The organism is Dyella sp. NPDC103356 (assembly GCF_055584465.1).
Genome location: NZ_JBVJLZ010000001.1, coordinates 240708 through 294688, shown reverse-complemented (window position 1 = coordinate 294688; position 53981 = coordinate 240708). Strand labels below are relative to the sequence as shown.

The following is a 53981-nucleotide window of genomic DNA, read 5'->3' as shown; positions in this document are numbered from 1 at the left end:
TCTTGCATCACTGGGTGCGGCCGATGCCATCGTGCTGGGTGCCGACACGGAAGTCGTGCTCGACAACGACGTATTCGGCAAGCCCGTCGATGCCGACGATGCCAAGGCAATGCTGCATCGGTTATCGGGGCGCACGCATGAAGTGATCTCGGCGCTGTGGGCGGTTGGCAGAGGCCAGGAACACAGCGAGGTTTGCGTTTCCAAGGTGCGTTTTGCTGCGTTGTCGGAAGCACAGATCGATGCCTATGTCACAACCGGCGAGCCGTTCGGCAAGGCGGGTGCCTATGCTATCCAGGGACGCGGCGGTGCACTGATCGAGCACCTGGACGGCAGTTACTCCGGCGTGATGGGTTTGCCGGTATTCGAGACGGCACGTTTGCTGCGTGGCCTGAAGTTGATTCCTTAGAAGCCTCGCAGGGGAAGCACAAAAAACTCTCCTATCCGTCGTCCCGGCGTAGGCCGGGACCCAGTGCCTTATACGCTTCAACGTGCTCAAGACGCTGGGCCCCGGCTTTCGCCGGGGCGACGATGAAAACCGAGGTTCTTGGAGATTCCTTCAACCGGCACTGTGCATGGCGAAAAACCAAGCCAGCGTGGTAACCAGGTTGTTCATGCCATGGGCGATAACGGCGGGCCACAACGAATTGGATTTCAGCCGCAGCCACGCGAAGGCGGCGCCGAGCATGGCCAGATTGGGCAGGCCGTACCAGAGAAATTTCAGATCCGGCAGATGCACCAGGGCGAACACCAGCGACGTGCAGGCCACCGCCCAGCCGACGTTCAACCGCTTCAGCCATGCCGAGAGCAATACACCGCGAAATAGCAGTTCCTCGATCAACGGTGCGATGGCGATGGCGACGATCATCAGGACGAATTTTGCGGCGAGCGAGGCGTTCGCTCCGAGCTGCTTGATGTCCTGCGGTACGTGATGCCCCTGGGCCAGAAACTGCGTGAGTACGCCACCGATGATCGGCAGGGCGATGCCCGCCGCCACGGCGATCGCATAGAACGAGGTGTCACGGGGAGTCGCCAGGCCGAAACCCGGCACGGCGGCGCGTCGCCACAGTTGCGGCCAACGGTGGCGTACCAGCCACCACATGATCGCGGTGGCGCCGCCAAGGGCGCCGGCAACCAGCAGTACGTTGATGTTCGGGCGAGCCATCAACGCCTTGATCGTCCGCATGATTTCAGCGGCTGGCTGGGCGTGATCGACCAGGAGAACCCCCAGTCCGATCATGGCGGCAATTACCGCGCCCACGAAGGCCTGCAGCAGGAAATAAAGCACGAGCATGCCCACCGCGGCCCAGCCGTTCGGCGATTCGGGTACGGGCGTGGCCGAATACGGCATGGGTGGCGGCTCGGCCGGGTGTGCGACGAGCGCGATATCCGTATCCATGCGGGAGGGGGCCTTGATTGAGGGCAGGTAGTTCATGCTGCCTGCTGGCGTGGGGTTTGTCAGCAGCGGGCGTCATACGGTTCCCGGTATAGTGTCCTGCCATTCAAGCCTGCTACCCGGGAGGACCCCAGGCGCATTGCGCCGACCCATGTTTGCTTTCGACTGGATGGCCGACCCTACGGCCTGGGCTGGTCTCCTCACCCTGGTGGTGCTGGAGATTGTGCTCGGTATCGACAATCTCGTTTTCATCGCGATCCTCGCGGACAAGCTGCATGCCTCGCAGCGCGACCGGGCGCGGCTGCTGGGTCTTTCCCTCGCGCTGATAATGCGCCTGGCCTTGCTGGGCGCGATGTCCTGGCTGGTCAAGCTGACCACGCCGATTTTTACCTGGAACAACTTCTCGCTTTCCTGGCGCGACATCATTTTGTTGCTGGGTGGTGTGTTCCTGTTGTTCAAGGCCACGCTCGAACTGCACGAACGGCTCGAAGCCGAGGACGAGCACGGCAGCGGCAACCGCGCACAAGCCAAGTTCTGGTTGGTGGTGACGCAGATCGTCGTACTCGACGCGGTGTTCTCGCTCGACTCGGTGATCACCGCCGTGGGCATGGTCGACCATCTGTCGGTGATGATGATCGCGGTAGTGGTGGCGATGATCCTGATGATCAGCGCGAGCAAGCCGTTGACCAGTTTCGTCAACGCGCGGCCCACCGTGGTCATCCTGTGCCTGTCTTTCCTGCTGATGATCGGCTTTAGTCTGGTCGCCGAAGGCCTGGGATTCCATATTCCCAAGGGTTATCTGTACGCCGCGATCGGTTTCTCGATCATGATCGAGGCGTTCAACCAGACCATGCGACGTAACCGTCGCCGCAGCCTTTTCAGCAGCGCACGCAATCTGCGCGATCGCACGGCGCAGGCGGTACTGCGTTTGCTCGGCGCGGGCGGCGAGGACGAGCACGATGTGCCCAAGGCGCAGGCGTCGTCGAACGACGGCAGCGTGGCGGTCTTCGGCAAGGACGAGCTGGCGATGGTGCAGGGCGTGCTCGACCTGGCGCATCGTCCGGTGCGTTCGATCATGACGCCGCGCCCGGAAATCAGCTGGATCGATCCGCGCGAAAGCACCGAAGCGCTACGCGCCGAAATCGCCGTCATCAATCATCACTGGTTACCGGTGGCCGGCGATGATCTCGATCAGTTGATCGGCGTGGCATCGTCGAGCGACCTGCTGGCCAGCCTGTTCGATCATGGTCGCATCGACGTGGAAAGCGTCGTGCGCAAGCCGCTGACGGTGCTCGAATCGCTGAGCGTGCTGCGCCTGATCGACGAATTTCGGCGCTCGCCGTTACAGGTAGCGCTGGTGGTCGATGAATACGGCAGCGTGCTCGGGCTGGTCACTCCGGCGGACGTGCTGGAAGTGATTGCCGGCGAGTTTCCCGACGACGAAAGCGGCGATCCGTCCGCGATACAGGAAGCGGACGGCAGCTGGCTGGTGGATGCCAGTCTCGATCTTCGACGCATCGAGCATTTGCTTGGCGTGCGACTGAGCGGTGACGATAGTTTCGCGACCCTGGCCGGCTATGTATTGCAGCGGCTGGGTCGTTTGCCGAACGCCGGAGACCGGTTCGAAAGCGAAGGCTTGCAGTTTGAGGTCATCACGATGGATGGCGCGCGTATCGATCGGTTGCGGGTGACGCCTGCGGCCTGAATAAAGGCGCCCCCTCACCCCAGCCCTCTCCCGCGGCGAAGCCAGGGGAGAGGGCTGGGGTGAGGGGGCTTTTGCCGACTCAACCAACCACCATCGCCCGCACAATCCCAAACGCCGACAACACAACCAGCGCCACCCAGGCAAACAACGAAAGCCCGAAGGCCGTTCCACGTTTGGCCGGGTCTTTCAGATACGCCGGGATGTACCACGCGCGACCGATCAGCCAAAGAAAACCGAAGCCACCCGCTAGCGCCGGGAAGCCATACATCGACGCCAGCCACAGCACCGGCAGAAACATCACGCTCGCTTCGAGCGTATTCATCTGGATGCGCCAGGCGCGCTCGAAGCCCGGATGGCCGCTGATGGCCGGCGCTTTCACGCCATAGCGCTTGCGTGCATTGCCCACCACCCACAAGGTGGCAAATTGCAGCAACACATTGAGCAAAGTGACCAGGGCGGGCAGGTGCTGCAGCATGGGTGTCTCGGGCTGGAGGAGTGGCTCACTATAGCCGCCGTCGTGCCCGTCCCGAAAAAGTGCCCGTCGACCGCAAGATATCGCTTGGCGTGATCCGATCCGGGCGGTATCGTCCCTGCCGCGGTATCGACGATCGTGCATTCAGCCGAGGTGCGTATGGATTGGCAGAAAGGTGAGCGCAGCCAGAATGTCGAAGTCGACAGCGGCGGCGGTGGTGGCGGTCCGCGTTTTGGTGGCGGCCGCGGCATGGGCATCGGCGGGATCATTATCCTGGCGATCCTGGGTCTGGTGTTCTTCAAGGACCCGACTGCCTTGCTCAGCCAGGTCGATGGTGGTGGCCAGCAGCAGGTCAGTGCGCCCAGCAACGGGCAGCCGTATGCGCCCGATCCACGGCAAAAAGACTTTGTCAGCGCCGTGCTCGGTTCTACCGAGAAAACCTGGGGTGCCATCTTTGCCGAACACGGCAAGACCTATACCGATCCCAAGCTCGTCCTGTTCCAGGGCGGAATCAACACAGCCTGCGGCGCGGCATCCAGTGCGGTGGGGCCGTTCTATTGCCCGGGCGACCAGCAGGTCTACCTCGACCTCGGATTCTTCACCGAACTGGAAACGCGCTTTCATACCGTGGGCGATTTCGCCCGTGCCTATGTGATCGCGCATGAAGTCGGCCACCATGTGCAGAACCTGATTGGCGTGTTTGCGCAGGTCGACCAGGCGCGTCGTCGCGGTGCGCGTATGGAAGGGGCTGACGGCCTGTCCGTGCGTCAGGAGCTGCAGGCGGACTGCTTTGCCGGCGTGTGGGCCAACCGTACCCAGCAGCGCCTGCAGTGGTTGCAGGACGGCGACGTGGAGTCGGCGCTCAATGCAGCCAGCCAGATCGGCGACGACAACCTGCAGAAGCAGGCACAGGGCCGGGTGGTGCCGGACTCGTTTACCCACGGCACCTCGGCGCAGCGTGTGAAGTGGTTTACCGCCGGCTTCAAGAGCGGCGACATGAGCGCCTGCAACACCTTCAACGGGCCGGTCTAAGGGTCTATCGCGTCCGGGCTGCTGCAACGGCAGCCCGGAAGGCCCTAGAATGATTGCGCTGCGTGCCTGGGGGTGCGCTTCCCAAGAACCTCATGGATCATCCGTGTCTGCGGTGCGGGGCCTGCTGCGCGTTTTTTCGCGTGGCCTTTCATTGGTCGGAAGCCGAGGCCTTCACGGGCGGTGTCGTGCCGTCGGACCTGACCGAAAAGCTCGACCCGCATCGTGTTGCCATGCGCGGCACCAATGCGGCGAAACCGCGCTGCGTGGCGTTGTGCGGCGAGGTGGGCGTTGCCGCGCATTGCGGCATCTACGAGCAGCGCCCGTCGGTATGTCGGGAAGTGATGCCTGCGTGGGAATTCGGCGTCGCCAGCCCGCAATGCGACAAGGCGCGCCTGGCCCATGGGCTGGTGCCACTGCAGCCGACCGATTGGCCCGATCCGATCGAGTCGCAGCCGCTACCGCAACTGGCCTGAGTCAGCGCATCGTTTCCTCATTCTGAAACGCCAGCACGAACTGCTTCAATTCTCCCGGGTTGACGTCCGACACCACCAGGAAACGCATGCCGTGGTCGCTCCAGCGGATCACGGTATAGCCGTTCTGCTGCGTGGTCTGCTGCACCGACTCGGTCTCCGCCGGCCACTGGTACAGATTGATCACGTGCAGGCGACGGCGATAGACCAGGGCGGCCACGCTGTGGCCGTCGATGGCGTCCAGACGCCCGCCCGCAAGCGGGAAGCCTTCGCTGGCCAGTTCTTTCACGCGCGGCGAGAAATCCAGCTTGCCTTCGAACCAGGGTTTCACCGTGTGCTGGTCGGTGGAAACCACGTCCATAAGATGCGCTGCCTGGAGCGAACGCAGGTGTCCGGAGATCGCTTCGTTGACGAGCAGATCCGGCGATGCCGGTCCATGGACCTCGCCAACCCACAGTGTCCCGGCCAACAAAAAGGCGGCCGCGAGGCCGGCAGCCATCGACCATGTCGGCAAGGCACGACGCGCCCTGGGCGTAACCGGCTTTACCGTGGTCCATTGCTGGCGCAGGGCATCGGGCGCCTTCCGATACAGCCCCGGCTGCGCCAAGGCCTTGCGCAGTCGGGTGTGATCGCTGTAACTCGCGGCGCACACGGAGCAGGTTTTCAGATGGCCGACCATCGATGCGCTTTGCGCCGCATCCAGTTCGTCGTCCAGGTAAGCGTGCAATAGCAGTCGGGCGTCCTCACACATCATGACGGCGCGCCTCCTTGGAATGGTGGATCAATTCGGATTTCAGCCGTTCGCGCGCGCGGGCCAGGCGGGACATCACGGTGCCGATCTTCTGACCGGTGACGCTGGCGATTTCTTTGTAGGAGCATTCTTCCAATTCGCGTAACACGATCACTTCGCGCAAGGGGTGCGGCAGCCGCTGCAGGGCCGATTGCAATGACCCGACATCCACGGCGAGCAGCGCGAGCGCTTCGGGCGAAGGTCGGTCGTCGGCAATCGGGTGGGCCTCTTCGTCGATGCTGTCGTGCAGCCGGTCCGAGGCGTGTTTGGTATGCAAGGTGTAGAACGTATTGCGCACGATCGCCAGCAGCCAGACGCGCGCATCGCCGCCGCGAAAACTGTCGAAGTAACGCAGCGCCCGCAGCAGTGCTTCTTGCACCGTGTCCTGTGCGTCCGCGTCGTCGTGGGCCAGCCAGCGCGCAAGGTTGTAGGCCGCGTCCAGAAAGGGCAGCACGATGGCTTCGAAGCGCGCGTTGGTCACGGCGTCGGTGGTGGCTCTCAGGGCTTGCTGATCGGCTGGCATAAGAGGGTTTACCTCCCCTGGCGCGACTTTATTCCCTATGCGTTCGAGGCGGAATAGGCGTGGGTTGGATGCAGTAGTGCTCCAAAGGAAGGGATCGCCGGGTGCCGGCGGTGCGCTTCCGCGCTGGCCGTCCGGCCATGCGCCCATCGCGGAGCAGACGAGATGCACGATATCCATGACGAAACCCATGGCAGACGCCAATTCCTCAAATGCATGGCCTGGGCCGGCGCCGGCACCGTGTGGCTAATGAAGGGGGGCGTATTACAGGCCAAGCCCTTTGGCGACGGCGCTGCCGACGCGGCGAAGGATGCGACCTTCAGCTTTGTGCAGATCAGCGATTCGCATATCGGTTTCCACAAGGAGCCGAACATGGATGTGGCCGCAACGCTGCGCGCGTCGCTCAGTCAGATCAACGCGCAGAAGCAGCGCCCGGATTTCATCCTGCATACCGGCGATCTCACGCATCTGTCCAAGCCTGAAGAGTTTGAATTTCTATCGGACCTGATGCGCGAGGCGCACGTCGGCAAGACGTTCTACGTACCGGGCGAGCACGATGTGATCGGTGATAACGGCGCGGAGTTTTTCCGGCGTTTCGGCGAGCGCCAGCAGGCTGGCGGCTGGTACAGCTTCGATCATCATGGCGTGCATTTCGTCGGCCTGATCAATGTGCTGAACCTCAAGGCCGGCGGGCTCGGCTCACTGGGAGCGGATCAGCTGGCCTGGTTGAAACGCGATCTCGCATCGCTTTCGGCCGAGACGCCCATCGTGGTGTTTGCGCATATGCCGCTATGGCCGCTCTATCCGGATTGGGGCTGGGGTACGGATGACAGCGCCGAGGCGGTGAGCTATCTGCGTCGGTTCGGCTCGGTCAGCGTGCTCAACGGCCACATCCATCAGATTCAACAAAAGGTGGAAGGTACGATCACGTTCTACACCGCGCGTTCGACCGCGTATCCGCAGCCCGCTCCTGGCGTTGGACCAGGCCCCGGCCCGTTGAAGGAGGTACCGCCTGGCAAGTTGCACAGCTATCTGGGCGTGCGCGACGTGCGCCATGTCCAGGGCCGGCACGCGCTTGCGGTGACCGAGGAGGTGCTGGCATGAGCGGTGCGTTGAAACGGATCGTGCTGGGTGTGGCGGTCATGCTGTCGATGCCGCATGCCGTGCAGGCGGCGGGCGCCGCGGCCGCCCACACCACCCAGGTCGATATTCGCAACTTTGGCTTTTCGCCCAAGAGCGTGACCGTTCCGGTCGGCACGCGCATCGTCTGGACCAACCATGACGAAGAACCGCATGTCGTCACCAGCGCCGGTACGGGCTTCGTTTCATCCAAGGCGCTCGATACCAGCGACAGTTACGCTGTCACGTTTTCCAAGCCCGGTACCTACGCCTATTACTGCTCGATCCACCCGATGATGGTCGGCACCATCATCGTGCAGTAAATCAGGCGGCGCGATCGAAGCGGTAGATATCCATCGCCAGGAAGCCCAGGTCGATGCCGGCGTCGATGCGTTGCGCTGCAGCGCCGTCGCCGCCGGCACCCAGTGCCACGAACAATGGCAACAAGTGCTCGTCGGTGGGATGGGCGCGTTCGGCGAACGGTGCCTGCCGGCGATAGTCGAGCAGGGCGTCGACGTCGTTCGCGGCCAGCCGCTGTTCGAGCCATTCAATGAAAGGCCGCACATACGGCGCTTCGTTCGTATCGCTGTAGCCCGCACGGAAGTCATACAGGTTGTGCGTGATGCTGCCCGATCCGATCAGCAGCACGCCTTGCTCGCGCAGAGGCGCCAGTGCACGACCTACGGCGAGCTGATGCGATGGCCCGAGTTCGGGCTGGATCGATAACGGCACCACCGGGATATCGGCTTGCGGATAGAGCAGGTGCAGGGGCGACCACACGCCATGGTCGAGACCGTGGTGTGGATCGACCAACGCAGGCAGACCGTTGTCCTTCAACAAGTCCTGGATCTGCGTCGCCAATTCGGGCGAACCCGGGGCCGGGTAGCGCATCTCGTAGAGTTCGCGCGGGAAGCCGCCGAAGTCATGCACGGTTTCCGGCGCCTGCGCGCCACCGACGACCGGTTGCCGGGCGAGGAAATGCGCGCTGGCGACCACGATGGCCTTGGGACGCGGCAAGGCGCGCGCAAGTTCGCTCAGCCGTACACCGCTGCGACCGGGGTGCAGCGCCGTCATCGGCGAACCATGGGAGATATAGAGACTGGGGAGGCTGGTCATGCGCTAAAGATAGAGCTTGCGCACAGCGTTTCCAGCCCCGCTGCCGCGAACGGATTGTCGCCGGACCGGAACGATCCGGCGACAGCCGTGGCGTTACTTGAACTTGCGCGGAGGCTTGTTGCCCGAAGGCTTGCCGCCTGGCGGACGGGGCTTGCCCTTGAAGCCACCGCCGCCCGGACGGAAACCGCCCTTGCGTGGTGCCGGTGCGTCGCCGCCACTGGCGTCCTGGCCGTCCCACTCATGGATACGCAGCTGCTGCTGGCTCACCCATACCTTTTGCAGGTGCTGGAAGACCTCCGGCGGCATGCCATCTGGTAGGTCGATCAGGCTGAACTCGCTGCGGATGCTCAGGCGGCCGATGAACTGGCTTTCCAGGCCGGCCTCATTGGCGATGGCGCCGATGATATTGCCCGGCTTGACGCCATGCTCGTGGCCCACTTCGACGCGATAGGTCTTCATGCCCTGCTCGGTGACGTGCGCGCGCAGCGGACGAGTGCCGAATTCGCGCGGCGCCTCGCGCTCGCGGCGCGGCCGTTCCTCGCCTTCGGGACGGGGGCGGCGCTCGCCGCGATCGTTACGGTCACCGCGATCGTTACGATCGTTGCGCTCACGCGGCGCGAAGTCGCGCGCCGGTGCTTCGCGCTTCGGCGGCGGCGTGAGCAACAGCGGCTGGTCGCCCTGGGCAATGCGTGCAAGCGCGGCGGCGATCTCGACCGCCGGGATGTTGTGTTCCTGCTCGTACTGCTCGATCAACTGCTGGAACAGGCCCAGTTCGCCGATCGCCAGCGTGTCGGTAATACGCTGCTTGAAGCGGCTGATGCGCTGGTCGTTGACTGCTTCGACCGTCGGCAGCTTCATTTCTTCGATCGGCTGGCGGGTGGCGCGCTCGATCGAGCGCAGCATGCCTTTCTCGCGCGGCGTCACGAACAGGATCGCTTCGCCGCTGCGGCCGGCGCGCCCGGTGCGGCCGATGCGATGCACATAGCTTTCCGTGTCGTACGGAATGTCGTAGTTCATCACATGGCTGATGCGCTCGACGTCCAGGCCGCGTGCGGCCACGTCGGTCGCGACGAGGATATCGAGCTTGCCGTCCTTGAGCTGCTGGATCACGCGTTCGCGCTGGGGCTGCGCGATATCGCCGTTGATCGCCGCGGCAGCGAGACCGCGCGCCTGCAGCTTTTCGGCGAGCTCTTCGGTGGCCTGCTTGGTGCGCGCGAAGATGATCATCGCGTCGAACGGCTCGGCCTCGAGGATGCGCGTCATCGCATCGAGCTTGTGCATGCCGCTGACGAACCAGTAACGCTGGCGAATATTGGCCGCGGTCGTGGTCGACGACTTGATGTTCACTTCGACCGGGTTCTTCAGGTGATGCTGGGCAATCTTGCGGATCGGCGCCGGCATGGTGGCCGAGAACAGCGCGACCTGACGCTCGGGCGGCGTGGCCTGCAGCACTTTCTCGACATCGTCGATAAAGCCCATGCGCAGCATTTCGTCGGCTTCGTCGAGCACCAGGTACCGCAGCTCGGACAGATCCAGCGTGCCGCGTTCAAGGTGGTCGATCACGCGGCCGGGGGTGCCGACCACGATGTTCACGCCGCGCTTGAGCGCATGCAGCTGCGGGCCGTAGCCCTGGCCACCGTAGATCGGCAGCACCTGGAAACCGGGGAAGTGGGCGGCGTAGCGCTGAAACGCTTCAGCCACCTGGATGGCCAATTCACGGGTCGGCGCCAGCACCAGCGACTGCGGCTTGCCCGGCTTCATGTCGATGCGGGAAAGGATCGGCAGTGCGAAAGCGGCCGTCTTGCCGGTACCGGTCTGAGCGGTGCCGAGCACGTCGCGGCCCTCGAGCAAGGGCGGAATGGTGGCAGCCTGAATCGGCGAGGGCGATTCATAGCCGACATCGGCTAAGGCCCGCAAAAGCTCAGGGTGCAGCCCAAGCGCAGCAAATCCGGCGGGGGCCGGAGTGGAATCGGAAGACGGGGAGGACATGGAAACCTCGATAGGGCACGCGCGAGGGCATGCAAGAGAATGGCGACTATTGTAGCAGCCCGGCCTGACCGCTGCTTTAAGCCTGTGCTGAACAGGTCCGCGCAGGCGTCACCGGCGCTATCATCGTCGCTCTTTGGCGGACAGGACGATCGGGCCATGACAGCCTCCATCGAAACGATCTCCGAGCAGCGTTGCTTCGGCGGTACGCAGGGATTTTACCGGCATGAGTCTTCCTGTTGTGGAGGCAGTATGCGGTTTGCGGTGTTTCAGCCGCCCCAGGCTGCACAGGAGCCCTGTGGCGTGCTGTATTACCTGGCGGGCCTGACCTGTACCGAGGAGACCGCGACGATCAAGGCCGGCGCCCAGCGCGTGGCCGCCGAGCTGGGCCTGGTGCTGGTCATGCCCGATACCAGCCCGCGCGATACCGGTATCGAGGGCGCGACCGGCGACTGGGAGTTCGGTGAAGGGGCCGGCTTTTATCTCGATGCCACCCAGGCACCCTGGTCGTCGCGATTTCGCATGTACAGCTATATCACCGACGAATTGCCCGCGCTGATTGCCGCACATTTTCCCGTCGACGCATCGCGCAGCGGCATTTTCGGCCATTCGATGGGTGGTCACGGGGCGTTGACGATTGCGTTGAAAAACCCGCAGCGCTATCGCTCGGCATCGGCGTTCGCGCCGATCGTCGCGCCATCGCGCGTGCCGTGGGGGCAGAAGGCCTTTTCCCATTATCTGGGCGCCGACCAGACCGTCTGGCACGACTACGACGCCAGCGAACTGGTGCGGCGCAAACCCTTTCCCGGCACGATCCTGATCGATCAGGGCGAGGCGGATAAATTCCTCGAAGGACAGCTGAAGCCGGAACTGTTCGAACAGGCCTGTGCCGACGTGGGGCAGGCGTTGATCCTGCGTCGCCAGGCCGGCTACGACCACAGTTATTACTTCATCAGCAGCTTCATGGAAGACCATCTGCGACATCACGCGCGCGTGCTTGCCGATCTGTGAGCGTGCTGCCGGCTTTAAAAAGCGGACGTCTGATCATGCGCATTCCGATGGAATCGGATGCGTCGGAACTGTTGCGTTATCGCATCGACAATCGCGTACATCTGGCACCGTGGGAACCATCGCGCGAGCACATCTACTACACGCTCGATCATTGCCTGCAGACCGTTGCCGATGCGCGCGAAATGGCGCGTCTGGATCGCGGGTATGCGTTTGCCGTGTTCGATGCCCAGTCCAATGAATGCGTCGCGACGTTCAACCTCGCCAATATCGTGCGCGGCGTATTCCAGGCCTGCCATCTCGGATATGGCATAGCGGAGGCGCGGCAGGGGCAGGGTTTGATGCACGAAGCGTTGACGACCGGACTCGCATTCGCGTTCGGCCCGCTGGGCCTGCATCGCGTGATGGCGAACTACATGCCACACAACCAACGCAGCGCGCAGTTGCTTACGCGCCTCGGTTTCGAGCGCGAAGGCTATGCAAAGCGATACCTGAACATTGCCGGGCACTGGGAAGACCACGTGCTCACGGCATTGGTACGGAAAGACTAGATGCCCTCACGCTCCCTCAATGGCTCCCTCTCCCCTGGCTTGCCGGGGGAGAGGGTTGGAGCCTGCCCCGGACTTAATCCGGGGGAGAGAGGGGCTCTTTAGGCCTTAGCCGCCGGACGACGACGCGGCCGACGCTTGCGATTCCCCGCGGCGTGGCTCTCGCCACCGCCACCGTTGGACTGCGCATGACCATGCGGGCGATGCGACGGCGGCTTGCCCTGACGCTGCTGCGGCTGGCGCGGTTGGCGCTGGCCCTGGGCCGGACGCGGTGCATTGGCATCCAGGCGCAGCGGCTGCGATGGGGCGTAGCCGGCGATGTCGCTGACTTCGATCTCGTCTTTCAGCAGCTTGCGGATATCGCGCAGCAGGCCGGCTTCTTCATGGCTGACCAGAGACACGGCCACGCCCTCGATGCCGGCACGGCCGGTACGGCCGATGCGATGCACGTAGTCTTCGGCGACCATCGGCAGATCGAAATTGATCACCATCGGCAGCTGGTCGATATCGATACCGCGCGCGGCGATATCGGTTGCCACCAGCACGGTGACGCGGCCGGTCTTGAAGTCGCTGAGCGCGCGCGTACGCGCGTTCTGGCTCTTGTTGCCGTGGATGGCGGCGGAGCGCATGCCGGACGTTTCCAGGAAACGCACCAGCTTGTCCGCGCCGTGCTTGGTGCGGCTGAACACCAGCGTCTGGCGACGGCTGTCCTGCGACAGCACGTGCAGCAGCAGGTCGCGCTTGCGCGAGGCGTCCACCGGATGCACGCGATGGGTGACCGTGCTCGCGACCGTGTTGGGCGGGCTGACGGACACTTCGCGCGGTTGGTGCATGAACTGCATCGCCAGCGCCTTGATCGGCGGTGCGAAGGTGGCCGAGAACAGCAGCGTCTGGCGCTTGCGTGGCACAGCGGTGAGGATGCGCTTCAATGCGGGCAGGAAGCCCATGTCGAGCATGCGGTCGGCTTCGTCCAGCACCAGCACTTCGACGCCCGAAAGATCGATCGTGCGCTGCTGCATGTGGTCGATCAGGCGACCGGGCGTGGCGATGACGATATCGACACCGCGACGCAGCGACTGGATCTGCGGGCCCATGCTGACACCGCCGAAGATCGTGGCGGTATTGATGCGCATGTGCTTGCCGTAGTCGCGCAGGCTATCGTTGACCTGTGCCGCCAGTTCGCGCGTCGGGGTCAGGATGAGCGCGCTCGGACGACGACCGACGCTGGGCGGGCGGGTCGAAAGGTGCTGCAGCAACGGCAGCGCGAACGCCGCGGTCTTGCCGGTGCCGGTCTGGGCGGCGGCGAGCAGGTCGACGCCTTCCAGCACGACCGGGATGGCAGCGGCCTGGATGGGGGTGGGGTTGGCGTAGCCTTGGTCGGCAAGCGCACGCAACAACGCGGGCGCAAGGCCCAGCGATTCAAATGACATGAGAGCTCCAGAGCAACTCGGAGCGTCACGAACCGCGTTGCATGTATCAAATAGGGAGGGAGGCGGCTTAAACATGAGTAGCCGTCCCGCTGAGTGTAACAGGTTTATGCTGCGGCTGCACAAAGGTAGGACAAAATCCTTTCCGGGCCTTTGTAGGAGCGGCTTCAGGGACTCTATAAGCCTTTCCTATCCGTCGTCCCGGCGAAGGCCGGGACCCAGTGCCTTACGCTTCACCGTGCTAAAGACACTGGGCCCCGGCCTGCGCCGGGGCGACGATGGAAGCTGAGGTTATTCGAGGTTCCCTTCAGTCGCGGGCCGTGGTTACGTCAAGGCCGGTCGCGACTGAAGTCGCTCCTACAAAATCAGCGAGGCTTTGAGCCTCTTTCACCGACGGGCGACGATCAGGTAGCTGTTATACGGAGTACGCCCATGCAGCGAGCTAATGGTGACCTTCAGGCCATGCCGCTCCAGCGGCCCGCGAATCTCCTCGGCGCTCGGATAGTGCTGGGCGCCAACCGGGATCCATCCTGAGTTCTTCAGGAAGAATTCCTCCACCCGGGTCGCATGGAAACGCCAGCTCGGTTCGCGCAGTACGTTGCGGATGATCAGGATCCCGTCCTCGGCCAGATGCATCATGGCCGTGGCGAGCAGGTCCGACTGCCGCTCCCGCGGGAGGTAGTGCAGGATATCGAGCAGGACGACATGGCCGTCGTGCGGTGGCAGGCTGGCGGCATCGGCGTGATGCAGTTCGATGTCGCGTGACAGGCCGCCGCGTTCGATCGCCTGCCTTGCCGCGTCGATCTTGCGCTCGTCGTGATCGACGCCGACATAGCCCGGCAGCGCATCGGTGGCGTGGAGAAAATGCGCAAGCAGGCCTAGGCCGCAGCCGATATCCAGCACCGGCAAGGGCGAGCCATCGAGTAGTTCGCGTGTGGCCGCGTAGGCCGGATCGTAGGCAAGCTTCCAGCGTGCGTGCAGACGCTGGCCAGAAGTCGGAAACCGTTTGGCGATCAGGCGTCGTGTCGAAACATCGATCATTCGCCCAGCATGCCCAAGCAGTCGTAAGCGGAGCGTTGTTTTTTCGCTTGCCGTTCGCGTGCCGCCAACCATGTCGCAGCCATCGCCAAAGTGCTAGCCTCCGGCGGTCCAAGTCGCAAGAAGGGATGTTGATGTCGTTTCTGTCACCTCTGCGCGAGCTCAATCATGAGCAACGCCACACGGTACTGGCCAGCTTTCTCGGCTGGACCCTCGACGCCTTTGACTACTTTCTGCTGACCTTCGTCATCGTCGGTATTTCCGACGAATTCAAGGTGTCGCCGTCGGAAGTGACCTATGGTCTGTTTCTTACGTTGGCCGCGCGCCCGATCGGTGCTCTGCTGTTTGGACGTCTGGCCGACCGTTTCGGACGCCGCCCGATCCTGATGCTCGACGTGATCCTGTTTTCGGCCTTCGAATTGGCCACTGCATTCGCGCCTTCGCTGACCGTGCTGCTGGTACTGCGCTTCCTGTTCGGCGTGGCGATGGGCGGCGAGTGGGGTCTTGGTGCTTCCCTGGCGATGGAGTCGGTGCCGCCCAAGGCGCGTGGCCTGGTTTCCGGCTTGCTGCAAAGTGGCTATCCCTGCGGCTTCTTTCTCGGTGCGCTGGCCAACTGGCTGCTGATCGACCATATCGGCTGGCGCGGCTTGTTCGTGGTGGGCGCAGTGCCGGCCTTGCTGGTGCTCTACATCCGCCGTTCGGTCCCCGAGTCGCCGGTCTGGGAGGCGAGCAAGGCCGAGCATGGCAAGCGCAGCCTGGTCGAGTCGATGCGTGGCCACTGGAAGCTGGCGATCTACATGACCTTGCTGATGGCCGCGTTCAACATGTTCAGCCATGGCTCGCAGGACCTCTATCACACCTTCGAAGAGAAGAGCCTGCACCTGCCGACCGGCTCGGGTGCGGCTTTCATGCTGGTGGCCATGCTCAATCTGGGTGCGATGTTCGGGGGCCTGTTCTTTGGCGCCTGGTCCGAACGTATCGGCCGGCGCCGGGCGATGGTGATCGCGGCCTTGCTGGCGATCCCGGTGATTCCGCTATGGGTGCACGGCGGTTCGTTGTTGCTGCTGGCGATCGGCGCCTTCCTGATCCAGGTGATGGTGCAGGGTGCCTGGGGCGTGGTGCCGACCCATCTGAACGAGCTGTCGCCCGATGGCGTGCGCGGCACCCTGCCGGGCTTTGCCTACCAGATCGGCAACCTGCTGGCCGCCTATACCGGCAATGCCCAGCTGCTGATCGCCGACTGGCATGGCGGCGACCTGGCCTTTGCCATGGGGCTGTGGATCGCCGTGGTCGCGGTCGTCCTGGCCTTGCTGGCCGGGTTCGGCCCGGAGGCCCGTGGCGTGGGCTTTGGCCGGGCCAAGCCATCCCCTTGAGCGGGTGCTAGAATCCCCGGTTTGATCTATCTAAGAGATACGCAATGAAGGCTGGCAAGGATAAGGTCGTCTCGCTGCACTACACCCTGACGGTGGACGGCGAAAAGGTGGAAAGTTCGCTCGATCGCAACGAGCCGCTGTGGGTTCTGCTTGGCCACGGCCAGCTGATTCCGGGCCTGGAAAAGGCACTGGAAGAGCATGAGGCCGGTGAGTCGTTGCAGGTGGACGTGGCGCCGGTCGACGGTTACGGCGAACGCCAGGACGGCCAGATTCAGCGCGTGCCGAAGAAATACTTCCAGAACGGCGCCAAGCTCAAGGTCGGCGACACCACCGTCCTGGCGCTCAAGCAGGGCGGCCATCGCGTGGTCACGGTGCACAAGGTCGGTATGAGCACCATCGACGTGGACTTGAACCACCCGATGGCCGGCAAGGCGCTGCACTTCGATGTCACGATCAACGAAGTGCGCGACGGCACGGAAGAAGAAATCCAGCACGGTCATGCGCATCCGCCGGGTGCGGACGCGCATTGATACCAAACCGCTGCCTGCGGTAGCCGGTGAGGAGTCAGAAGGCCCGCCATGAGCGGGCCTTCTTTTTACGGCTCACACCAAAGAAATGTCCACGTCCACATTGTTCCGTGTCGCATGCGAATACGGACAGATATCGCGATGTGCCGTGTCTACCAGTTCCTGCGCAACAGCACGATCGATACCCGGCAGGCTGACCTCGAGTTTCACCGCGATGCCGAAGCCGGTGGGTTTGCGCGGGCCGATACCGACATGCGCGGTCACCGATGCCTCTTTCAGCGCGACTTTCTTCTCACGGGCGACAAAGCGCACCGCGCCTTCGAAGCAGGCCGCGTAGCCGGCCGCGAACAACTGTTCGGGATTGCTGCCGGCCCCACCGGGGCCGCCCATTTCCTTAGGGATGCGCAGGTCGAAATCCAGCACACCGTCGCTGCTATGGATATGCCCCTCACGGCCGCCCTTGGCGGTGGCAGTGGCGGTGTAGACGATCTTTTCGATGCTCATGGTGTTCGCTCCGTGACGGGGAAAACCCTGAGTCTTGCGGTGTGGCCGATAAGAAAGCGTGATCGACGAGTGCCTTACTCGGCCGGGAAGCAGGCCGTTGCCGGGGAGACCGATGTGAGTCGTACGACGCCGTTGCCGTCAACGACCGCTTCCACGTCGTAGGTGATCACGGTGGGGTTGCTTGCCACAGCGGCTTTGTCCGCGGCCGTGGCTTGCTGTTCCTGTTCGGCGTAGGCCTTGCTGCAGTCGGGCGGTGTGGCCTGTGTCAGCCCGAGCGTCTGGCGGACGAGATTCCAGCAGACGGTGGGAGCCGACCGCAGCGAGCAGGGCGCCTGGAAGTTGCTGTGGTAACGCATGAGCAAGGGATACGGCGGTAGCGTGATGCGGGGATCGGTACCGCGTGTGCTGGCGGGTGTCAGCCGTTGCAGCGCGAGGAATTGCTCATCGGACATGTTGCCTGTGTGGAGCCGCTGCCCGTTGTCGGCGTTGAAGACGGCAAAGCCGGTGCCGCCGTTGATGCTGTCGGCGGCCTGGAAAAAAACATAGTTCCCTTTCACGCCCCAGAAATAGCCGCTCCAGTCCTGGATCGACTGTTCGTCCTTGGCGGGTTTCTCGATGCAGGGTGGTGCGGTGTGGTCGGTTGCGATCGGGGCGATGGCCAGTTGTTCGGCGCCTTTCTCTCCGCGGTCGACCTGCTTGACCATGAAGCGTGGGTAATACCAGCAGGTCAGTATGGGTTTGGCGCCGGGCACGTCCGGATTGGCCGGCAACGGAACCCGGGTTTCTCGTGCGGGCTTATCGAAGAAGGTCAGCGTGCCTGCCCAGGCGGTCATCGTGCCGGTCATCAAGCAAAGCAGTACGAGCCATATCGACGCGGATATTTTCATGACCTTCCCGTGGTTTTCCGAGGCCGCGCGCAGCTTGTCAGCGTCAACGACGATCAATCGAGCAGGCGCTTGCCATAAGCAAAATGGTCGCGCCAATACGGCCCATCGATATCGTCCAATCGCACGGTGCCACCGCTATTGGGTGCATGCACGAAACGCCCTTTGCCAACATAGACGCCGACGTGACTGATGCCGCCGCTGCTGGCGAAAAACACCAGATCGCCGCTGGCCAGGTCGGTCATGCTCTTGACCTTGACGCCATTCATGACGGACATATCGCGCGAAGTGCGCGGCAACATCAGGCCGGCGGCATTGCGGTAGATATAGTCGACCAGCCCCGAGCAATCAAAGCCGCCATCGGGCGTGTTGCCGCCCCAACGATACGGTGTGCCGACCAGCGCGATGGCGCGAAACAGCACGTCGTTGGCCGTACCCACGGCATTGGGTGCGCGTGCGGGTTCGTCGGCCAGCGACGAATGCGATTCCTTGAACGTGGGTTGGCGTTTGCGCGGCGCGGGCGTGGAACAGGCGGCCAGGACAGCGATGGCCAGGCAAAGCACGCCGCGGAACATAAGGCGCGGCAAGGCAGGCTTGGGTGCGCAGGCGGCTGATTCCTGGTGGCGCATAGGACAACCTCGGCAGTAGGCGTGCCGAGGTTATCAAATCAATAAGTTATAGGGAAGTCTTCAGGATTTGGACGAGGCTGAGTTGGTCGGCAACTCGTTCAGATCGAACTGCACGGGGACCTGGGCATAACTTTCGATCGGCTTGCCATTACGTGTGGCGGGAGAAAAGCGCCACTGCGCAGCGGCGTCGCTGGCCGCCTTGATCAGGGCGGTGGAGGTGGTGGTGCTGTGCTTGGCGTCGTAGTCGATCGTCTTGACCTTGCCCTGCGTGTCCACCTGAATTTTCAGCATGACCATGCCGTGTTCCTTGTTGACGATCGATTCTTTCGGGTACGCAGGCGTAATCTTCTGATTGAACTGGATATCCGCCGTCGCACCGTGCGCCGTATTTTGGGTGGCTGCCTGCGCCACCATTACGCTGCTGCTCATCAACAGGCCAATGACGAGATAACCGATACGGCGACGCGAAACACTGAAAGCAACCTGCTGGATCATGAGTAACCGCTCCTTCAATTGGGGGTGGTTGAGCCACGGGGTGATGGCCGGCGCAAACGACATGCCGGTGCTGTGCAACAAGGTGTGTGCGTACTGGCTACGCTGTTCGGGCGCGTCGCGCAGGCTGCGTTCGTCGCAGGCGAGTTCCTGGTCCAGGCGAAAGCGTGGCAACGCAAGCCATGCCAACGGGTGAAACCAGAGCAGTGCGAGCATCAGTTCGGCGATCAGGCTCCACCATGCGTCGCCACGGCGCAGATGGGTCAGCTCGTGACGTATCACGCAGGCGCGCTCGGCGGCATCGAAACGCCGGAGAAAATCCGCCGGCAGCAACAGCCGGGGACGCGGCGCCCACAGCACGGCGGGGCCTTGTTCGGCGGTGCGGATACGCTCCAACGGCAGGCCCTGCAGCATCGGTAACAGCGTTGCCGCCGTTGCCGGATCGAGCCTGCGCCCTTGCCTGAGCAGATGCACGTAGTGGACGTGCAGTCGCACGACACAGGCGGCGACACCGGCCAGCCATAGCGCGCCGAGGCCGAGCACGCTGACGGTTGCGGGCATCTCGGTAGCAAGTGCCGCAGCGCTGTCGGGCATCACGCGCAGGAGCGGCGAGGTGGTGGACAACGGTGTAGCAGGCAGCCAGGGCAACAGACAGAACAAGGGTGGCAAGGCCCAAAGCGTGAAGGCCGGCGACGCACCGAATGCCTTTCGCAGCGGACGTCGCAGCAGCAGGGCGAGCAGCAACCCCAGCGTGCTCCACGGCAACAGATGCCACAGTACGTCGTTCATCTCAGCGCCCCTTCTTCTCGATGTCGTCGACCAGTTTGCGCAGCTCGGCGATGTCCTTGGCCGAGAGCTTTTCGTGGCGGGTGAAGTGCGCGAGCAACGGCGTCACCTTGCCGCCGAACACGCGATCGAGCAGGCTGCGGCTTTCCTGTTGTTGCCATGCTTCGCGTGTCAGCACCGGCGCGTAGATGTAACGCCGCCCGTCGCGTTCGGCCGTTACCGCGCCCTTGCCGAGCAGCCGGTTGAGCAAGGTACGTATGGTTTTCTCATGCCAGCCGGTGGGCTCGCGCAAGGCTTCGACGATCTCTTCGGATGTGCGTGGCGCGGCTTGCCACAGCACATCCATGACGCGGGCTTCGGCTTCACTGATGGTGGTCATGGTGTCGTCGCATCGATGTGGAGTTTGCGTTCGCTTAAAAGCCGGCCGTCGACGTCGATGGCGGTCAGGTGGTAATCGCCGGGGCCCAGATACAGCGAACTGACGCTGTCGGGCACCATCATGGCGACCCGGTCGGCGGGCGTGGCGTTGTCGGTTTCATTGGCGTAGCGCGCCTCGATCAGGCACGGCACCTTCTTGTCGCATAGCGCCGTCGTGATCAGGCGTGACTCGCGCTGGCCACCCAGCGTGAGCCAGCCCGGGCGGCGACGGTGGTCCATGGGCGGCAGCAACACGCTGACATCGTGCAGACGCTTATCGGTGCTCCACACTGTGCCGTCGTGCCGGCTTACCAGCACGCTGGGGCCATCGGGATGAAAGTCGACGGTCAACTGGCGATAGGCTTCGTTGTTGCCGCGTCCGCCGATATCGCGCAATTGCGACTGATCGATCGACAGGGGCTCGATGCCGCTCAGGCGCTTGAGATGAACCGCCATCGGCACGATGTCGCCGCCGAAGTTGCCGGTTGCCTTGTCGATATGGGCGTAGCCCGAATGCACGAATAGCCTGGCCGTCGGATCGCGCGCGAATACCCGGTGATAGAGGTTGTCCGCCTGGCCCTGTTCGCGTTCGGCGGTGGACGATCCTGGCGATTCGTACGCGACGACGATAAAGCCCAGGCGGATGGCCTCGCGTACGATCTCGCCGTAGACCGGTTCGTTCAAGTAAGGGCTTCCGCCCATCACCGGGTAGCCGCGATGCATCAGTTCGGTATCTTTGTCGTCCAGCGCTTCGGCGGCGAAATAATTGAAGCCCAGTTTGCGCAGCCGTGGTAACAGTTCGAGCGTCAGTTCACGGGTATGCGCGTCGTGGTGCACCTCGTTGATCATGACCAGACGGCGGTCGGTGGCCAGACGGGCGATGACCTCGGCCGCGTCCTCCGCCTTCCAGGAGGCGGGGCCCGGCAGTTTGACCGGTTCGATCTCCACCCGGACGCGGTTGTCGAACGGAAAATCGTGCACCGCCTCGTCGTACAGGCCGAGCTGGTTCTCCAGTGTCGCAGCCAATTGCTGGCCGACGATCCATTGCTTTTCACTCAGTCTGGGCAACTGATCGGACAGGTATTTGTAGCGCGCAAGATCGTTTTTCATCGGTTCCATGTCGCTCAGCAGGTCGCGCGCCGAGCTGACGTCTCTGGCGAACGTCGCCTGCAACGGCATGGCCCTGGCGGGTGAAGCGAACTGGCTGGCGAAAGCGATCATGGCAAGGATTACGTGTGTAGTCCGAAATGAAATTACATCTGTAATTCTCATTTTGCAAGCTCCCCTGGGGATGAGGTTGCCGAACGCACCGCTACAATGAGCGGATGGATGCTTCGCGAAGTGATGTGCTTGTTCTGGGCGGTGGTGTTATTGGCCTCGCTTGTGCGCTGTATTTGTTGAAGGCGGGCGTGTCCGTTCGCCTGCTGGAGCAAGGTACGCCAGGTAGCGGCAGTTCGCATGGGAATTGCGGCACGATTACCCCCAGCCATGCCGCCCCCCTGGCCATGCCCGGCATGATCTCGGTGGCGATGCGCTCGATGCTGCGCGCCGACGCGCCGCTCTACCTCAATCCCCGGGTCGACCTGGACCGCGCACGCTGGATGCTCGGTTTTGCCCGGCGCTGCAATTGGCGCGATTTCCACCATGCTGCCGCGGCCCGCTCCGCGATCCTGCAGCGCTCACGTCGCCTGATTGGCTCCTTGATCGAGCAGGAGGGGTTGCATTGCGAGTTCGTCGAGCGCGGTGAGCTCTATGTCTATCGCACCCGTAAGCTGCTGCACGCGGACGAGCGCCATCATGCGGCGGTACTGGACAAGCTGGGCGTGGAAGTACGCCGCCTGCATGGCGATCAGATCGCCGGCATGGAGCCCGCGCTCAAGCCGGGCATCGTCGGCGGCCTGTACCACCCCGACGATGCGCAGCTCCGGCCCGATCGCTATGTGGCCGAGCTGGCGCGGCGCGTGCGCGAGTTGGGCGGGGTCATCGAAAGCGGTGCGCGCATCGATCAGTTCGGTACTCAGGAAGGCCGCATCAGCCATGTCCGTACGACCCGCGGCGTGTTTTATGGGGATCGCGTCATCATGGCCCTGGGGGCATGGTCGCCGCTGATGGGCAGGGAGCTGGGACTGCGCCTGCCGATGCAGCCGGGCAAGGGCTATTCGCTGACCTATAGCCGTCCCGCACGGGTGCCGCGCCATGCGCTGGTGCTGCGCGAGGCGGCCGTTTGCGTCACCACCTGGGGCAGCGGCTTTCGGCTGGGTAGCACGATGGAGTTCTCCGGCTACGACGAAGGCCTGAATCAGATTCGCTTGAATGCCCTGCGTCGCGCGGCCGCGGAAAGCCTGCACGAACCGGTAGGGCCGGACCTGCAGGAGGAATGGTGGGGCTGGCGTCCGATGAGCATGGACGAGATTCCGATCATCGGCCCAAGCACGCGCTGGTCGAACCTGAGCCTGGCCACCGCGCACGGCATGCTGGGCATCAGCATGTCGGCGGCGACCGGTGAACTGGTCGCCGCGCAATTGACCGGCGCCACGCCCGAGATCGATCCGATGCCTTATGCGCCTGCGCGGTTTGGTCTTTGAATGAAACCCTCAGAAAGCCTTCCTATTCGTCATCCCGGCGAAGGCCGGGATCCATTCCTCAGCGTCGATGCTTGCCACGTGCTGTCTGACAGGCGAGGACCGAGGAATGGATCCCGGCCTTCGCCGGGATGACGGAAGGCTGAGGTTTTTTCCAGGCTTCCCAAAGATCATTCCTGTCAGCATTGACACCCATTTAAAGCCCCCGCCACTAACGTGCACGCCATGAACAGGAGATACCGATGGCCGAGAGTTTCGATCTGATCGTACTGGGTGCGGGCTCGGGCGGCCTGGCCACCGCCATCCGCGCCGCGCGCCATGGTGCGCGTGTTGCGATGCTCGATCCGGGCATGCTGGGCGGTACCTGCGTCAATGTCGGCTGCGTGCCGAAAAAGGCCTTATGGTTTGCCGCGCAGCTGGCCCACGCGCAGGAACTGGCAGGCGAGTACGGGTTTTCGTCGACGCCAGGTCCGTTCAACTGGGAACATTTTCGCCAGCTTCGCACGGACTATATCGACGGCATCAAGGGGCGCTATCAAAAGCGGCTTGACGAAGTCGGTGTGCATTGGCGTCGCGAAGCGGGACGTTTCGTCTCCAACGATACGATCGCTACCAGCAGCGGCGACGAACTGAGTGCAAAGCAGATCGTGATCGCGACCGGTGCACGCCCGCATCGCATCGACGTGCCGGGGTTCGAGCTGGGGCTGATCTCCGACGACATGTTTGCCTTGCACGAACAGCCCAGGCGCATCGGGATTGTCGGCGGCGGATACATTGCGATGGAGTTCGCCGGTTTGCTGCGGGCGCTGGGCAGCGAGGTCACGGTGCATGCGCGCGGTCGCCTGCTTGGCGGCTTCGATATGGAAATGGTCGGTGAGCTCGAGCAGCGCATGACGGAGCAGGGCATCCGGTTCAGCCGCGATGTCCAGGTGCGCGGACTGCATCAGGTCGATGGTCAGCTGATGCTCGACGACGCGACCACCGGCGGCTGCGGCCCTTATGATGCGGTGCTGTGGGCGATCGGGCGCGTGCCCAATACCGAGTCGCTGGATCTGGACGCCGTAGGTGTCAAGCTGGGCAAGTATGGCCGCATCCTGGTCGACGCCTGGCAAAACACCAATGTGCCGGGCGTCAGTGCTGTCGGTGACGTATGCGAAAACCGTGAGCTGACGCCTGTTGCCGTCGCCGCGGGCCGGCGTCTGGCCGACCGCCTGTTCGGCGGCAAACCCGATGCGCGGCTGGAGCACAAGCACATCGCCAGCGTGGTTTTTGCCGAGCCGCCGCTGGCGATGGTCGGCATGACCGAGGAACAGGCCAGGGCGCTGCACGGCACGGATGTGCGGATTTATCGCACGCGTTTCTCACCGATGCAGTGGGCCGTGGCCAAGCACCCCGGACAGACCGTGATGAAGCTGGTCTGTGTCGGCCCGGAGGAGCTGGTGGTCGGAGTTCATGTGCTCGGCCTGGGGGCCGAGGAGATGATGCAGGGCTTCGCAGTGGCGATGAAACTGGGCATGCGCAAGCGCGACCTGGACGACACGGTGGCAATCCACCCGAGTTCGGCCGAAGAACTCGTACTGATGACTTAAACTTGCCGGTATGACCACGCACACCTTGCATCGCGGCACTACGCCGCTCCTGATCAGCCTGCCGCACGACGGTAGCCATATACCGCCCGATATCGCCGAGCGCATGACGCCGAGGGCGCAGCGTTCCATCGATACCGACTGGCATGTCGGGCGCTTGTACGAGTCGCTGGCGCACCAACTCGGCGCCAGTGTGATCAAGCCGGTGGCATCGCGCTACGTCGTCGATTTGAATCGGCCCGCCGACGGCCATGCGCTGTATCCGGGTCGCAAGGAGACCGGCCTGGTGTCGACCATCGGTTTCGACGGCGAACCTTTGTACCTGGAAGGTGCCGAGCCGGACGAGAAAGAAATTCAACGGCGAGTAAATGATTTCTGGCAGCCCTATCACCAGGCGCTGGCGCAGGAAGTTGCGCGGTTGCGCCACGAGCACGGCCGTCTGGTGTTGTGGGAAGGTCATTCCATCCGCAGCCATGTGCCGATGCTGTTCGACGGGCAGCTCCCGGATTTCAACCTCGGCACTGCCGAGGGTGCGAGCTGCGGAGCAGCCTTGCAGCAGCGCCTGGAGGCCTGCCTGAAGGCGCAGTCGCGCTACAGCTTCGTGGTCAATGGCCGCTTCAAGGGTGGTTACATCACACGGCAATTCGGCCGTCCACAGGACGGGGTCGAAGCGGTTCAACTGGAGCTCGCCCAGCTCAACTATATGGACGAGGACAGCCTTGCCTATGACGAAGAAAAGGCCGTGCAGGCCCAGGCGCTGATCCTGCAACTGCTTCAGTGTTGCATTACTGAGGCGCAAGAAAATACGAATCAGAATCCGCCTTTCGAAAAGTCAATTACCCCGTTGTAAGAACGTGTGTTGCCGACACGAAAAATCTCGTTTCTCAACGTAAAAGCCAGTGCTATGTTGGTGCCGTCGCGCCGCCCGAGCACGCCGGGTTCCGGCCGGGTCCGCGGCACTCAAACGCCCGAGGCATACCACCATGCGTAAACTTGCGATCGCTCTCATGCTCGTCGCCGGTGTGGCTCTTTCCGGTTCGGTGATCGCCGCAACCGCGCCTGCGCCCGCTACCGGTCACCACACGGTGCTGGCGAAAAAGTCCGCCACCAAGCATCACCAGAAGCAGCACCATCACAAGGCGGCCAAGGCAGCGAAGACGGCATAACCCGTTCCGCGTTCCAGGGCACGTTGAAAACCCCGACAGCGTTACCGCTGCCGGGGTTTTTGTTTGTGCGGATCAGTCAAAGGCCGCGACGCACTTCAGTTCGATGGCGATCGGCGTAGGCAGTGCAGTGATGCCGAGAGTCGTACGCGCGGCATCGACGCCGGCGAAATGCTCGGCATAAAGACGGTTGTAGCTTGGAAAGTCGCGCGCCATGTCGGTGAGGTACACGGTCACGTCGACCAGGTTTTCCCATCGTGTGCCGGCCGCTTCAAGCACCGCGCGGACATTGGCAAATACCTGCCTGCATTGAGCTTCGATGTCGTAAGCCACCAGGGTGCCGTGGGCATCGTAGACATTGCCCGGAATGGTGTTGTCCGAAGGCTGGCGCGGACCGACGCCGGAAAGAAACAGCAGCTTGCCCACGCGGCGTGCGTGCGGATACGCACCGACCGGCGCAGGTGCCGTTGAGGTGCGAATGATATCGCTCATCGCTCCGTTCCAGGCATGGCGAGCAGGCGTTCGATCGCGTGATCGTAGGAAGATCGCGTGCTTTCACGCGAATTGATATGCAGGTCCAGGTCCTTGATGCGGCCGTCGAACAGGCTGTAGCACCATGCATGCACCGACAGTTGCTGGCCGCGTTCCCAGGCGTCCATCACGGTAGTGGTCTGGCACACGTTGATGACTTGCTCGATCACATTGAGTTCGCACAGGCGCGAATTGCGCATCTGCATCAGATCGATGCCCGCCAACATGCCCGCATGTTTGATCGCCACATCGCTGACGTGGCGCAACCAATTATCGACCAACCCCAGTCGCCGATCGTCCAGCACGGCTTGGATACCGCCGCAGCCGTAATGGCCGACGACGAGAATATGTTCGACTTTCAGCACATCGACGGCGAACTGGATCGCGCTGAGGCAGTTAAGGTCCGAGTGCGAGACCACGTTCGCGACATTGCGCTGGACGAAGATTTCGCCCGGCGGCAGGTCGACGATCTGTGTCGCGGGCACGCGCGAATCGGAGCAGCCGATCCAAAGATACTTGGGAGCCTGTTGTTGCGCGAGCCGCTCGAAAAAGTGCGGATCCTGCTCGCGCACCGATGCGGACCAGATGCGGTTGCTGTCGAGCAGAGGTTGCAATGGGTTGGTCACGATAGCGATCTCAATAGCGAATGCAGATATTTTTCGGCTCGGTGAAGAAGCGCAGCGCTTCTTCGCCACCCTCGCGGCCCAGGCCCGATTGCTTGGTGCCGCCGAAGGGCGTGCGCAGGTCGCGCAGCAGCCAGCAGTTGATCCAGACGATGCCGAAATCGAGTTCCGCGCCGACACGATGCGCGCGTGAGAGATCGGTCGTCCACAGCGATGCGGCCAGGCCGTAACCGGTGCCGTTGGCGATGGCGATGGCTTCGGCCTCATCGTCGAATGGAATCAGGCTGACGACCGGACCGAAGATTTCCTGTTGGTTGGTAACGGCGTCCGGCGCGAGGCCTTCGATGACCGTCGGTGCCACGTACCAGCCGTTGGCGCAGCGGCCATCCAGTTGCATGGCATGCCCGCCGCAAAGTATGTCGCCGCCTTCCTCGCGCGCCTGCGCGATGCAGCCCATGACCTTGTCGAAATGCTCTTTGGATACCAGTGCGCCCAGATCGCTGGTCGCTTCATTCGGATCGCCGACGCGCAAGGCGCGTACCCGCTCAAGGTAACGTTCGCGGAAATTCGCGTAGATCGAACGCTGCACCAACAGTCGCGAACCGCACAGGCAAATTTCGCCTTGGTTGGCAAAGCCCGAGCGCACGATGGTGTCGAGGTTGGCGTCGCTCAGCTCCGCATCCGCAAAGACGATGGCAGGATTTTTCCCACCCATTTCCAGCGACACTTTCTTAAATTGCGTCGCCGTTGCCGTCGCGATCATCTCGCCCGTGCGCGTGCTACCAGTAAACGACACAGCCTTGACCTGACGGTGCTCGACAAGCGGCTGCCCGACGCCGGGTCCGCGTCCTTGCACGATGTTGAACACGCCCGGTGGCAGGCCGGCTTCGATGCTCAACTCGCCAAGTAACGCGGCGGTGCAGGGGGTTATTTCCGAAGGCTTGGCGACGACGGCGTTGCCCGCGGCGAGCGCTGGCGCGATCTTCCAGGTGAACAGGTAGAGTGGGAGATTCCACGGGCTGATGCAGCCGACGACGCCCAGCGGCTGGCGCAAGGTGTAGTTGATCGCGCCCAGTTCCATCGCATGCGACTGGCTGCTCCACGACACGATGGCCGCGGCAAAGTAGCGAAGATTGCTGACGGCGCGTGGAATATCCAGGCTTCGCGCCAGGGCCAGCGGTTTGCCGCTGTCGCGAGACTCCAGTGCGGCGAACTCCTCCATCCGCGCTTCGAGCAGATCGGCCAGGCGATGCAACAGATGGCTGCGAACATCCGCGGAGGTGGCTGCCCAGGCCGGTGCGGCGCGTCGTGCGGCGGCTACGGCAGCATCGACATCGCTCGCATCGGAATCGGGGCATTGCGCAAAGACCGAACCGGTCGCCGGTTCGAACACGTCCAGCCAGCGGTTGGCACGCGGTGCTTCAAGGCGACCGTCGATAAGATTGGCGAGGCGCTTGGGTGACATCGCGCAAGCTTATAGGCTGCGTGACGAGAATGCACCGGACGCCCGCGTACAGGCGCCGGAGCTCAGCTCAACGAACGTGTGCGCCCGCCATCCACGGCGATACTTACGCCATTCACATAAGCCGCCGCCGGCGTACTCAGGAAAGCGATGACTGCGGCGACCTCGGACGGCTCGCCAAAACGACGCGCGGGGACGGCGGCCAGCATGCCGGTGGCGACTTCTTCCGCGCCGCGCCCGGTGCTCGACGCCTGACCTTGCAGCAGGCTGTTCAGGCGATCGGTGCGTGTATAGCCGGGCAGCACGTTGTTGACGGTGATGCCGTCGGGGCCGAGCTCGCCCGCCAGGGTCTTCGACCAGCCGGCCATTGCCGCGCGCACCGTATTGGATACGCCCAGGCTGGCGATCGGCTCTTTGACCGAGGTGGAGATGACATTGACGATGCGGCCGTAATGGCTGTTGCGCATGCCGGGCACGAAGGCCTGGACCAGCGACTGGGCGGCGAGCAGATGCTGCCGAAAGGCAGCCTCGAACGCTTCCGGTACCGCGGTGATCGCCGGGCCGGCGGGCGGGCCGCCGGTATTGTTGATCAGGATATGTACCGGGTTTCCAGCGGCGACATCCGCGGCCACGGCGAGCAGGGCGGTGGTGTCCAGCATGTCGGCGGTGCGCCAGGCATGTTGCTGATCGGCGCTCTTGCGCGGCAATAGCTCGACCAGTTCCTTCAGGGCATCGGTCGACCGAGCCAGCACGGTGACGTTCGCCCCCAGCTCCGCCAGTTCGATAGCAGTGGCGCGGCCGATACCTTGCGATGCGCCGCAGACGAAAGCATGGCGTCCGGTCAGATCCAGTTGCATGAAAGATTCCTTGCCGTGGATGTCAGCGCGCGGACCATTGCAGCGCCAGGGCGCCGAACCAGCAGATCCACGCGAGCCATGGAGCGTAACGCCAGACGCGTCGCCACTGGGTGACGGCCTTATCTTCGAGTGCGGGCAGTACCGGCGAGCGCAGCGCTAGCTGCAAACGCATCCATATCCGCACGGCACCGACTTTGCCGCCGCCTTCGGGCACGGCAATGATGTTCCATTCGTGCGGATGGCGGACACGCAGCAGCGACGCGATACGTACCTGTGCGACAAAGTGCAACAGAAAGAAGATGACCCCCACGACGAGCAGGGACAGATAGATTTCGATCATGGCTTGGTGCTGCCGCCGCTGGCGGTGCCGCCATCGCCGGATGAGGAAGAGGACGAGTTGCTGCTCGTCTTGGCGGCGTTGTTGCCCGAATCGGACCACAGCGGCACCGGAATGACATCGCGCAGCGTCTTGAGCACACCATCGCCCGCGGGCGCTTTGCCGCAGACCGCATTGTCGACCGCGCTGGCATAGGCCTTGTCCATCATGCCGACCCACAGTATGCCGTCGGGACCATGCGGAATCTTGAAGCTGCCGGCCGCACTCATGTTGACCGGTGCTTCGGCGGAGAACGCGGCGGGCGACTGCTCCCAATAGGTGTTGCTCGCCTGTTGCACGGCCGAGCTGAACACGACGATATAGCGCGCCTTCGGGTTCTTGACCTCGAAGCTGCCGAACGCGCCGGTCGTGTCGTCGCTCCAGCCCACATGCTCGCAGAGCTTCACATCCTGCTGTTCGTCCACGGGTTGGAACGCCTCGTCGAGCAGAACCACCGTAGGCGCAAACAGATAGCTGCTGCGCAACCAGCGTCCGTTTAATTCGGACTTCAAGCCGATGCGATAGGGCAGCTTGCCGTCGACGGGCAGGCGGAAACTCAGAAAGTAACTACGCTGGCCATTGAGGCTGAAGACCGAGCTGCCCGGACCCAGCTCGAATTTCTGTGGGCTCCAGGGCAACTGGCTCTGATAGGAGAAGTCCGCAAAGCTGGTGCAGCAGGGCGTGGCGTCCTGCAGCGTTTTCTTGGCCAGATCGAGCTGGCCCGTCGGGTTCTCCGGCGGGCGAAAGTTGGGCGGCACCAGCTTTTTGACGCTATGGCAGCCGCCCAGCAGCGCAATGAGCAGAATCGTGGGGAGAACGACTAGGTATCGATGGCGCATGGACACTTGAGTTTAGAATTCGGCCGTCCCTGCCGCACGTGGATAGGGAATCGCGTCGCGAATGTTCGACAAACCGCAAACATAGACCAGCAGGCGTTCAAAACCGAGTCCGAAGCCCGCATGCGGCACCGTGCCGTAGCGACGCAGGTCACGATACCAGCCATAGGTGGCCGTATCGAGACCGAACTGGGTCATACGGCGGTCGAGATAGTCCAGGCGCTCTTCGCGCTGCGAGCCACCGATAATCTCGCCGATGCCCGGTGCCAGCACGTCCATGGCCGCGACGGTCTTCTCGTCGTCGTTCAAACGCATGTAGAACGCCTTGATCTGCTCCGGGTAATTCATAACGACCACCGGACGGCCGATATGTTTCTCGGCCAGATAGCGCTCGTGTTCAGTTTGCAGGTCGATACCCCATGCCACCGGGAATTCGAATTTCTGGCCCGATTTTTTCAGGATATCGACGGCATCGGTGTAATCGATGCGTTCGAACGGCTGGGCAATAAATGTCTCCAGACGCGTGATCGCGTCGGGCTGCACGCGTTCGGCGATGAAGGCCATGTCGTCGGGGCGCTCTTCCAGGACCGCCTTGAAGATTGCCTTGAGGAAAGCTTCGGCGCAGTCCGCGTCGGCGGTCAGGTCGGCGAAGGCGATTTCCGGCTCGACCATCCAGAACTCGGCCAGATGGCGCGGCGTGTTGGAGTTTTCCGCGCGGAAGGTCGGGCCGAAGGTGTACACCTTGCTCATCGCCAGCGCGTACGCCTCGACATTGAGCTGTCCGGACACGGTAAGGAACGCTTCGCGACCGAAGAAGTCCTTGCGGAAATCGATCTTGCCGTGTTCATCGCGCGGCAGGTTGGCCAGGTCCAGCGTGGAAAGCCGGAACATGTCGCCGGCGCCTTCGGCGTCGGAGGCGGTGATGATCGGGGTATTGACCCAGAAGAAGCCCTGTTCGGTCAGATGGCGATGAATCGCCGTCATCATCGTGTGGCGGATGCGGGTGACCGCGCCGAACAGGTTGGTGCGTGGGCGCAGGTGGGCGACCTCGCGCAGGAACTCCATCGAATGGGCTTTGGGCTGGATCGGATAGGTTTCCGGGTCGTCGACCAGGCCGGTGACGATGACTTCGTCGGCCTGCAGCTCGAAACTTTGCCCCTTGCCCTGCGACGGCACCAGGGTGCCGGTGACGATCAGGCCCGCGCCGCTGGTCAGGTGCTTCACTTCCGTCTCATAGTTGCCGAGCGTCGCCGGCACCACCGCCTGGATCGGGTCGAAGCACGAGCCATCGGTCACATTGACGAAGGACAGGCCAGCCTTGGAATCGCGCCGGGTGCGCACCCAACCGCGTACGGTCACCTTGGAGCCGGCCTCGAGCTTGCCGGAAAGAGCCTGTTTGACGCTAACCACCGCCATGGATTGAAACTCCTGCTGGGCGCCGCAATGTTGGCGCGTATGGGCAAACCACCATCATAATGGAGCCCCCGTCCGCATCGCGACGGTTTTGGGCCGCAAGGCCGACATAAAGCGCACACTTTTATTTATGAGCATCTCGATCACTCCCGCCGCCAACGAACGCATGCGCCAGTTCCTGAGCACGACGCCAGGGGCCACGGGCGTGCGTTTTGGCGTCAAGCGCACCGGCTGCTCCGGTTTTGCCTATGTGGTGGACCTGGCCGAGGCGATCGGCAACGAAGACAGCCTGGTCGAGGTCGACGGCGTCCCCTTGATCGTCGACAGCAAGAGCCTGCCGCTGGTCGATGGCACGGTGATCGATTTCCAGCGCCAGGGCCTGAATGCCGCGTTCGTGTTCCATAACCCGAATGCGACCGGGGAGTGTGGGTGTGGGGAGAGCTTTACCGTCGGCTGAGGCCGCGCAGCCGCCTTCCCGTCAGGCAAATCAAGCCTTTACACCCGTCCTGCCCTCGGGATAGAATCCCGCTTCTGTCCGCAGCCCATCGCGTTCAGACCTTGCCTCACCGCATCCGGCGGGAGGCTGCCAGGCCCGCTAAGGGCCGCATCCACAAGGAGTTTTCCCAAAATGACCATGCGTCATTACGAAGTCGTGTTTCTGGTCCACCCTGACCAGAGCGAGCAGGTTCCGGCGATGATCGAGCGCTACAAAGCGCTGATCGAGACCGACGGCGGCAAGATCCACCGCCTGGAAGATTGGGGCCGCCGTCAGCTGGCCTACCCGATCGTCAACCTGGCCAAAGCGCATTACGTGATGCTCAACATCGAAGTGGGCCAGAACGCGCTGAACGAGCTGGAGTCGGGCTTCCGCTTCAACGACGCCGTGCTGCGCCACCTGGTGGTCAAGCGCGACGCTGCTGATACCGAGCAGTCCTTCATCCTCAAGAGCAAGGAAAAGGACGACGCCAAGTCTTCGCGTCGCCGCGATGACGACTCCGATGGCGACGATCGTCGCATCGGCCGTGACGACAACGATCGCGACAGCGACGACTGATCAGGAGCCTTAAGCCATGTCCAAGTTCTTCCGCCGCCGCAAGTTCTGCCGTTTCACTGCCGAAAAAGTCAAAGAGATCGATTACAAGGATCTCAACACGCTTCGCCAGTACATCACCGAGAACGGCAAGATCGTTCCGAGCCGCATCACCGGCACCAAGGCACGCTATCAGCGTCAGCTGGCCGTTGCGGTCAAGCGCGCACGCTTCCTGGCGCTGCTGCCGTACACCGACAACCACGACGTTTAATTAGCGCGTCGTAAGCCCTCTCCCTTCGCCGGGAGAGGGTGCAACTCCTTCGGACAACCGTCCTTGGCTGCATCGGGCCACACCGGTGCTAACGAATAGGAACCACCATGGAACTGATTCTTCTCGAAAAAGTCCGCAACCTCGGCAACCTGGGCGACAAGGTCAAGGTCAAGCCGGGTTACGGTCGTAACTACCTCCTGCCGCAGGGCAAGGCCGTGCCGGTCAACGCCGCCAATCTCGAAGCTTTCGAGAAGCGCCGTGCCGAGTACGAAGCCAAGGCCAACAGCCTGCTGGCCGACGCCCAGTCGCGCCACGCCAAGCTGGCCGACGTGTCGGTGACCATTGCCGCCAACGCCAGCCCGGAAGGCAAGCTGTACGGTTCGGTCGGTCCGCGCGAGATTTCCGAAGCGCTGCAGGCCGCCGGTCACAACATTCACAAGAATGAAGTGATCCAGGGCGAAGGCCCGATCCGCACCACCGGTGAGTACGACGTCGTGATCGCGCTGCACGCTGATGTGCAGGGTTCGGTCAAGGTGATCGTGGTCGGCGAGAAGTAATTCTTGCGGGTCGCCCAAAAAAGGCGCCGAAAGGCGCCTTTTTTTATTGGCGGCGTCAGGCGCCGACGCGCCTAGTTATCCCCAAGTTTCCACAAGATATCCACAGCTTTCCGTATCGGTTCCTGAGACCTCGCCGCGTATGATGGATGACGAAGAAGACCGCCCGCGTCGATCGGGCGCCTCGAAGCGAGGAAAAGCAATGTCCTTTGTTCCAGAGCGTAAATCCGGATCCCTGTCCGGTATCGAGGCGCTGCGCGTACCGCCGCATTCGCTCGACGCCGAGCAGGCCGTCCTGGGTGGACTGATGCTCGCCCCCGATGCGCTGGACAAGGTGGCTGACCGCCTCAGCGAGCACGATTTCTATCGCAAGGATCATCGTCTGATCTGGCGTGCGATTACCGAGCTTGCCAACAAGGGTATGCCCTGCGACGCGGTGACCCTGGGCGACTGGTTCGAGGCCAATGGCCTGGCCGAGATGGTCGGCGGCTCGAGTTATCTGATCGAGCTGGCCAATGCGACGCCCAGCGCGGCCAATATCAGTGCCTACGCCGATATCGTGCGCGAGAAGTCGATCCTGCGTCAGCTCATCGATGCCGGTACCGAAATCACCGAAGACGGCTATCGCCCGGAAGGGCAGAGCGTGCAGGAGGTGATGGAGAAGGCCGAGCAGCGCGTCTTCAAGATTGCCGAGTCCGGCGCGCGCGGCAAGAAAGATACCGTGTCGATGCGCGAGGCGGTGAAAGACGCCTTCCGCCTGCTGTCCGAACGTTACGAAAATCGCGGCCAGCTCACCGGTATCTCCACCGGCTTCACCGACCTGGACGAGCTGACCTCGGGCCTGCAGCCGTCGGACCTGATCATCGTGGCGGCCCGTCCTTCGATGGGCAAGACCGCGTTCTCGGTCAACATTGCCGAGGCGGCCGCACTGAAAGCGAAGAAGGCGGTGGTGATCTTCTCGATGGAAATGTCCGCCTCGCAGCTGGCTTTCCGTCTGATTTCCTCGATCGGCCGTATCCACCAGCAGCATCTGCGTAACGGCGATCTGGCCGAGGAAGACTGGCCGCGCGTCACCAATGCCATCGCGATCCTTTCCGAAGCGAAGATCTTTATCGACGACACCCCGGGCCTGTCGCCGGTGGAGCTGCGCTCGCGTGCCCGCCGCATCCATCGCGAGAACGGCGGTCTGGGCCTGATCGTGATCGACTACCTGCAGCTGATGCAGGTGCCCGGAAATAAAGAGAATCGCGCCACCGAAATTTCAGAAATTTCGCGTTCACTTAAAGGCCTCGCCAAAGAGCTACAGGTGCCGGTGATCGCGCTCTCGCAGTTGAACCGCTCGCTGGAACAACGAGCCGACAAGCGGCCGATGATGTCGGACTTGCGCGAATCGGGCGCTATCGAGCAGGACGCGGACGTGATCATGTTCATCTACCGCGACGAGTACTACAACAAGGAATCGCCGGATAAGGGCTTGGCCGAAATCATCATCGGCAAGCAACGTAACGGCCCCACGGATACGGTGAAGCTGGCCTTCCTCGGCCACTACACCAAGTTCGAAAACTACGCGCCGGATTCCTTCGTGGGCGCGTTCGAATAACGTTTTCTATTGACGGATCAATGAGCCGAACCACTGTCGCCACCATTCACCTCGCCGCGTTACGCCATAACCTCGCTCGCATCAAGGAGATGGCAGCTCCCGCAAAAGTGATGGCGGTGGTCAAGGCCGATGCCTACGGGCACGGCCTTGAGCGCGTTGCACGCGCCTTGAATGGCGAAGCAGAGGCCTTCGCCGTGGCTGCATTGGGCGATGGCCTGCGGTTGCGCGCGGCGGGGCACAAGCAGCGCATCGTCGTCTTGTCCGGCCCGGACCAGTCGGGCGATATAGCCGAAATGCAGCGCCTCGGACTCGAAGCCGCGATTCATCATGTCTCGCAACTGGCTTGGCTGGCCGAAGCGACGCCCGCGCGTGGACGATTGCGCGTGTGGCTGAAAATAGACGCCGGCATGCATCGTCTCGGTTTCGCACCGGAGCATGTGGCCCAGGTGCACGCACAGCTAGCCGCCATGCCGGGCATCGATCCGGATATCGGCTTGCTTGCGCACTTTTCCGATTCGGAAGTTTTCGACAGCACGCGGACGCCGACGCAGATGGCGCGCTTTCATGAGGCCACCAAGGGCCTGACGGGGCCGCGTTCCTTGTCCAATTCAGCCGCCGTGCTCGGTTGGCCGGAGGCGCGCGAGGATTGGGTGCGCACCGGTGGTTTGCTGTACGGCTTGTCGGTAGTCGATGGCAAGAACGCCGCGGATTTCGGTTTTCGGCCGGCCATGACCTTGAGTACGCGCCTGATCGCGGTCAACCAGATCAAACGCGGCGAGCGTATCGGTTACAACGGCACCTGGACCTGTCCCGAAGATATGGCCGTGGGCGTAGCCGCCGTGGGTTACGGCGACGGCTATCCACGCAGTGCGCAGGCCGGTACGCCGGTATTGATCGGTGGGCAGCGCGTTCCACTGATCGGACGCGTATCGATGGACCTGATTACCCTGGACCTGCGCTCCGCGCCGCACGCGAAGGTAGGCAACCGGGTGGTGTTGTGGGGGCCGGAACTGCCGGTGGAGGAAATCGCCGCACAGGCGGGCACGATTTCCTATGACCTCACCTGCGGCATGACCCGACGCGTGCTGTTTGTCGAGGACGAGGGATAGCGCGTCTCGCCTCCTGCGATGCGCACCTACTAAGCTGTGCGCTTGTATCACCGAGTCGCTTCCTCATGGCCAAAGCTAAAACCGCGTACGTCTGCACCGATTGCGGCGCCGAGCATTCCAAATGGCAGGGCCAGTGCATCGAATGCGGTGTGTGGAACACATTGAGCGAAGTGGTGCTGCAGCCGGCGGTCAAATCGGTCGGCGCGGCACGGCGCACCGGTTATGCCGGCGCCGTGGAACCTCCCAAAGTCACGCCGCTGACCGAAGTCGCGCTGACCGCTGATGTGCGCACGTGCACCGGCATCGGTGAACTCGACCGGGTACTTGGCGGCGGCCTGGTCGACGGTTCGGTCGTGTTGATTGGTGGCGATCCCGGTATTGGCAAATCCACGTTGCTGTTGCAGATGCTCGGTACGCTGGGTGCGCAGCTGTCAAGCGTCTATGTCACCGGCGAAGAATCCCTGGCCCAGGTCGCCTCGCGTGCCCAGCGCCTGGATCTGCCGCTCGCGCCTTTGCATGCACTGGCCGAAACCTGCATCGAGCGTATCCTCGAACAAACCGCGGCGGCACGTCCGCGCGTGCTGGTCATCGACTCCATCCAGACCATATGGACCGAATTGCTCACCGCCGCGCCGGGCTCGGTCAGCCAGGTGCGCGAATCGGCCGCCAAGCTGACACGCTTTGCCAAGGAAACCGGTACGTCGGTATTTCTGGTCGGCCACGTGACCAAGGAAGGCGGCATCGCCGGTCCGCGCGTGCTCGAGCACATGGTCGATGCGGTGCTTTATTTCGAAGGCGAATCGGGTAGCCGTTTTCGCGTCCTGCGCGCGTTCAAGAACCGCTTCGGCGCGGTCAACGAACTGGGTGTCTTCGCGATGAGCGAAAAGGGTCTGCGCGAGGTGCCCAATCCTTCGGCGATCTTCCTTTCCGCACATGGAGGCCCGACCTCCGGTAGCGCCGTGATGGTGACGCGCGAAGGCACGCGTCCATTGCTGGTCGAAGTGCAGGCCCTGGTCGATCAATCGTCGCTCGGCAACCCGCGTCGTGTGACGCTCGGTCTGGAACAGAATCGCCTGGCGATGTTGTTGGCTGTGCTGCACCGCCATGGAGGTATTGCAGCGTACGACCAGGACGTCTTCGTCAATGTGGTTGGCGGTATTCGCGTGCAGGAGACGGCCGCGGATTTACCCGTGCTGCTGGCCGTATTGTCGAGCCTGCGCGATCGACCGCTACCGGATAAGACCATTGCCTTCGGCGAAGTCGGCTTGTCCGGCGAGATTCGCCCGGTGCCCAATGGTGAGGAACGGCTGAAAGAAGCCGCGACTCATGGCTTCAAGCGAGCGATTGTGCCCAAGGCGAATGCACCGAAGAAGGGCAAGGTCGGCGAGATGGAAGTGCTGGGTGTGGAGCGGTTGTCGCAAGCGATCGATGCTGCTCGCGGCGATTGACCCCGTGGGGCTGCAGGTGAAGCTCAAGCCCCGCGATGCAAAATAACTTCCAGCACGAACTTCGACCCAAAGAACGCCAGCAGCAACACACCCATGCCGATCAGCGTGAGATTCACTGCGCGACGTCCACGCCAGCCATGTCGCCAGCGCCCATAAAGCAGGACGCCGAACACCAGCCACGCAATGATCGACAATACGGTCTTGTGTACTAGATGCTGACCGAACAGATCGTCGACAAACAAAATGCCGGTAAGCAAGGTCAGGCTAAGCAAGACGAAGCCCGCACCGATCAACCGAAACAGCAAAGTCTCGGTCAACGTCAGCGGCGGCAGCGCACGCAACCAGTTGCCGAACTGGCGATGGCGTAGCGCGCGCTCCTGTACCGCCAGCAGAATCGCCAGCACCGCGGCAATCGACAGCACGCTGAAGGCGAGCAGGGCCACTGTCACGTGCAGCTTGATCTGCCAATCCATCGTCAAGGGCAGGCGCTCGCGCACCATGAAGCTGTCGACGGCCAGCAGCAGGGCGCTCAGCGGGAACACGATCACACCCAGCGCGGCCACCGGGCGCCACAGGTTCACCAGCAGGGTGATGATCGAGACCACGCAGGCCACCAGCGACAGCGCGGCAAAGAAGTGCAGGTCGAGCGAGCCACGGTGAATGCTGAGCAGCAGGCCGGCGTGGATAAGCGCCGCGGGGCCGGCGACACCCAGGGCGGTGCGATTCAATGGCTTTCCGCCGTTCAGCAGCGGTCGCGCCAGCCCGGCAGCGGCCGCGAGGTACAGGACGATGGCAAGCAGGGCGAGGGCGGGAAGGACCATAGCGCGAAAGTGTCGCATAGGCCGCTGCCCAGCTGTAGGCGTGCCTTCTGTCGTTATTGTCGCGGGTTACGGCGTTCCCCAGCGAATCTGTCGGTTATAATTGCCTCCTTTCACCTTATTGCGTCCAAGCCATGTTCGAGTCGCTCAGCCAACGCCTTTCCGCCACCGTCGACCGCCTGCGCGGCCGCGGGCGGTTGACGGAAGAAAACATCCGCGAGAGCCTGCGTGAAGTACGTATCGCGCTGCTCGAAGCCGACGTCGCGCTGCCGGTGGTGCAGGCCCTGATCGAACGGGTGAAGGTGCGCGCGGTCGGTCAGGACGTGCTCAAGAGCCTGTCGCCCGGCCAGGCGCTGGTCAAGGTGGTCAGCGATGAACTGACTGCGGTGATGGGCACGGTTAATGCCGAGCTGAACCTGGCGCAGCAGCCGCCGGCGGTGGTGTTGATGGCGGGCCTGCAGGGTGCCGGTAAGACGACCACGGTCGCCAAGCTGGCGCGCTTCCTCACCGAGCGCAAGAAAAAGAAAGTGATGGTGGTCAGCTGCGACGTCTATCGTCCGGCCGCCATCGAGCAGTTGCGTACGCTGGCCGAACAGGTCGGGGTGAAGTTCTTCCCGTCCGAGGCGGGCCAGAATCCGGTCGATATCGCCAAGGCTGCGATCGCTGCCGCCCGCCGCGAAGTGGTCGACGTGCTGCTGGTCGATACCGCCGGCCGCCTGCACGTGGACGAGGCGATGATGGCCGAGATCAAGGCCTTGCATGCCGCGATCACGCCGATCGAAACCCTGTTCGTGGTCGACGCCATGACCGGCCAGGATGCGGCCAACACGGCCAAGGCTTTTGCCGAAGCGTTGCCGCTGACTGGCGTCGTGCTGACCAAGACCGACGGCGATGCCCGTGGCGGTGCCGCCTTGTCGGTGCGCTATGTCACCGGTCGCCCGATCAAGTTCCTCGGCGCCGGCGAAAAGACTGATGCGCTGGAGCCGTTCCACCCCGATCGTGTGGCCCAGCGCATCCTGGGCATGGGCGACGTGCTGTCGCTGGTCGAGGAAGTCGAGCGCAAGGTCGACCAGGAGAAGGCGCACAAGCTCGCCCAGAAGGTCATGAAGGGCAAGCGCTTCGACCTGAACGACATGAAGGATCAGCTCGAGCAGATGAACAACATGGGTGGCCTGGCCGGCTTGATGGACAAGCTGCCAGGCGTGGCCAATCTGCCCGACAACGTCAAATCCAAGGTCAACAACAAAGAAATCGACCGCATGGTGGCGATCATCAGTTCGATGACCAAGAAGGAGCGCCGCCATCCGGACCTGCTCAACGGCTCGCGCCGCGCCCGTATCGCGCGTGGCTCGGGCACCCAGCCGGCTGACGTCAACCGCCTGCTCAAGCAGTACATGCAGATGGAAAAGATGATGTCCAAGCTGTCCAAGGGCGGCTCGAAGGGCCTGATGCGCCAGATGCGCGGGGCCATGAAGGGTATGGGCGGCATGGGCGGTGGGATGCCTCCGATGCGGTAAAGCCGGCGCCCTTGGCGCCTGTAAAGTCGCTCGCTGTACTCGCTGGAAAGAGTAAGGGGGAAGAGCAGGGTGCTCGCTCTGCTGTTGAGTTTCCCCCTTTTCAGGCCGCAAAGCGGCCGGCTTTACCCTTTTCAGCCCGCCTTGGCGGGCGACTTTACGCCCCGGCTCTTTACACAACTGATCCACATCATTAAAATGCCGCGTTTACCGCGCCCACACCTAGGGCGTGCTGCCGGCGCTTCCGGCAACTCTGGAGTTTTTACTATGGTTAAGATTCGTCTTTCGCGCGGCGGCGCCAAGGGCCGTCCGTTCTACCACGTCCTCGTGACCGATTCGCGCAGCGCGCGTGACGGCCGTAGCATCGAGAATGTCGGTTATTACAACCCGGTGGCCTCGGGCAAGGACAAGCGCCTTGAGCTGAACGTCGCTCGCGTGCAGGAGTGGGTTTCCAAGGGCGCTCAGCTGAGCGACAAGGTTGCTGCCCTGTTGAAGGAAGCCGGCAAGCAGCAGGCTGCCTGAGCATGACGGCAGCCGGTCGGCGCGTCCTGGTTGGACGTATCGTCGGGCTGTACGGGGTGCAGGGTTGGCTCAAGATCGAATCTTGGACCGACCCACGCACCCGGATCTTCGACTACCAGCCCTGGCTGCTCACTGCGGCGCCGGGTGTGGAGACGGAGGTCAAGGGAGTCAAGGGCCGTCCGCAGGGTAAAGGGTTAATCGCCTTCATGCCCGACGTGACGGACCGCGATCAAGCGGCAGCGCTGATCGGTAGCGACATCTATGTCGCTCGCGAGCAGTTGCCGCCTCCCGGCAAGGATGAGTATTACTGGGTCGATCTCGAAGGTCTTGAGGTCGTCACCACGGAAGGCGTGGCATTGGGACGGGTCACTCACCTGTTCGCGACCGGTGCCAACGATGTCGTGGTAGTGAGGGACGGCGAGCGCGAGCGGCTGGTTCCCTTTGTCCAGGGCTCTTATGTGCGTTCGGTGGACTTGTCCGGCGGGCGTATGGTGGTGGACTGGGACCCCGAGTTCTAAAGCTTCGTATAGAGGGTCCGATGCGCTTCGATGTCGTTACGCTGTTTCCCGACTTCGTTCGCCAGTGCGCTGCCGTCGGTGTCGTAGGGCGCGCGCAGCAGCGACAGCTGTTGCAGGTGGAAACCTGGAATCCGCGCGATTTCGCCACCGACAATTACCGTACCGTGGATGGCCGTACTTACGGCGGCGGCCCCGGCATGGTGATGTTGATCGAGCCTTTGCGTGCAGCCATCAAGGCCGTTCGCGAGGCCGCACCGGAGCCGGTGCACGTGATTTATCTCAGTCCGCAAGGAGCGCGGCTGACGCAGGGCAGAGTGGAAGCGCTGGCCAAAAAGCCGCGAATCGCTTTGCTTTGTGGGCGTTACGAAGGTGTGGACGAGCGTTTGCTGGCGCATGAGGTCGACGAAGAGCTTTCTATCGGCGACTATGTGCTGTCCGGCGGCGAGTTGGGTGCCGCGGTGATTATCGACGCGGTGGGCCGCTTGCAGGACGGCGCGTTGAATGACGCGCAATCGGCCGAGCAGGATTCGTTCTCGAACGGTTTGCTCGACTGTCCGCACTATGCGAAACCGGTGCAAGACGCATACGGGGACGTGCCGGAGGTGTTGTTGTCCGGCGATCACGCGGCTATCCGCCGCTGGCGCCTGAAGCAATCGCTGGGACGAACCTGGTTGCGACGACCGGACTTATTGGCGCAATGCACGTTGGACAAACAGTCTCGCGCATTGCTGGATGAATTCCGCCGCGAACATGCTCTCAAGCAGACGCGGCAAAACGATGCGGCCGATCAGTGACCGCAGCTAATTGAAAAATCGACGGGTGTGCCATGAACAAGATCATTGAACAGTTCGAAGCCGAGCAGATCACCCGCCAGCTGCCGGATTTCGGCCCTGGCGACACCGTGGTGGTCAACGTGAAGGTCAAGGAAGGCAACCGCGAGCGCGTCCAGGCGTTCGAGGGTGTTGTCATTGCCAAGCGCAGCCGCGGTCTGCATTCGGCTTTCACCGTGCGCAAGATTTCCCATGGCACCGGCGTAGAGCGCGTGTTCCAGTCGCACAGCCAGGCCATCGACTCGGTCCAGGTCAAGCGCAAGGGTAAGGTTCGCGGCGCGAAGCTGTACTACCTGCGCGGTCTGGAAGGCAAGGCCGCCCGCATCAAGGAAGACATCGCCGCTGCCGCTGCCGCCAAGGCTGCGAAGTCGGCCGAGTAAGCGTCACCGCTTCCTCGTACTGTCTACGAAAACCCGCGGATCGCTCCGCGGGTTTTTTGTTGCCTGTTGCCCGGGCTGAGCATGGCTATCTCTTCCGGATGATGGCCGTCTATCCGTCGCCAGCCTGTCCTCCTGCTAGTATCAGCACTCATTCGCGGACAGACATCGAATGGCCAATGGACGGCAATCTGGCGGTGTCTAGCGGCTTTAATTTCGCGGTAGTAAAGGACCCGGAACGGTATGCCTGTCGATAGCCAAGACGTTGGCCTGGGCAATACGAACACACGCCATCGGCTGCTCCAGGCAGCCGAGACGTTGTTTATCGAGCATGGTTACGAGGCCATGCTGATACAGGAAGTGACACGTCGTGCGGAGGCCAATTCGGCCGCGGTGAACTATCACTTCGGCGGCAAGGAGCTGCTGATGCGCGAGGTGTTGGCCAGGCGTTTGAATCGCCTGAATGCCGAACGCCTGGAGCTGCTGTCGTGCTGCGAGGAACAAAGCGGTGGCCGGCTCGATGCCGCCGCCGTACTGAGCGTATTGTTCGTACCGGCGCTGCGCCTCAGCCGGCCGCCCGCGGGCAATCCGACCTTCATTCGTCTGTTGGGCCGCGTCTATAGCGACTCGTCGCCGTTTATCCGTAACTATCTCGAAGACCATTACCGCCCGATCTTCGAGCGGTTCTTCGAGGCGTTCTCGCGCGCCTTGCCGAACATGTCACGCAGTGAATTGAGCATGCGTCTGCGCTTCAGCTTGCAGGGCCTTGCCGGCCTGCTCGCGGGACAGCGTGTGGACGAATTGATTGCCGCGCTCAGCATGGGGGAGCTGTTGGGCGAGGACGTGTTATTGGCACGTCTGATTGCCCTGGTGCTGCCCATGCTGACCGATCCGCTGGGCACACCCGAACAGGTGCGTGCCGTGCAACAGGTGGCGAGCATGGCGGACGTGGCGGCCAAGGCGGCCGATGCCACGATGCAGGCCGCGCAGGCCGACGGGGCCCGTGGACGCCCGGCGTCGCGCGATGAGCGCTGAATCCTCAGCGACTTTGGGACGCTAAAGACCATCTCCTATCCGTCGTCATCCCGGCGCACGCCGGAGGCGCATCACAGCAGCGAAGCTGGTCATCTAGTGCCTTTCGTTTCATCGTATTGAAGACGCTGGCCCCCGGCCTTCGCCGGGGCGACGGTGGAAACTGAGGCTGCTGGACTCTAAAACCACCTCCTGATCCGTCATCCCGGCGTACGCCGGGATCCAGTGCCTTTTGCTTCATCGTATTGAAGGCGCTGGACCCCAGCCTCCGCCGGGGCGACGGTGGAAACTAAGGTTATTAACTCCGGAAATTGATTCTGGCGCTCCGCTGTCATGCCAAGGCGTCGTTGAGACCGGGTGCATTGCAACAATTCCTGTCGTGGCAGTTATCGACGCCGCGTGCTTTCGAGCGCCCATATGTTACTCGCCGAAGCCTGTTTCAAACCCTTAAAACCGGCGATTTTCCGCGCTTTCGTTGATCGCGTTGCATGGCATCAAAACGAGCCAGATTGAGCCCGGATAAGGCTTGTGCGTTGCAGATTGACCCGTCCCGACCCCAGGTCCATCGTATAAACATCCGTTTCAATTATTGATTTGAAGAGACGGATTGAATGGGGTAGTTGAAGTCAGCAGTTGAAATAGGTGTTTGGCGGGCGATGCGTGCCCGGCCGAACAGGGATCTGTCTCACATCTCGCTTCAGGGGCTTCAAAAAGGGTGAATAGCCAGCACGCCAGCATCGGTCACGCCAGCACGCGCGAGCGCCTGTTGCAGGCTGCGGAATGGCTATTCATCGAGCGCGGCTACGAGGCCATGTCGCTGCGTCAGATCACCCGTCGCGCGGATGCCAACCTTGCCGCGGTCAACTACCACTTCGGCAGCAAGGAGCTGCTTGTACACGAGATGCTGGCCAAGCGGCTGGACCGTCTCAATCGCGAGCGCCTGCAATTGCTGGCCTGCTGCGAACAGCAGGATGGGCAGCCGCTTGAAGCCGCGGCCGTGTTGAGTGTGCTGTTCGTGCCAGCGCTGCGACTCAGCCGCCCGCCGGCGGGCGATCCGGTATTCATGCGCCTGCTCGGGCGCGTCTACAGCGATCCGTCGCGCTTCATTCGCGACTACCTGCAACAGCATTATCGGCCGATTTACGAGCGTTTCTTCGAAGCGTTCTCGCGCGCGTTGCCGGAGTGGCCGCGCAACGAGCTCAGCATGCGTCTGCGGTTTTGCCTGCAAAGCCTGTCCGGGCTGCTGGCTGGCGAAAACATGGATGAATTGATCGACGCGCTATGCGTCGGCGAGGTGATCGACGATGCCACGCTGCTGGCGCGTCTGAATGCGCTTATCGGTCCCATGCTCACCGCGCCACTTGGCACGCCGGAGCAAGTTCGTGTCGTGCAGCGTGTCGTAGAGCAGGCCAATACGGCGGCGCAAGCCGTCGACGCGGCGGAGCAGGCGGTTGCCGCGCAGTTGATCGGTGGAAGCAAAAGATTGGTTCCCGGTAACGAGCCGTGGAGCGTCGAAACACAGGGGAAGTCGTTTTAGTCGATGTAAACGTTCGGCACCGGGCGGTGCCGTTACGTCTCAACTTTTATTGCGAGGTATGGATATGAAAGCGCAATTCAAAGCATTGGCCATGGCATGTGTAATGGCCGCGGGTACGATCGTTGCCGCTCCGGTATTTGCTGCTAGTGCGTCGCCGGTGAACACCACTTTTGTCGCCACCGGCGCCACCAACCTGTCGATTGCCGGCATCAACGTGCCCTGCACATCGAATTTTGTGCTGGTCACCGACGGCTCGGGCAACGTCTCCGTCACTCAGGCGACGTTCTCCGGCGGCGGCCTGTGCTCCTCGGTCCATGCCAATAACTTGCCCTGGTCGGTGTCGTTGCCCACCACCACGACTGCGGTGATCAATGGCGTCAATGTCACTGCCAGCATCTTCACCTGCGCGGGCAGCGCCAATGCCACCATTGGCAGCAGCGCGATCACCCTGGTCGGCACGATCAGCTCGTCGTGTAGCGCGACCGGCACGCTCGGCATCTCGCCCACATTCACGGTTCATTGATCGAAGTGGCGGTTGCTACCTGCAGGTAGCAAGTGTCGGCCACGGCATGCATGTATGCCGTGGCCGTTCTCAAGAAGCAGTGTCTTGTCGTAGTGCCTTGGCCAGGATTGGCCGGAAATTGAAGGTTTCAAACACCAATACGGGCATGTGGTATCGAAAAGCCCGCGTATCTTTCCTGCGACCCCGAGAGTGTCAACATGATGAAAAAACGTTCCTTTGCTTCTTCCCAAACGAAGACCCTGGCCGTTACCGCCATGACGGCAGCGATGTTGCTGGCTTTCGGGTTACCGCAGAAAGCCCATGCGGCGGCCTTTCAGTTGCCGGTGACCAATGCAGCAGGCTACGGCCGCGCGTTCGCTGGTGGCTCGCTGTGGCAGAACGATCCGTCGGCCGCGTATAACAATCCCGCCGCGATGGCATGGCTTACCGGTCCGGTGATGCAAGGCACCTGGATCGGTATCGATATCAGTGCGCAATTCCACGGTTCGACCACGGACGCTTTCGGCCGCGACACACCCGGTGACAACCCCAATGCGGGACATCGGGTGATCAACGAAGGATCGGCTTTCTATGCCATGCCGGTATCGGATCGCTTTGCCATCGGCTTTGGCATCGAAGTCCCTTATGGCCTGCTGACCAAATACAGCCCCCAATGGCGTGGCTCGCAATTCGGCACGATGACTTCGCTCAAGTCGGTTGGCTTCAGCATGTCGGCGAGCTTTAAAGTGACTGATACGTTCTCACTGGGTGCCGGCGTTATCGCGCAGCGTACGCGCGCACAGCTCAACAACGGTCTGGATGTCGGCAGCACGGCTTCGCTTGCGCTGGGTATCCCGGTGGCGCAGTCGCCGGATGAGATCGCGCAGATCAACGTGCGTGTACATAACTGGTCCGAAGGCTATTTCCTGGGTGCGGAATTCAAGCCCACCGATGCCGACTCCTTTGGCATCAGCTACCACTCGCGCGTCGGCAACCGGCTCAAGGGTAGTTACGCCATGTACTTCCCCAACGACGGCAAGCCCGGACTGGGGTCTACCATCGATGTGCGCAGCTTGATTCAGCTCATCCCGCTCTTGAACCAGCTCAACGCAGGCAATCCCTCGCTGCAGCTGCCGCCGCTCAATCCCGATGGTGGCCCGGCGTCGGCTGTTCTCGATCTGCCTGCATTCGTCAATATCGATTATCTGCACAAGTTCAGCGACCGCTTCAGCCTGGGAGCATCGGCGGAGTGGACCAACTGGTCCAAGTTCCAGACGTTGACCCTGGTTTCCGATGGTGTGCAGATGCTCAGTCTGCCGCAGTCGTACAAGAACTCCTGGACGTTGAGCGTGGGCGGCGACTACCAGGTGAGCGATCAGTGGCTATTACGTGCCGGTCTGTCGTGGGATCAGACGCCCACCACCGACGCGACGCGCGACCCGCGTGTGCCGGACAACGATCGCAAGATCGTCAGTATCGGCGTGGGCTACAAGCCGACCGAGCACCTGACGTTCGATGCGGCCTATTCGCATCAGTTCCTGAGCGATGCACGCATCAACAATACGGCACCGCTGGCGTTGGGCAACGGGAACATGAATGGCTCGTTCTCCGATGCCGGCAACGTGGCTTCGTTGACCGCCACCTATCAGTTCTAACCCTTTGTCGAGCCTCGCTCGGCGTATGTGAAAAGGTTGGGCGGAAAGGATGCCGCCCCGCTTTCCATGATCCCTGGCTTTTTGCTTAAGGAGTGCGCCATGAGATCTGCGTTGTTATGGGCCGTTGCAGCGAGCTTGGTGGTTTCCAGTGCCGCCGTGTACGCCGCCAATGACACCCCCATCGGCATCTGGAAACAGGTCGACGATGTCACCGGCAAGCAGAAGTCGGTGATCGAGATCACCGATGCCGGCGGCAAGCTGCAAGGCAAGGTGTTGCAAGTGATGAACCTTTCGCCGGAGGAGATTGCCAAGGGTGGGCAACATCCGGTGTGTGTCAAATGCGATGGCAGCCGCAAGGACCAGCCGATCGAAGGCATGACCATCCTGTGGGACGTCAGCAAGGACGGCGACGTGTGGGATGGCGGCAAGATCGTCGACCCGAAGACCGGTAAGGTCTACAAGGTCAAACTCACGCTGACCGATGGCGGTAGGAAACTCGATGTACATGGTTACATCGGTTTTTCACTGATCGGTCGCAGCCAGGTGTGGGAGCGCCAGGATTAGGCGCCCTTGAAGTTCGACTCTCCCGCAATGGGAGAGTCGAACGCATCAAGCCATCAGGCGTTGCGGTTCCTGCAGGAAGTTACCCTGCACGAAGTCCACACCACAGGCGAACAGCAACGACGTGCTCGCTGCATCCTCGACCCATTCGGCAATCGTCTGCCGATCCATTTCGCGTGCCTGCCGACACAGATCGGCGATACGCTTCTGGTTTTCCGGATGCTGCGGCAGCTCGGCCATATAGCTACGATCGAGCTTCAGATAGTCCGCCTCGATATGCGTGAGCAACTGGAACGAGTTGAGGCCGGAACCGAACTGCTCCAATGCGAAGCGACCGCCGATCTTTTTCCAGGCGCTGACGAACTCCTGCGCCGGGCGCAGCAGGGTCACCACCTTGCTCTCGGTCATTTCCAGCACGATATGGCCGTGCTTGAGTGCGGCCTGTTTCATTCGCGCGGCCAACCAGGGAATCAGCTGGGCGTCGTTGAGCGAGCTGGCGGTGAGCTTGATGAAGAACGTGGACGGCGTACCGAAGCGTTCGCGCTGACGCAACATTTCGATCGCCTGGTTCAACACCCAGCGATCGATCGCCGGGGTGAGATTGTGCTTCTCGGCGATCGGCAGGAAGAAGCCGGGCAGCACCTCGCCTTGCGGGCCGTTGAGGCGCAGCAGGATTTCGGAAAACTCGCCTTCGGCATCCTGCAGGCTGATCACCTGCTGGTGATAGAGCACAAAGTCGTTCTGGGTCAGCGCCTGCTGCAGCAGCGTCAGCCAGTAGCGCTCGCGTTCGGCATCGGCCTTTTCGCGGGCGGCCGGGTCGTGCAGTTCGCTGCGGTTGCCGCCCTGGCTTTGCGCATTGCGCAGTGCCTGGTTGGCCTGGTCGAGCAGCAGTTCGGTATTGGCGTTCTTTTCGCTCAGCAGGCTGCCGCCGATGCTGACGGCCACGGTAAGCGAACGCGTGCCGACGTCGAAGATCTCGCCCGCAATGCTTTTTTGCAGCGCGGCGATCCATTCCTTGATGCTTTCGTCGTTACGCGAATGCAGCATCACGCCGATCATGTGTTCGCCAATCAGGCCGGCGCTGTCATCCGGGCTGAGCAGGGATTCCACCCGCGTGGCAAACGCGGCCAGCAGTTCGTCGGCCTTGCCCAGGCCGATGCCGCTGACCACCGCCTGCCAGCTATCGGGCTCGATCAGCAGCAGCGCCTGGCCCATGCTGCCTTCGGTTGCGGCGGCGACCGCCTGGTCGATGGTTTCGAGCATACGGGCGCGGTTGAACAGGCCCGTGACCGGGTCGCGCTGTAGCTGTTCGATGACGCCCGGATCGACCTGCTGGCGGCGGAATACCACCTGCAGGCAGGGCTCGCCTTCGAACGTGGCGTGCGCGAACTCCACGTTGGCCTTGAACGAGCTGGCATCGGCGCGGCGCGCCTGCACCTCGATGCGGCCCGGAATTTTTTCGCCGCGCGATAGTGACTTCAACGTGGTCTTGAATGCGTCTGCGTCCGCTGCGCCGATCATGTCGAGCACCGGCAACCCGAGCAGGTCGTCGAATTCGTTGTAGCCGAAGGTCTCGAGATAGGCCTGGTTGGCGCGCACGTGCATGCCTTCGTGCACGTAGGCAATCGCATCGGTGGACGAATCGAGCAAGGCATCGCAGCGGCGCTCCGATTCGCGCAATGCCGATTCGAGCCGGCGCAACTGGCGACGCGTGTTGAGCGAGTCGAAGTCGCGCTGCACCACCGCCAGCAATTGGCGTGGTTGCGAACGTAGCGCAATGCCGCGCACGCCGTTGATGAACATGTCGGTGGCCAGGTCGTTGTCCAGCTGGCTGACCAGGGCGATCAGCGAGAGGTCGCGGCCATGACCGTCGAGCAGACGCGTGACTTCGCGCAGGTCCAGGCTGCCGATTTCCGGGTCGAACAGCACGATGTCGGGGCCCAGCTCGTCCAGGGCAGCCTGCATCTGTTCGCTGTTGGTGGCGCGCGCGGGGCGCACCGCAATACCGTTATTACGTAACAGGCTGATGATCTGCTCGGCGTCCTCGACCGATTTTTCGATGAAAAGAATCTTGATTACCAGGTCTGTTTTCGTCGACACGTCGAACGATCCTTGGATTTCACCGAAACGAAAGCGTATGAGGCAGGACCGGTGAATGCACCGGACTGCAAAAAAGGTTTTAACGGATTCCCGTGAGGACTGCCAGCATCAAAGCGGGTTTGAATGAGGATTGCCTCACAATGGCCGTTTCGATGCGTCGCCGCCCACCTCGCGCACCAGCTTGGGCACAAGATAGCCGGGAAGTTGTTGCCGCACCGTCTCGACCAGCGTCAATGCGCGCGCATCGTCGACCTCGAAATGCGCCGTGCCCTGGACGCGATCGAGCTGGTGCAGGTAGTAGGGCAGCACACCGGCGGCGAACAGACGCTCGGACAGCTCGGCCAGCGTATCGGCATCGTCGTTGACTCCGCGCAGCAGCACCGACTGGTTGAGCAGGGTCACGCCCGCATCGCGAAGCCTTGCGCAGGCCTGGTCCACCGAGGCGTCGAACTCGCGAGCGTGGTTGGCATGCAGCACCATCACTTTCTGTAACGGCAGGTCGGCCAGCCACTGTAGGAGAGCATCGTCCACCCGTTCGGGTAGTACTACCGGCAGGCGCGTGTGGATGCGCAGCCGCGTGACCGATGGGATATCGGCCAGGCCGTGGGTCAGTTCTTCCAGCTTGGCCGTGGCGAGGGACAAAGGGTCGCCTCCGGACAGGATTAGTTCGCTGATGCTCGGGTCCTGGCGCACATGGGCCAGGGCATGACGCCATTGCCCGGCCGCGGCCATCTCGTCGCCATAGGGGAAGTGGCGGCGGAAACAATAGCGGCAATTGATCGCGCAACTGCCGCTGGCGATCAGCAGGGCTCGCCCCTGGTACTTGTGCAGCACGCCCTGGGCGGTGCGGGCGGCCATATCGCCCACCGCATCGACCGTATAGCCCGGGGCCGGCTCCAGCTCGGCCAGCTGCGGCAGCACCTGCAGCAGCAGCGGGTCACGTGCGTCGCCTCGGCCCATGCGGGCCACGAAGCCACGAGGCACACGTAGCGCAAAGCCGGCCTGGTCTGCCGGCAGGCCGGCCTCCAGGTGCCCCAGATCCAGCAGGCGCAACAGTTCGTCGGCATCCGTGACGGCATCGCGCCAGAGCTGGCGCCAGTCGCCGTGGGCCTGGGGCGTGGCCGGTGTTATGCGGGCGCCTGGGCTTGCGGTTATCATAAGTGGTCCCGTGCGGGCATCTGCCCGTTCAATCCGACATTTTAACTGCTAAATCCTTCCTGGCGCGGCGCAAACGAGCATGCCGGTGGGGTGTCACTATCCTTTTGGAGTTCTGCGCAATGGCGAGCTACGACCTTAATGGCGTAAAAACTGGCTTGAAGATCCTCATGGACAACGAGCCTTATGTCATCACCGACGCTGAGTTCGTCAAGCCGGGCAAGGGGCAGGCCTTCACCCGCATCAAGATCCGCAACCTGGTCAATGGCCGCACCACCGAAAAGACCATGAAGTCCAGCGACAAGGTCGATGGTGCCGAAGTGGTCGATGCCGATATGACCTTCTCCTATAAGGATGGCGACCAGTGGGTGTTCTCCGACCAGGAGTTCAACGAGCACCGTGCGCATGAAGCGGGTCTAGGTGATGCCGCCCAGTGGCTGATGGGCACCGAGGAGTGCGTCGTCACCTCCTGGACCAAGCCGGACGGCGCCACGCTCATCATCGCCGTGCAGGCGCCGAACTTCGTCGAACTGAAGATCATCGAGACCGATCCGGGCGTCCGTGGCGATACCTCGGGCGGCGGCGGCAAGCCGGCCAAGCTCGAAACCGGCGCCGTCGTGCGCGTGCCGTTGTTCGTCAATCAGGACGAAGTGATCAAGGTCGATACGCGTTCGGGCGAATACGTCAGCCGTGTAAAGTGACGTACTGACGCGCGGGCAAAGCCCGCGCCTTTGTCAGTACGTCATCCCCGCGCAGGCGGGGATCCAGTAAAGAACTGGTGCGAAGCACACTTTATGTTATTTGCTCTCCCGCTCGTTTCACGCGCCGAAAGTCACTGGATCCCGGCGTACGCCGGGATGACGAGTAGGGAAGGGTGATAGATGAGCGTATTTCCGTAAGACTCAAACGCTAAAACGGGGCGGTCACCGCAAGGTGCTCCGCCCCGACTTGTAAATAAGGCCGCCAGACTCATGACCCATCAAAATCCACAAACCGTTGATCTATGCATCGAAGCGCGCTGGGTCGTGCCGGTCGAGCCGCACGGTGTCGTGCTGGAAGACCACACGGTGGTCGTGGACAAGGATCGCATCGTCGCCTTGCTGCCCACGGCCCAGGCACGCACCGCCTACGCGCCGCGCGAACGCAGCGAACTGGGCGAGCACGTGCTGATTCCCGGCCTGATCAACACCCATACGCACAACCCGATGACGCTGCTGCGCGGCCTGGCCGACGATCTGCCGCTGATGGTGTGGTTGCAGCAGCACATCTGGCCGGCCGAGGCCAAGGTGATCGGGCCGGAATTCGTGCGCGATGGCGTGGAGCTGGCGGTGGCCGAAATGTTGCGCGGCGGGACCACCTGCGCCAACGAAAACTATTTCTTTCCCGATGCCATCGGCGCCACCTATCGGCGCATGGGCTTTCGCGCGACGGTCGGCCTGCCGATCATCGAATTCCCGACCGCCTGGGCCAAGAGCCAGGACGACTACTTCGAGCGGGCCGTCGAAGTGCACGACAGCTTCCGCGGCGATGCGCTGATCTCGACCGCGTTCGCGCCGCACGCGCCGTACACCGTGTCCGATGCCAGCTTCGAGCGTATCCGCGTGCTGTCGGATCAGCTCGATATCCCTGTCCATCTGCATACGCACGAAACCGCGCACGAAGTCGAAGACGAAAAGAAAAAGACCGGCCTGCGCCCGTTCCAGCGGCTGCAGAAACTGGGCATCGTCAACGATCGCCTGATCGCGGTGCACTTTACCCAGATCACCGACGGTGAGATCGCCGCCTGCGCCGAAGCGGGCGTGTCGGTCGTGCATTGCCCCGAATCGAATCTCAAGCTGGCTTCCGGGTTCTGCCCGGTCGAGAAGCTGCGCCTGGCCGGCGTCAATGTGGCCATCGGCACCGACGGCTGCGCGTCGAACAACGACCTGGACATGTTCGGCGAGATGCGTACCGCCGCGATGCTGGCCAAAGCCGTCGCCGAGGATGCATCCGCCTTCGACGCGGCGTATACGTTACGTGCGGCCACACTCAATGCCGCCAAGGCGATGGGCCTGGATGCGCAGATCGGTTCGATCGAGCCCGGCAAGCAGGCCGATCTGACCGCGGTACGCCTGTCGGACCTGGAAACGCAGCCGATGTATCACGTGGCCTCGCAGCTGATCTATGCCACCGGCCGTCACCAGGTAAGCGATGTGTGGATCGCCGGCCAGCGCAAGCTGCGTCAGCGCGAGCTGGTGGATGTCGACGTCGAGGGCATCCTGGCCAAGACACGCGCCTGGCGCGAGCGCATCGCGGCGACTTGAGTAAGGAGGCACCGTGAACCGTTATCTCGTTATCGCCATGCGTCGGCCCCAGTTCGATCCGGCGGCGGCCGTTGCCCATCAGGAGTTCCTGCAGGGCCTGCGCAATGGCGGCACGCTGGAGCTGACCGGCCCGTTCACCGACAAGAGCGGTGGCGCCTATGTGATCCGGGCGGAAAGCCTGGAAGCGGCGCGGATCATCGTGCATCAGGACCCGGTCCATACCAGCGGTGGTTGGGACGTGACCGTGCACGAATGGGATGCCCGTTAATTTCGTTTGAACCGGTCCAAGTACACTGCGGTACTTACACTGCCGCACTGCGATGATTTGAGGATGTCCCCATGCAAGCTGCGAACGTAAGTCCGGAAGAAATCGCCCGTTTCGACAAGCTGGCCTCGCGCTGGTGGGATCCGGATGGCGAGTCGCGACCGCTGCACGACCTGAACCCGGTGCGCCTGGGCTATGTCGCCGCGCGCATGGATTTGCGCGACGCCCGTGTTGCCGATGTGGGTTGCGGCGGCGGCCTGCTCAGCGAGGCGCTGGCCCGTCAGGGTGCGCGCGTGACGGGCATCGACATGGGCGAGAAGGTCATCCAGATCGCCAAATTGCATCTGCACGAGTCCGACCTCAAGGTGGACTATCGCGTGCAGCCATCCGCCGAACTGGCGGCGGCCGAGCCCGAATCGTTCGACGCGGTGTGCTGCATGGAGCTGATCGAGCACGTGCCCGATCCGGCCGCGCTGGTGGCCGACCTGGCGGCGATGGTCAAGCCGGGCGGTCATGTCTTCATGTCCACGCTCAATCGCACACCGGCATCGTTCGGCGCGGCCATTCTTGGCGCGGAATACATCATGCGCATGCTGCCACGTGGCACGCATCACT

General features: G+C 62.7%; 59 protein-coding genes (2 of these 59 cut by a window edge). 35 read left to right on the top strand and 24 right to left on the bottom strand.

The window, feature by feature from the left end; genetic code table 11:
- Positions 1 to 406, top strand: the 3' portion of a protein-coding gene (locus tag ACZ6WW_RS01285) for a Maf family protein (protein WP_465272630.1). Its footprint begins 161 nt before the window's first position; only the last 406 of its 567 coding nucleotides appear in the window; its start codon lies beyond the left edge, outside the window; the stop codon is at positions 404 to 406.
- 150 nt (positions 407 to 556) lie between these two features.
- On the opposite strand, the gene ACZ6WW_RS01280 is transcribed toward ACZ6WW_RS01285, so the two are convergent.
- On the bottom strand, positions 557 to 1432 hold the full coding sequence (locus ACZ6WW_RS01280) for a lysostaphin resistance A-like protein (RefSeq protein ID WP_465272629.1): 876 nt from the start codon (positions 1430 to 1432) through the stop codon (positions 557 to 559).
- Positions 1433 to 1544: 112 nt separating this feature from the next.
- On the opposite strand from ACZ6WW_RS01280, the gene ACZ6WW_RS01275 reads away from it, so the two are divergent.
- Entirely contained in the window at positions 1545 to 3098 is a 1554-nt protein-coding gene (locus ACZ6WW_RS01275; RefSeq protein WP_465272628.1) for a TerC family protein, read from the top strand.
- A gap of 79 nt (positions 3099 to 3177) precedes the next feature.
- Here ACZ6WW_RS01275 and ACZ6WW_RS01270 read toward each other — a convergent pair whose 3' ends face one another.
- Positions 3178 to 3573 (bottom strand): MAPEG family protein, encoded by a 396-nt coding sequence (locus ACZ6WW_RS01270; RefSeq protein WP_465272627.1) that lies wholly within the window; start codon positions 3571 to 3573, stop codon positions 3178 to 3180.
- Between the two features lie 156 nt (positions 3574 to 3729).
- Between ACZ6WW_RS01270 and ypfJ the strand changes: the two genes are divergently transcribed.
- Together ypfJ and ACZ6WW_RS01260 are read left to right on the top strand one after the other, a co-directional pair.
- Complete coding sequence (gene ypfJ, locus ACZ6WW_RS01265) at positions 3730 to 4602, top strand: KPN_02809 family neutral zinc metallopeptidase (protein ID WP_465272626.1); 873 nt, start codon at positions 3730 to 3732, stop codon at positions 4600 to 4602.
- A 92-nt stretch (positions 4603 to 4694) separates the two neighbouring features.
- A complete protein-coding gene (locus ACZ6WW_RS01260; RefSeq protein WP_281852442.1) occupies positions 4695 to 5075 on the top strand; it encodes a YkgJ family cysteine cluster protein in 381 nt (126 codons plus the stop codon).
- Position 5076: 1 nt separating this feature from the next.
- On the opposite strand, the gene ACZ6WW_RS01255 is transcribed toward ACZ6WW_RS01260, so the two are convergent.
- Together ACZ6WW_RS01255 and ACZ6WW_RS01250 are read right to left on the bottom strand one after the other, a co-directional pair.
- The gene (locus ACZ6WW_RS01255; protein ID WP_465272625.1) at positions 5077 to 5826 is read right to left on the bottom strand and encodes an anti-sigma factor family protein; all 750 of its coding nucleotides are present in this window, start codon (positions 5824 to 5826) and stop codon (positions 5077 to 5079) included.
- Positions 5816 to 6562 carry a sigma-70 family RNA polymerase sigma factor gene (locus tag ACZ6WW_RS01250; RefSeq protein ID WP_465272624.1) on the bottom strand — a complete coding sequence of 249 codons (747 nt, stop codon included), beginning with the start codon at positions 6560 to 6562 and terminating at the stop codon, positions 5816 to 5818. Before ACZ6WW_RS01250 ends, ACZ6WW_RS01255 begins: the two co-directional genes overlap by 11 nt.
- On the opposite strand from ACZ6WW_RS01250, the gene ACZ6WW_RS01245 reads away from it, so the two are divergent.
- Positions 6548 to 7486 carry a metallophosphoesterase family protein gene (locus ACZ6WW_RS01245; RefSeq protein ID WP_465272623.1) on the top strand — a complete coding sequence of 313 codons (939 nt, stop codon included), beginning with the start codon at positions 6548 to 6550 and terminating at the stop codon, positions 7484 to 7486. The two genes, ACZ6WW_RS01250 and ACZ6WW_RS01245, sit on opposite strands and share 15 nt — an antisense overlap.
- Positions 7483 to 7824: a cupredoxin domain-containing protein gene (locus ACZ6WW_RS01240; RefSeq protein WP_465272622.1), complete on the top strand. Its 342-nt coding sequence runs from the start codon at positions 7483 to 7485 to the stop codon at positions 7822 to 7824. The genes ACZ6WW_RS01245 and ACZ6WW_RS01240 overlap by 4 nt, the downstream gene beginning before the upstream one ends.
- Position 7825: 1 nt before the next feature.
- Here ACZ6WW_RS01240 and ACZ6WW_RS01235 read toward each other — a convergent pair whose 3' ends face one another.
- Together ACZ6WW_RS01235 and ACZ6WW_RS01230 are read right to left on the bottom strand one after the other, a co-directional pair.
- Positions 7826 to 8617: a dioxygenase family protein gene (locus tag ACZ6WW_RS01235; protein WP_465272621.1), complete on the bottom strand. Its 792-nt coding sequence runs from the start codon at positions 8615 to 8617 to the stop codon at positions 7826 to 7828.
- A 93-nt stretch (positions 8618 to 8710) separates the two neighbouring features.
- The gene (locus ACZ6WW_RS01230; RefSeq protein ID WP_465272620.1) at positions 8711 to 10606 is read right to left on the bottom strand and encodes a DEAD/DEAH box helicase; all 1896 of its coding nucleotides are present in this window, start codon (positions 10604 to 10606) and stop codon (positions 8711 to 8713) included.
- A gap of 156 nt (positions 10607 to 10762) precedes the next feature.
- On the opposite strand from ACZ6WW_RS01230, the gene fghA reads away from it, so the two are divergent.
- Positions 10763 to 11614, top strand: a complete 852-nt coding sequence (fghA, locus tag ACZ6WW_RS01225; RefSeq protein WP_465272619.1) for an S-formylglutathione hydrolase — start codon at positions 10763 to 10765, stop codon at positions 11612 to 11614.
- A 35-nt stretch (positions 11615 to 11649) separates the two neighbouring features.
- Entirely contained in the window at positions 11650 to 12162 is a 513-nt protein-coding gene (locus ACZ6WW_RS01220) for a GNAT family N-acetyltransferase (RefSeq protein WP_465272618.1), read from the top strand.
- Positions 12163 to 12260: 98 nt separating this feature from the next.
- Here the strand turns inward: ACZ6WW_RS01220 and ACZ6WW_RS01215 are convergent, their stop codons facing one another.
- Together ACZ6WW_RS01215 and ACZ6WW_RS01210 are read right to left on the bottom strand one after the other, a co-directional pair.
- Positions 12261 to 13589 carry a DEAD/DEAH box helicase gene (locus ACZ6WW_RS01215; protein WP_465272617.1) on the bottom strand — a complete coding sequence of 443 codons (1329 nt, stop codon included), beginning with the start codon at positions 13587 to 13589 and terminating at the stop codon, positions 12261 to 12263.
- Positions 13590 to 13973: 384 nt separating this feature from the next.
- Positions 13974 to 14627 carry a class I SAM-dependent methyltransferase gene (locus ACZ6WW_RS01210; protein WP_465272616.1) on the bottom strand — a complete coding sequence of 218 codons (654 nt, stop codon included), beginning with the start codon at positions 14625 to 14627 and terminating at the stop codon, positions 13974 to 13976.
- Positions 14628 to 14758: 131 nt separating this feature from the next.
- On the opposite strand from ACZ6WW_RS01210, the gene ACZ6WW_RS01205 reads away from it, so the two are divergent.
- Entirely contained in the window at positions 14759 to 15997 is a 1239-nt protein-coding gene (locus ACZ6WW_RS01205) for an MFS transporter (RefSeq protein WP_281852453.1), read from the top strand.
- A gap of 44 nt (positions 15998 to 16041) precedes the next feature.
- Positions 16042 to 16527 (top strand): FKBP-type peptidyl-prolyl cis-trans isomerase, encoded by a 486-nt coding sequence (locus ACZ6WW_RS01200; protein ID WP_281852454.1) that lies wholly within the window; start codon positions 16042 to 16044, stop codon positions 16525 to 16527.
- 72 nt (positions 16528 to 16599) lie between these two features.
- On the opposite strand, the gene ACZ6WW_RS01195 is transcribed toward ACZ6WW_RS01200, so the two are convergent.
- The 6 genes from ACZ6WW_RS01195 to ACZ6WW_RS01170 form a co-directional block, all read right to left on the bottom strand.
- On the bottom strand, positions 16600 to 17028 hold the full coding sequence (locus ACZ6WW_RS01195) for an organic hydroperoxide resistance protein (protein ID WP_281852455.1): 429 nt from the start codon (positions 17026 to 17028) through the stop codon (positions 16600 to 16602).
- Positions 17029 to 17102: 74 nt separating this feature from the next.
- Entirely contained in the window at positions 17103 to 17915 is an 813-nt protein-coding gene (locus tag ACZ6WW_RS01190) for a hypothetical protein (RefSeq protein WP_465272615.1), read from the bottom strand.
- Positions 17916 to 17968: 53 nt separating this feature from the next.
- Entirely contained in the window at positions 17969 to 18487 is a 519-nt protein-coding gene (locus ACZ6WW_RS01185; RefSeq protein ID WP_465272997.1) for a C40 family peptidase, read from the bottom strand.
- 114 nt (positions 18488 to 18601) lie between these two features.
- The gene (locus ACZ6WW_RS01180; RefSeq protein ID WP_465272614.1) at positions 18602 to 19822 is read right to left on the bottom strand and encodes a M56 family metallopeptidase; all 1221 of its coding nucleotides are present in this window, start codon (positions 19820 to 19822) and stop codon (positions 18602 to 18604) included.
- Position 19823: 1 nt separating this feature from the next.
- The gene (locus ACZ6WW_RS01175; protein ID WP_465272613.1) at positions 19824 to 20198 is read right to left on the bottom strand and encodes a BlaI/MecI/CopY family transcriptional regulator; all 375 of its coding nucleotides are present in this window, start codon (positions 20196 to 20198) and stop codon (positions 19824 to 19826) included.
- Positions 20195 to 21457: a hypothetical protein gene (locus ACZ6WW_RS01170; protein ID WP_465272612.1), complete on the bottom strand. Its 1263-nt coding sequence runs from the start codon at positions 21455 to 21457 to the stop codon at positions 20195 to 20197. The genes ACZ6WW_RS01175 and ACZ6WW_RS01170 overlap by 4 nt, the downstream gene beginning before the upstream one ends.
- Before the next feature lie 104 nt (positions 21458 to 21561).
- On the opposite strand from ACZ6WW_RS01170, the gene ACZ6WW_RS01165 reads away from it, so the two are divergent.
- From ACZ6WW_RS01165 to ACZ6WW_RS01150, 4 genes are all read left to right on the top strand, one after another.
- Positions 21562 to 22821: an NAD(P)/FAD-dependent oxidoreductase gene (locus tag ACZ6WW_RS01165; RefSeq protein ID WP_465272611.1), complete on the top strand. Its 1260-nt coding sequence runs from the start codon at positions 21562 to 21564 to the stop codon at positions 22819 to 22821.
- Between the two features lie 239 nt (positions 22822 to 23060).
- On the top strand, positions 23061 to 24407 hold the full coding sequence (gene gorA, locus ACZ6WW_RS01160) for a glutathione-disulfide reductase (protein WP_465272610.1): 1347 nt from the start codon (positions 23061 to 23063) through the stop codon (positions 24405 to 24407).
- 10 nt (positions 24408 to 24417) lie between these two features.
- Positions 24418 to 25254, top strand: a complete 837-nt coding sequence (gene hutG, locus ACZ6WW_RS01155; RefSeq protein WP_465272609.1) for an N-formylglutamate deformylase — start codon at positions 24418 to 24420, stop codon at positions 25252 to 25254.
- A 133-nt stretch (positions 25255 to 25387) separates the two neighbouring features.
- Positions 25388 to 25570: a hypothetical protein gene (locus ACZ6WW_RS01150; RefSeq protein WP_281852464.1), complete on the top strand. Its 183-nt coding sequence runs from the start codon at positions 25388 to 25390 to the stop codon at positions 25568 to 25570.
- A 72-nt stretch (positions 25571 to 25642) separates the two neighbouring features.
- On the opposite strand, the gene ACZ6WW_RS01145 is transcribed toward ACZ6WW_RS01150, so the two are convergent.
- The 7 genes from ACZ6WW_RS01145 to asnS all read right to left on the bottom strand — a co-directional run bounded on the left by ACZ6WW_RS01145 (position 25643) and on the right by asnS (position 31668).
- Positions 25643 to 26059 carry a RidA family protein gene (locus tag ACZ6WW_RS01145; RefSeq protein ID WP_465272608.1) on the bottom strand — a complete coding sequence of 139 codons (417 nt, stop codon included), beginning with the start codon at positions 26057 to 26059 and terminating at the stop codon, positions 25643 to 25645.
- The gene (gene can, locus ACZ6WW_RS01140) at positions 26056 to 26724 is read right to left on the bottom strand and encodes a carbonate dehydratase (RefSeq protein WP_281852466.1); all 669 of its coding nucleotides are present in this window, start codon (positions 26722 to 26724) and stop codon (positions 26056 to 26058) included. The genes ACZ6WW_RS01145 and can overlap by 4 nt, the downstream gene beginning before the upstream one ends.
- Before the next feature lie 10 nt (positions 26725 to 26734).
- Positions 26735 to 28186, bottom strand: a complete 1452-nt coding sequence (locus tag ACZ6WW_RS01135; RefSeq protein ID WP_465272607.1) for an aldehyde dehydrogenase — start codon at positions 28184 to 28186, stop codon at positions 26735 to 26737.
- A gap of 62 nt (positions 28187 to 28248) precedes the next feature.
- A complete protein-coding gene (locus ACZ6WW_RS01130; protein WP_281852468.1) occupies positions 28249 to 29040 on the bottom strand; it encodes an SDR family oxidoreductase in 792 nt (263 codons plus the stop codon).
- A gap of 22 nt (positions 29041 to 29062) precedes the next feature.
- Positions 29063 to 29380 (bottom strand): hypothetical protein, encoded by a 318-nt coding sequence (locus ACZ6WW_RS01125; RefSeq protein WP_281852469.1) that lies wholly within the window; start codon positions 29378 to 29380, stop codon positions 29063 to 29065.
- Positions 29377 to 30255, bottom strand: a complete 879-nt coding sequence (locus tag ACZ6WW_RS01120) for a hypothetical protein (RefSeq protein ID WP_465272606.1) — start codon at positions 30253 to 30255, stop codon at positions 29377 to 29379. Before ACZ6WW_RS01120 ends, ACZ6WW_RS01125 begins: the two co-directional genes overlap by 4 nt.
- 12 nt (positions 30256 to 30267) lie before the next feature.
- Positions 30268 to 31668, bottom strand: coding sequence for an asparagine--tRNA ligase (gene asnS, locus ACZ6WW_RS01115; protein WP_465272605.1), 1401 nt, complete (start codon positions 31666 to 31668; stop codon positions 30268 to 30270).
- A 127-nt stretch (positions 31669 to 31795) separates the two neighbouring features.
- Between asnS and ACZ6WW_RS01110 the strand changes: the two genes are divergently transcribed.
- From ACZ6WW_RS01110 to radA, 7 genes are all read left to right on the top strand, one after another.
- Entirely contained in the window at positions 31796 to 32122 is a 327-nt protein-coding gene (locus ACZ6WW_RS01110) for a HesB/IscA family protein (RefSeq protein WP_281852472.1), read from the top strand.
- A gap of 171 nt (positions 32123 to 32293) precedes the next feature.
- Positions 32294 to 32719: a 30S ribosomal protein S6 gene (rpsF, locus tag ACZ6WW_RS01105; RefSeq protein WP_281852473.1), complete on the top strand. Its 426-nt coding sequence runs from the start codon at positions 32294 to 32296 to the stop codon at positions 32717 to 32719.
- 16 nt (positions 32720 to 32735) lie between these two features.
- Positions 32736 to 32966, top strand: a complete 231-nt coding sequence (gene rpsR / locus ACZ6WW_RS01100; RefSeq protein ID WP_266169630.1) for a 30S ribosomal protein S18 — start codon at positions 32736 to 32738, stop codon at positions 32964 to 32966.
- Positions 32967 to 33073: 107 nt separating this feature from the next.
- Positions 33074 to 33523: a 50S ribosomal protein L9 gene (gene rplI, locus ACZ6WW_RS01095; protein WP_465272604.1), complete on the top strand. Its 450-nt coding sequence runs from the start codon at positions 33074 to 33076 to the stop codon at positions 33521 to 33523.
- Between the two features lie 199 nt (positions 33524 to 33722).
- Positions 33723 to 35120, top strand: coding sequence for a replicative DNA helicase (locus ACZ6WW_RS01090; RefSeq protein ID WP_281852475.1), 1398 nt, complete (start codon positions 33723 to 33725; stop codon positions 35118 to 35120).
- A 20-nt stretch (positions 35121 to 35140) separates the two neighbouring features.
- Positions 35141 to 36229 (top strand): alanine racemase, encoded by a 1089-nt coding sequence (gene alr, locus ACZ6WW_RS01085; protein WP_465272603.1) that lies wholly within the window; start codon positions 35141 to 35143, stop codon positions 36227 to 36229.
- Positions 36230 to 36294: 65 nt separating this feature from the next.
- The gene (gene radA / locus ACZ6WW_RS01080) at positions 36295 to 37677 is read left to right on the top strand and encodes a DNA repair protein RadA (protein ID WP_281852477.1); all 1383 of its coding nucleotides are present in this window, start codon (positions 36295 to 36297) and stop codon (positions 37675 to 37677) included.
- A 23-nt stretch (positions 37678 to 37700) separates the two neighbouring features.
- Here the strand turns inward: radA and ACZ6WW_RS01075 are convergent, their stop codons facing one another.
- The gene (locus tag ACZ6WW_RS01075; protein ID WP_465272602.1) at positions 37701 to 38498 is read right to left on the bottom strand and encodes a cytochrome C assembly family protein; all 798 of its coding nucleotides are present in this window, start codon (positions 38496 to 38498) and stop codon (positions 37701 to 37703) included.
- Positions 38499 to 38629: 131 nt separating this feature from the next.
- Here ACZ6WW_RS01075 and ffh point away from each other — a divergent pair, with 131 nt between their 5' ends.
- The 10 genes from ffh to ACZ6WW_RS01025 all read left to right on the top strand — a co-directional run bounded on the left by ffh (position 38630) and on the right by ACZ6WW_RS01025 (position 47546).
- The gene (gene ffh / locus ACZ6WW_RS01070) at positions 38630 to 40012 is read left to right on the top strand and encodes a signal recognition particle protein (protein WP_465272601.1); all 1383 of its coding nucleotides are present in this window, start codon (positions 38630 to 38632) and stop codon (positions 40010 to 40012) included.
- Between the two features lie 264 nt (positions 40013 to 40276).
- On the top strand, positions 40277 to 40531 hold the full coding sequence (gene rpsP / locus ACZ6WW_RS01065) for a 30S ribosomal protein S16 (RefSeq protein ID WP_281852480.1): 255 nt from the start codon (positions 40277 to 40279) through the stop codon (positions 40529 to 40531).
- A 2-nt stretch (positions 40532 to 40533) separates the two neighbouring features.
- A complete protein-coding gene (gene rimM, locus ACZ6WW_RS01060) occupies positions 40534 to 41049 on the top strand; it encodes a ribosome maturation factor RimM (protein WP_465272600.1) in 516 nt (171 codons plus the stop codon).
- Positions 41050 to 41069: 20 nt separating this feature from the next.
- Positions 41070 to 41843 (top strand): tRNA (guanosine(37)-N1)-methyltransferase TrmD, encoded by a 774-nt coding sequence (gene trmD / locus ACZ6WW_RS01055; RefSeq protein ID WP_465272599.1) that lies wholly within the window; start codon positions 41070 to 41072, stop codon positions 41841 to 41843.
- A 32-nt stretch (positions 41844 to 41875) separates the two neighbouring features.
- Positions 41876 to 42259, top strand: coding sequence for a 50S ribosomal protein L19 (gene rplS, locus ACZ6WW_RS01050; RefSeq protein ID WP_281852483.1), 384 nt, complete (start codon positions 41876 to 41878; stop codon positions 42257 to 42259).
- A 240-nt stretch (positions 42260 to 42499) separates the two neighbouring features.
- Positions 42500 to 43291, top strand: coding sequence for a TetR/AcrR family transcriptional regulator (locus tag ACZ6WW_RS01045; protein ID WP_465272598.1), 792 nt, complete (start codon positions 42500 to 42502; stop codon positions 43289 to 43291).
- Between the two features lie 712 nt (positions 43292 to 44003).
- Complete coding sequence (locus ACZ6WW_RS01040) at positions 44004 to 44825, top strand: TetR/AcrR family transcriptional regulator (protein WP_281852485.1); 822 nt, start codon at positions 44004 to 44006, stop codon at positions 44823 to 44825.
- 64 nt (positions 44826 to 44889) lie between these two features.
- A complete protein-coding gene (locus ACZ6WW_RS01035) occupies positions 44890 to 45348 on the top strand; it encodes a hypothetical protein (protein ID WP_465272597.1) in 459 nt (152 codons plus the stop codon).
- A gap of 197 nt (positions 45349 to 45545) precedes the next feature.
- The gene (locus tag ACZ6WW_RS01030; RefSeq protein WP_465272596.1) at positions 45546 to 46982 is read left to right on the top strand and encodes an outer membrane protein transport protein; all 1437 of its coding nucleotides are present in this window, start codon (positions 45546 to 45548) and stop codon (positions 46980 to 46982) included.
- Between the two features lie 99 nt (positions 46983 to 47081).
- Complete coding sequence (locus ACZ6WW_RS01025) at positions 47082 to 47546, top strand: DUF2147 domain-containing protein (protein WP_465272595.1); 465 nt, start codon at positions 47082 to 47084, stop codon at positions 47544 to 47546.
- Positions 47547 to 47591: 45 nt separating this feature from the next.
- On the opposite strand, the gene ACZ6WW_RS01020 is transcribed toward ACZ6WW_RS01025, so the two are convergent.
- Entirely contained in the window at positions 47592 to 49643 is a 2052-nt protein-coding gene (locus ACZ6WW_RS01020; RefSeq protein ID WP_281852489.1) for a GGDEF/EAL domain-containing response regulator, read from the bottom strand.
- A gap of 135 nt (positions 49644 to 49778) precedes the next feature.
- Positions 49779 to 50801 carry an EF-P beta-lysylation protein EpmB gene (epmB, locus tag ACZ6WW_RS01015; RefSeq protein WP_465272594.1) on the bottom strand — a complete coding sequence of 341 codons (1023 nt, stop codon included), beginning with the start codon at positions 50799 to 50801 and terminating at the stop codon, positions 49779 to 49781.
- Between the two features lie 119 nt (positions 50802 to 50920).
- Between epmB and efp the strand changes: the two genes are divergently transcribed.
- The 4 genes from efp to ubiG all read left to right on the top strand — a co-directional run.
- A complete protein-coding gene (gene efp / locus ACZ6WW_RS01010) occupies positions 50921 to 51499 on the top strand; it encodes an elongation factor P (protein ID WP_465272593.1) in 579 nt (192 codons plus the stop codon).
- Between the two features lie 270 nt (positions 51500 to 51769).
- Positions 51770 to 53101 (top strand): TRZ/ATZ family hydrolase, encoded by a 1332-nt coding sequence (locus ACZ6WW_RS01005; protein ID WP_465272592.1) that lies wholly within the window; start codon positions 51770 to 51772, stop codon positions 53099 to 53101.
- A 13-nt stretch (positions 53102 to 53114) separates the two neighbouring features.
- Positions 53115 to 53369, top strand: coding sequence for a YciI family protein (locus ACZ6WW_RS01000; RefSeq protein WP_281852493.1), 255 nt, complete (start codon positions 53115 to 53117; stop codon positions 53367 to 53369).
- Positions 53370 to 53440: 71 nt separating this feature from the next.
- Positions 53441 to 53981: the 5' portion of a bifunctional 2-polyprenyl-6-hydroxyphenol methylase/3-demethylubiquinol 3-O-methyltransferase UbiG gene (gene ubiG / locus ACZ6WW_RS00995; protein ID WP_281852494.1), read on the top strand. Its footprint extends 164 nt past the window's final position; only the first 541 of its 705 coding nucleotides appear in the window; the start codon lies at positions 53441 to 53443; the stop codon falls past the right edge of the window.

Excerpts from the sequence above, each read along its gene's own strand:
- ACZ6WW_RS01110 (WP_281852472.1), top strand. The coding sequence starts at position 31,796 with ATGAGCATCTCGATCACTCCCGCCGCCAACGAACGCATGCGCCAGTTC.
- ACZ6WW_RS01135 (WP_465272607.1), bottom strand. The coding sequence starts at position 28,186 with ATGTCACCCAAGCGCCTCGCCAATCTTATCGACGGTCGCCTTGAAGCA.
- gorA (WP_465272610.1), top strand. The coding sequence starts at position 23,061 with ATGGCCGAGAGTTTCGATCTGATCGTACTGGGTGCGGGCTCGGGCGGC.
- ACZ6WW_RS01030 (WP_465272596.1), top strand. The coding sequence starts at position 45,546 with ATGATGAAAAAACGTTCCTTTGCTTCTTCCCAAACGAAGACCCTGGCC.
- ACZ6WW_RS01260 (WP_281852442.1), top strand. The coding sequence starts at position 4,695 with ATGGATCATCCGTGTCTGCGGTGCGGGGCCTGCTGCGCGTTTTTTCGC.
- ACZ6WW_RS01205 (WP_281852453.1), top strand. The coding sequence starts at position 14,759 with ATGTCGTTTCTGTCACCTCTGCGCGAGCTCAATCATGAGCAACGCCAC.
- trmD (WP_465272599.1), top strand. The coding sequence starts at position 41,070 with ATGCGCTTCGATGTCGTTACGCTGTTTCCCGACTTCGTTCGCCAGTGC.
- ACZ6WW_RS01165 (WP_465272611.1), top strand. The coding sequence starts at position 21,562 with ATGGATGCTTCGCGAAGTGATGTGCTTGTTCTGGGCGGTGGTGTTATT.
- ACZ6WW_RS01035 (WP_465272597.1), top strand. The coding sequence starts at position 44,890 with ATGAAAGCGCAATTCAAAGCATTGGCCATGGCATGTGTAATGGCCGCG.
- ACZ6WW_RS01250 (WP_465272624.1), bottom strand. The coding sequence starts at position 6,562 with ATGGATATCGTGCATCTCGTCTGCTCCGCGATGGGCGCATGGCCGGAC.
- radA (WP_281852477.1), top strand. The coding sequence starts at position 36,295 with ATGGCCAAAGCTAAAACCGCGTACGTCTGCACCGATTGCGGCGCCGAG.
- ACZ6WW_RS01175 (WP_465272613.1), bottom strand. The coding sequence starts at position 20,198 with ATGACCACCATCAGTGAAGCCGAAGCCCGCGTCATGGATGTGCTGTGG.
- ACZ6WW_RS01125 (WP_281852469.1), bottom strand. The coding sequence starts at position 29,380 with ATGATCGAAATCTATCTGTCCCTGCTCGTCGTGGGGGTCATCTTCTTT.
- ACZ6WW_RS01045 (WP_465272598.1), top strand. The coding sequence starts at position 42,500 with ATGCCTGTCGATAGCCAAGACGTTGGCCTGGGCAATACGAACACACGC.
- ACZ6WW_RS01150 (WP_281852464.1), top strand. The coding sequence starts at position 25,388 with ATGCGTAAACTTGCGATCGCTCTCATGCTCGTCGCCGGTGTGGCTCTT.
- rplS (WP_281852483.1), top strand. The coding sequence starts at position 41,876 with ATGAACAAGATCATTGAACAGTTCGAAGCCGAGCAGATCACCCGCCAG.
- ffh (WP_465272601.1), top strand. The coding sequence starts at position 38,630 with ATGTTCGAGTCGCTCAGCCAACGCCTTTCCGCCACCGTCGACCGCCTG.
- ACZ6WW_RS01270 (WP_465272627.1), bottom strand. The coding sequence starts at position 3,573 with ATGCTGCAGCACCTGCCCGCCCTGGTCACTTTGCTCAATGTGTTGCTG.
- asnS (WP_465272605.1), bottom strand. The coding sequence starts at position 31,668 with ATGGCGGTGGTTAGCGTCAAACAGGCTCTTTCCGGCAAGCTCGAGGCC.
- ACZ6WW_RS01190 (WP_465272615.1), bottom strand. The coding sequence starts at position 17,915 with ATGAAAATATCCGCGTCGATATGGCTCGTACTGCTTTGCTTGATGACC.
- ACZ6WW_RS01005 (WP_465272592.1), top strand. The coding sequence starts at position 51,770 with ATGACCCATCAAAATCCACAAACCGTTGATCTATGCATCGAAGCGCGC.
- rplI (WP_465272604.1), top strand. The coding sequence starts at position 33,074 with ATGGAACTGATTCTTCTCGAAAAAGTCCGCAACCTCGGCAACCTGGGC.
- ACZ6WW_RS01230 (WP_465272620.1), bottom strand. The coding sequence starts at position 10,606 with ATGTCCTCCCCGTCTTCCGATTCCACTCCGGCCCCCGCCGGATTTGCT.
- ACZ6WW_RS01195 (WP_281852455.1), bottom strand. The coding sequence starts at position 17,028 with ATGAGCATCGAAAAGATCGTCTACACCGCCACTGCCACCGCCAAGGGC.
- hutG (WP_465272609.1), top strand. The coding sequence starts at position 24,418 with ATGACCACGCACACCTTGCATCGCGGCACTACGCCGCTCCTGATCAGC.
- epmB (WP_465272594.1), bottom strand. The coding sequence starts at position 50,801 with ATGATAACCGCAAGCCCAGGCGCCCGCATAACACCGGCCACGCCCCAG.
- fghA (WP_465272619.1), top strand. The coding sequence starts at position 10,763 with ATGACAGCCTCCATCGAAACGATCTCCGAGCAGCGTTGCTTCGGCGGT.
- ACZ6WW_RS01185 (WP_465272997.1), bottom strand. The coding sequence starts at position 18,487 with ATGTTCCGCGGCGTGCTTTGCCTGGCCATCGCTGTCCTGGCCGCCTGT.
- ACZ6WW_RS01255 (WP_465272625.1), bottom strand. The coding sequence starts at position 5,826 with ATGATGTGTGAGGACGCCCGACTGCTATTGCACGCTTACCTGGACGAC.
- ACZ6WW_RS01245 (WP_465272623.1), top strand. The coding sequence starts at position 6,548 with ATGCACGATATCCATGACGAAACCCATGGCAGACGCCAATTCCTCAAA.
- rpsF (WP_281852473.1), top strand. The coding sequence starts at position 32,294 with ATGACCATGCGTCATTACGAAGTCGTGTTTCTGGTCCACCCTGACCAG.
- rimM (WP_465272600.1), top strand. The coding sequence starts at position 40,534 with ATGACGGCAGCCGGTCGGCGCGTCCTGGTTGGACGTATCGTCGGGCTG.
- rpsR (WP_266169630.1), top strand. The coding sequence starts at position 32,736 with ATGTCCAAGTTCTTCCGCCGCCGCAAGTTCTGCCGTTTCACTGCCGAA.
- ACZ6WW_RS01210 (WP_465272616.1), bottom strand. The coding sequence starts at position 14,627 with ATGATCGATGTTTCGACACGACGCCTGATCGCCAAACGGTTTCCGACT.
- ACZ6WW_RS01120 (WP_465272606.1), bottom strand. The coding sequence starts at position 30,255 with ATGCGCCATCGATACCTAGTCGTTCTCCCCACGATTCTGCTCATTGCG.
- ACZ6WW_RS01215 (WP_465272617.1), bottom strand. The coding sequence starts at position 13,589 with ATGTCATTTGAATCGCTGGGCCTTGCGCCCGCGTTGTTGCGTGCGCTT.
- ACZ6WW_RS01240 (WP_465272622.1), top strand. The coding sequence starts at position 7,483 with ATGAGCGGTGCGTTGAAACGGATCGTGCTGGGTGTGGCGGTCATGCTG.
- efp (WP_465272593.1), top strand. The coding sequence starts at position 50,921 with ATGGCGAGCTACGACCTTAATGGCGTAAAAACTGGCTTGAAGATCCTC.
- ACZ6WW_RS01200 (WP_281852454.1), top strand. The coding sequence starts at position 16,042 with ATGAAGGCTGGCAAGGATAAGGTCGTCTCGCTGCACTACACCCTGACG.
- ypfJ (WP_465272626.1), top strand. The coding sequence starts at position 3,730 with ATGGATTGGCAGAAAGGTGAGCGCAGCCAGAATGTCGAAGTCGACAGC.
- ACZ6WW_RS01170 (WP_465272612.1), bottom strand. The coding sequence starts at position 21,457 with ATGATCGCTTTCGCCAGCCAGTTCGCTTCACCCGCCAGGGCCATGCCG.
- ACZ6WW_RS01235 (WP_465272621.1), bottom strand. The coding sequence starts at position 8,617 with ATGACCAGCCTCCCCAGTCTCTATATCTCCCATGGTTCGCCGATGACG.
- ACZ6WW_RS01025 (WP_465272595.1), top strand. The coding sequence starts at position 47,082 with ATGAGATCTGCGTTGTTATGGGCCGTTGCAGCGAGCTTGGTGGTTTCC.
- ACZ6WW_RS01180 (WP_465272614.1), bottom strand. The coding sequence starts at position 19,822 with ATGAACGACGTACTGTGGCATCTGTTGCCGTGGAGCACGCTGGGGTTG.
- alr (WP_465272603.1), top strand. The coding sequence starts at position 35,141 with ATGAGCCGAACCACTGTCGCCACCATTCACCTCGCCGCGTTACGCCAT.
- ACZ6WW_RS01130 (WP_281852468.1), bottom strand. The coding sequence starts at position 29,040 with ATGCAACTGGATCTGACCGGACGCCATGCTTTCGTCTGCGGCGCATCG.
- rpsP (WP_281852480.1), top strand. The coding sequence starts at position 40,277 with ATGGTTAAGATTCGTCTTTCGCGCGGCGGCGCCAAGGGCCGTCCGTTC.
- ACZ6WW_RS01090 (WP_281852475.1), top strand. The coding sequence starts at position 33,723 with ATGTCCTTTGTTCCAGAGCGTAAATCCGGATCCCTGTCCGGTATCGAG.
- ACZ6WW_RS01220 (WP_465272618.1), top strand. The coding sequence starts at position 11,650 with ATGCGCATTCCGATGGAATCGGATGCGTCGGAACTGTTGCGTTATCGC.
- ACZ6WW_RS01275 (WP_465272628.1), top strand. The coding sequence starts at position 1,545 with ATGTTTGCTTTCGACTGGATGGCCGACCCTACGGCCTGGGCTGGTCTC.
- ACZ6WW_RS01280 (WP_465272629.1), bottom strand. The coding sequence starts at position 1,432 with ATGAACTACCTGCCCTCAATCAAGGCCCCCTCCCGCATGGATACGGAT.
- ACZ6WW_RS01145 (WP_465272608.1), bottom strand. The coding sequence starts at position 26,059 with ATGAGCGATATCATTCGCACCTCAACGGCACCTGCGCCGGTCGGTGCG.
- ACZ6WW_RS01075 (WP_465272602.1), bottom strand. The coding sequence starts at position 38,498 with ATGGTCCTTCCCGCCCTCGCCCTGCTTGCCATCGTCCTGTACCTCGCG.